This is a genomic window from Sphaerisporangium sp. NPDC005289, assembly GCF_040607455.1.
Classification (GTDB): domain Bacteria; phylum Actinomycetota; class Actinomycetes; order Streptosporangiales; family Streptosporangiaceae; genus Sphaerisporangium; species Sphaerisporangium rhizosphaerae.
Window position 1 is genome coordinate 57672 of record NZ_JBEXGS010000026.1, and the last position, 55024, is coordinate 112695.

56 protein-coding genes and 1 riboswitch (2 of these 57 only partly in view) are annotated in these 55024 nt (G+C 73.0%); of the genes, 26 read left to right on the forward strand and 30 right to left on the reverse strand.

Annotation, left to right across the window (positions count from 1 at the left end; all coding sequences use genetic code 11):
• The 5 genes from ABZT47_RS33295 to ABZT47_RS33315 form a co-directional block, all read left to right on the forward strand.
• Window positions 1–193 carry the final stretch of an SDR family NAD(P)-dependent oxidoreductase gene (locus ABZT47_RS33295; protein WP_354851187.1) on the forward strand. Its footprint begins 857 nt before the window's first position, so only the last 193 of its 1050 coding nucleotides appear in the window; the start codon falls outside the window, past its left edge; the stop codon is at window positions 191–193.
• A gap of 14 nt (window positions 194–207) precedes the next feature.
• Window positions 208–1923, forward strand: a complete 1716-nt coding sequence (locus ABZT47_RS33300) for an acyl-CoA carboxylase subunit beta (RefSeq protein ID WP_354851190.1) — start codon at window positions 208–210, stop codon at window positions 1921–1923.
• A gap of 205 nt (window positions 1924–2128) precedes the next feature.
• A complete protein-coding gene (locus tag ABZT47_RS33305; protein WP_354851193.1) occupies window positions 2129–2683 on the forward strand; it encodes a hypothetical protein in 555 nt (184 codons plus the stop codon).
• Window positions 2680–3168: a hypothetical protein gene (locus ABZT47_RS33310; protein ID WP_354851196.1), complete on the forward strand. Its 489-nt coding sequence runs from the start codon at window positions 2680–2682 to the stop codon at window positions 3166–3168. Before ABZT47_RS33305 ends, ABZT47_RS33310 begins: the two co-directional genes overlap by 4 nt.
• A gap of 212 nt (window positions 3169–3380) precedes the next feature.
• On the forward strand, window positions 3381–4178 hold the full coding sequence (locus tag ABZT47_RS33315) for a GDSL-type esterase/lipase family protein (RefSeq protein ID WP_354851199.1): 798 nt from the start codon (window positions 3381–3383) through the stop codon (window positions 4176–4178).
• 109 nt (window positions 4179–4287) lie between these two features.
• Here ABZT47_RS33315 and ABZT47_RS33320 read toward each other — a convergent pair whose 3' ends face one another.
• The 3 genes from ABZT47_RS33320 to ABZT47_RS33330 all read right to left on the reverse strand — a co-directional run bounded on the left by ABZT47_RS33320 (window position 4288) and on the right by ABZT47_RS33330 (window position 6192).
• Window positions 4288–5013, reverse strand: a complete 726-nt coding sequence (locus ABZT47_RS33320; protein WP_354851201.1) for an alpha/beta hydrolase — start codon at window positions 5011–5013, stop codon at window positions 4288–4290.
• A gap of 144 nt (window positions 5014–5157) precedes the next feature.
• Window positions 5158–5907 (reverse strand): 4'-phosphopantetheinyl transferase superfamily protein, encoded by a 750-nt coding sequence (locus ABZT47_RS33325; protein ID WP_354851204.1) that lies wholly within the window; start codon window positions 5905–5907, stop codon window positions 5158–5160.
• Window positions 5908–5925: 18 nt separating this feature from the next.
• Window positions 5926–6192, reverse strand: a complete 267-nt coding sequence (locus ABZT47_RS33330) for a hypothetical protein (RefSeq protein WP_354851207.1) — start codon at window positions 6190–6192, stop codon at window positions 5926–5928.
• A 364-nt stretch (window positions 6193–6556) separates the two neighbouring features.
• Here ABZT47_RS33330 and ABZT47_RS33335 point away from each other — a divergent pair, with 364 nt between their 5' ends.
• Window positions 6557–7990, forward strand: a complete 1434-nt coding sequence (locus ABZT47_RS33335) for a wax ester/triacylglycerol synthase family O-acyltransferase (protein WP_354851210.1) — start codon at window positions 6557–6559, stop codon at window positions 7988–7990.
• A 22-nt stretch (window positions 7991–8012) separates the two neighbouring features.
• Here ABZT47_RS33335 and ABZT47_RS33340 read toward each other — a convergent pair whose 3' ends face one another.
• The gene (locus ABZT47_RS33340; RefSeq protein WP_354851213.1) at window positions 8013–8753 is read right to left on the reverse strand and encodes an SDR family oxidoreductase; all 741 of its coding nucleotides are present in this window, start codon (window positions 8751–8753) and stop codon (window positions 8013–8015) included.
• A 100-nt stretch (window positions 8754–8853) separates the two neighbouring features.
• On the opposite strand from ABZT47_RS33340, the gene ABZT47_RS33345 reads away from it, so the two are divergent.
• On the forward strand, window positions 8854–9405 hold the full coding sequence (locus ABZT47_RS33345; RefSeq protein ID WP_354851216.1) for a helix-turn-helix domain-containing protein: 552 nt from the start codon (window positions 8854–8856) through the stop codon (window positions 9403–9405).
• 100 nt (window positions 9406–9505) lie between these two features.
• Here the strand turns inward: ABZT47_RS33345 and ABZT47_RS33350 are convergent, their stop codons facing one another.
• Window positions 9506–10261 (reverse strand): GntR family transcriptional regulator, encoded by a 756-nt coding sequence (locus tag ABZT47_RS33350; protein WP_354851219.1) that lies wholly within the window; start codon window positions 10259–10261, stop codon window positions 9506–9508.
• Window positions 10262–10547: 286 nt separating this feature from the next.
• On the opposite strand from ABZT47_RS33350, the gene ABZT47_RS33355 reads away from it, so the two are divergent.
• The 3 genes from ABZT47_RS33355 (at window position 10548) to ABZT47_RS33365 (ending at window position 13364) form a co-directional block, all read left to right on the forward strand.
• Entirely contained in the window at window positions 10548–11459 is a 912-nt protein-coding gene (locus ABZT47_RS33355; protein WP_354851222.1) for a chlorophyllase, read from the forward strand.
• 75 nt (window positions 11460–11534) lie between these two features.
• Window positions 11535–12401 carry an LLM class flavin-dependent oxidoreductase gene (locus ABZT47_RS33360; protein WP_354851225.1) on the forward strand — a complete coding sequence of 289 codons (867 nt, stop codon included), beginning with the start codon at window positions 11535–11537 and terminating at the stop codon, window positions 12399–12401.
• Window positions 12402–12590: 189 nt separating this feature from the next.
• Window positions 12591–13364, forward strand: coding sequence for a hypothetical protein (locus tag ABZT47_RS33365; protein WP_354851228.1), 774 nt, complete (start codon window positions 12591–12593; stop codon window positions 13362–13364).
• A 154-nt stretch (window positions 13365–13518) separates the two neighbouring features.
• Here the strand turns inward: ABZT47_RS33365 and ABZT47_RS33370 are convergent, their stop codons facing one another.
• Together ABZT47_RS33370 and ABZT47_RS33375 are read right to left on the reverse strand one after the other, a co-directional pair.
• A complete protein-coding gene (locus tag ABZT47_RS33370; RefSeq protein WP_354851231.1) occupies window positions 13519–14439 on the reverse strand; it encodes an ROK family protein in 921 nt (306 codons plus the stop codon).
• A 115-nt stretch (window positions 14440–14554) separates the two neighbouring features.
• Window positions 14555–15886 carry an ROK family transcriptional regulator gene (locus ABZT47_RS33375; protein WP_354851234.1) on the reverse strand — a complete coding sequence of 444 codons (1332 nt, stop codon included), beginning with the start codon at window positions 15884–15886 and terminating at the stop codon, window positions 14555–14557.
• A gap of 208 nt (window positions 15887–16094) precedes the next feature.
• Here ABZT47_RS33375 and ABZT47_RS33380 point away from each other — a divergent pair, with 208 nt between their 5' ends.
• The 5 genes from ABZT47_RS33380 (at window position 16095) to ABZT47_RS33400 (ending at window position 24385) form a co-directional block, all read left to right on the forward strand.
• Complete coding sequence (locus ABZT47_RS33380; protein ID WP_354851237.1) at window positions 16095–17456, forward strand: extracellular solute-binding protein; 1362 nt, start codon at window positions 16095–16097, stop codon at window positions 17454–17456.
• Entirely contained in the window at window positions 17453–18382 is a 930-nt protein-coding gene (locus tag ABZT47_RS33385) for a sugar ABC transporter permease (protein WP_354851240.1), read from the forward strand. The genes ABZT47_RS33380 and ABZT47_RS33385 overlap by 4 nt, the downstream gene beginning before the upstream one ends.
• Before the next feature lie 124 nt (window positions 18383–18506).
• On the forward strand, window positions 18507–19328 hold the full coding sequence (locus ABZT47_RS33390; RefSeq protein ID WP_354851243.1) for a carbohydrate ABC transporter permease: 822 nt from the start codon (window positions 18507–18509) through the stop codon (window positions 19326–19328).
• Between the two features lie 3 nt (window positions 19329–19331).
• Window positions 19332–23585, forward strand: a complete 4254-nt coding sequence (locus ABZT47_RS33395; protein ID WP_354851246.1) for an NEW3 domain-containing protein — start codon at window positions 19332–19334, stop codon at window positions 23583–23585.
• Window positions 23585–24385, forward strand: coding sequence for a peptidylprolyl isomerase (locus ABZT47_RS33400; RefSeq protein WP_354851248.1), 801 nt, complete (start codon window positions 23585–23587; stop codon window positions 24383–24385). The genes ABZT47_RS33395 and ABZT47_RS33400 overlap by 1 nt, the downstream gene beginning before the upstream one ends.
• Window positions 24386–24456: 71 nt before the next feature.
• On the opposite strand, the gene ABZT47_RS33405 is transcribed toward ABZT47_RS33400, so the two are convergent.
• On the reverse strand, window positions 24457–25233 hold the full coding sequence (locus ABZT47_RS33405) for a sulfotransferase family protein (protein ID WP_354851251.1): 777 nt from the start codon (window positions 25231–25233) through the stop codon (window positions 24457–24459).
• 57 nt (window positions 25234–25290) lie between these two features.
• On the opposite strand from ABZT47_RS33405, the gene ABZT47_RS33410 reads away from it, so the two are divergent.
• Window positions 25291–26817: a gamma-glutamyltransferase gene (locus ABZT47_RS33410; protein WP_354851388.1), complete on the forward strand. Its 1527-nt coding sequence runs from the start codon at window positions 25291–25293 to the stop codon at window positions 26815–26817.
• A 245-nt stretch (window positions 26818–27062) separates the two neighbouring features.
• On the opposite strand, the gene ABZT47_RS33415 is transcribed toward ABZT47_RS33410, so the two are convergent.
• Window positions 27063–27782 carry an SDR family oxidoreductase gene (locus ABZT47_RS33415; RefSeq protein ID WP_354851254.1) on the reverse strand — a complete coding sequence of 240 codons (720 nt, stop codon included), beginning with the start codon at window positions 27780–27782 and terminating at the stop codon, window positions 27063–27065.
• A 57-nt stretch (window positions 27783–27839) separates the two neighbouring features.
• Here ABZT47_RS33415 and ABZT47_RS33420 point away from each other — a divergent pair, with 57 nt between their 5' ends.
• Both ABZT47_RS33420 and ABZT47_RS33425 read left to right on the forward strand, forming a co-directional pair.
• Window positions 27840–28454: a TetR/AcrR family transcriptional regulator gene (locus tag ABZT47_RS33420; protein WP_354851257.1), complete on the forward strand. Its 615-nt coding sequence runs from the start codon at window positions 27840–27842 to the stop codon at window positions 28452–28454.
• Window positions 28455–28603: 149 nt separating this feature from the next.
• Window positions 28604–28669, forward strand: a riboswitch (guanidine-III (ykkC-III) riboswitch).
• A 17-nt stretch (window positions 28670–28686) separates the two neighbouring features.
• Window positions 28687–29001, forward strand: a complete 315-nt coding sequence (locus ABZT47_RS33425; RefSeq protein ID WP_354851260.1) for an SMR family transporter — start codon at window positions 28687–28689, stop codon at window positions 28999–29001.
• Between the two features lie 46 nt (window positions 29002–29047).
• Here the strand turns inward: ABZT47_RS33425 and ABZT47_RS33430 are convergent, their stop codons facing one another.
• On the reverse strand, window positions 29048–29599 hold the full coding sequence (locus tag ABZT47_RS33430) for a TetR/AcrR family transcriptional regulator (protein ID WP_354851263.1): 552 nt from the start codon (window positions 29597–29599) through the stop codon (window positions 29048–29050).
• A 119-nt stretch (window positions 29600–29718) separates the two neighbouring features.
• Between ABZT47_RS33430 and ABZT47_RS33435 the strand changes: the two genes are divergently transcribed.
• Complete coding sequence (locus ABZT47_RS33435) at window positions 29719–30771, forward strand: aldo/keto reductase (RefSeq protein ID WP_354851266.1); 1053 nt, start codon at window positions 29719–29721, stop codon at window positions 30769–30771.
• A gap of 143 nt (window positions 30772–30914) precedes the next feature.
• Here the strand turns inward: ABZT47_RS33435 and ABZT47_RS33440 are convergent, their stop codons facing one another.
• Window positions 30915–31925, reverse strand: coding sequence for an aldo/keto reductase (locus tag ABZT47_RS33440; RefSeq protein WP_354851268.1), 1011 nt, complete (start codon window positions 31923–31925; stop codon window positions 30915–30917).
• Between the two features lie 96 nt (window positions 31926–32021).
• On the opposite strand from ABZT47_RS33440, the gene ABZT47_RS33445 reads away from it, so the two are divergent.
• Both ABZT47_RS33445 and ABZT47_RS33450 read left to right on the forward strand, forming a co-directional pair.
• Window positions 32022–32717 carry a TetR/AcrR family transcriptional regulator gene (locus ABZT47_RS33445; RefSeq protein ID WP_354851271.1) on the forward strand — a complete coding sequence of 232 codons (696 nt, stop codon included), beginning with the start codon at window positions 32022–32024 and terminating at the stop codon, window positions 32715–32717.
• A gap of 120 nt (window positions 32718–32837) precedes the next feature.
• Complete coding sequence (locus ABZT47_RS33450; protein ID WP_354851274.1) at window positions 32838–33281, forward strand: low temperature requirement protein A; 444 nt, start codon at window positions 32838–32840, stop codon at window positions 33279–33281.
• 54 nt (window positions 33282–33335) lie between these two features.
• Here the strand turns inward: ABZT47_RS33450 and ABZT47_RS33455 are convergent, their stop codons facing one another.
• The gene (locus ABZT47_RS33455) at window positions 33336–34175 is read right to left on the reverse strand and encodes a tetrahydrofolate dehydrogenase/cyclohydrolase catalytic domain-containing protein (protein WP_354851277.1); all 840 of its coding nucleotides are present in this window, start codon (window positions 34173–34175) and stop codon (window positions 33336–33338) included.
• 356 nt (window positions 34176–34531) lie between these two features.
• The gene (locus ABZT47_RS33460; RefSeq protein ID WP_354851280.1) at window positions 34532–34744 is read right to left on the reverse strand and encodes a hypothetical protein; all 213 of its coding nucleotides are present in this window, start codon (window positions 34742–34744) and stop codon (window positions 34532–34534) included.
• Between the two features lie 264 nt (window positions 34745–35008).
• Between ABZT47_RS33460 and ABZT47_RS33465 the strand changes: the two genes are divergently transcribed.
• Together ABZT47_RS33465 and ABZT47_RS33470 are read left to right on the forward strand one after the other, a co-directional pair.
• Window positions 35009–35461, forward strand: coding sequence for a MerR family transcriptional regulator (locus ABZT47_RS33465; protein ID WP_354851282.1), 453 nt, complete (start codon window positions 35009–35011; stop codon window positions 35459–35461).
• Between the two features lie 18 nt (window positions 35462–35479).
• The gene (locus ABZT47_RS33470) at window positions 35480–36523 is read left to right on the forward strand and encodes an aldehyde reductase (protein WP_354851285.1); all 1044 of its coding nucleotides are present in this window, start codon (window positions 35480–35482) and stop codon (window positions 36521–36523) included.
• A 96-nt stretch (window positions 36524–36619) separates the two neighbouring features.
• On the opposite strand, the gene ABZT47_RS33475 is transcribed toward ABZT47_RS33470, so the two are convergent.
• The 15 genes from ABZT47_RS33475 to lanKC all read right to left on the reverse strand — a co-directional run bounded on the left by ABZT47_RS33475 (window position 36620) and on the right by lanKC (window position 49429).
• Window positions 36620–37609 carry an aldo/keto reductase gene (locus ABZT47_RS33475; RefSeq protein ID WP_354851288.1) on the reverse strand — a complete coding sequence of 330 codons (990 nt, stop codon included), beginning with the start codon at window positions 37607–37609 and terminating at the stop codon, window positions 36620–36622.
• A 175-nt stretch (window positions 37610–37784) separates the two neighbouring features.
• Window positions 37785–38264, reverse strand: a complete 480-nt coding sequence (locus ABZT47_RS33480) for a hypothetical protein (protein WP_354851291.1) — start codon at window positions 38262–38264, stop codon at window positions 37785–37787.
• A 149-nt stretch (window positions 38265–38413) separates the two neighbouring features.
• Window positions 38414–38872 carry a DUF4383 domain-containing protein gene (locus ABZT47_RS33485; RefSeq protein WP_354851293.1) on the reverse strand — a complete coding sequence of 153 codons (459 nt, stop codon included), beginning with the start codon at window positions 38870–38872 and terminating at the stop codon, window positions 38414–38416.
• A gap of 119 nt (window positions 38873–38991) precedes the next feature.
• On the reverse strand, window positions 38992–39672 hold the full coding sequence (locus tag ABZT47_RS33490; protein ID WP_354851296.1) for a hypothetical protein: 681 nt from the start codon (window positions 39670–39672) through the stop codon (window positions 38992–38994).
• A 3-nt stretch (window positions 39673–39675) separates the two neighbouring features.
• On the reverse strand, window positions 39676–40479 hold the full coding sequence (locus ABZT47_RS33495) for a DUF6286 domain-containing protein (RefSeq protein ID WP_354851298.1): 804 nt from the start codon (window positions 40477–40479) through the stop codon (window positions 39676–39678).
• Window positions 40476–40973 carry an Asp23/Gls24 family envelope stress response protein gene (locus tag ABZT47_RS33500; RefSeq protein ID WP_354851301.1) on the reverse strand — a complete coding sequence of 166 codons (498 nt, stop codon included), beginning with the start codon at window positions 40971–40973 and terminating at the stop codon, window positions 40476–40478. Before ABZT47_RS33500 ends, ABZT47_RS33495 begins: the two co-directional genes overlap by 4 nt.
• On the reverse strand, window positions 40970–41161 hold the full coding sequence (locus tag ABZT47_RS33505) for a hypothetical protein (protein WP_354851397.1): 192 nt from the start codon (window positions 41159–41161) through the stop codon (window positions 40970–40972). Before ABZT47_RS33505 ends, ABZT47_RS33500 begins: the two co-directional genes overlap by 4 nt.
• A complete protein-coding gene (locus tag ABZT47_RS33510; protein ID WP_354851304.1) occupies window positions 41154–41708 on the reverse strand; it encodes a hypothetical protein in 555 nt (184 codons plus the stop codon). Before ABZT47_RS33510 ends, ABZT47_RS33505 begins: the two co-directional genes overlap by 8 nt.
• On the reverse strand, window positions 41705–42172 hold the full coding sequence (locus ABZT47_RS33515) for an Asp23/Gls24 family envelope stress response protein (protein ID WP_354851391.1): 468 nt from the start codon (window positions 42170–42172) through the stop codon (window positions 41705–41707). The genes ABZT47_RS33510 and ABZT47_RS33515 overlap by 4 nt, the downstream gene beginning before the upstream one ends.
• Before the next feature lie 142 nt (window positions 42173–42314).
• Window positions 42315–44096 carry an ABC transporter ATP-binding protein gene (locus ABZT47_RS33520; RefSeq protein ID WP_354851306.1) on the reverse strand — a complete coding sequence of 594 codons (1782 nt, stop codon included), beginning with the start codon at window positions 44094–44096 and terminating at the stop codon, window positions 42315–42317.
• On the reverse strand, window positions 44093–46153 hold the full coding sequence (locus ABZT47_RS33525) for an ABC transporter ATP-binding protein (RefSeq protein ID WP_354851309.1): 2061 nt from the start codon (window positions 46151–46153) through the stop codon (window positions 44093–44095). The genes ABZT47_RS33520 and ABZT47_RS33525 overlap by 4 nt, the downstream gene beginning before the upstream one ends.
• Before the next feature lie 90 nt (window positions 46154–46243).
• Window positions 46244–46366, reverse strand: coding sequence for a SapB/AmfS family lanthipeptide (locus tag ABZT47_RS33530; protein WP_354851312.1), 123 nt, complete (start codon window positions 46364–46366; stop codon window positions 46244–46246).
• A 41-nt stretch (window positions 46367–46407) separates the two neighbouring features.
• On the reverse strand, window positions 46408–46536 hold the full coding sequence (locus ABZT47_RS33535) for a SapB/AmfS family lanthipeptide (protein ID WP_354851315.1): 129 nt from the start codon (window positions 46534–46536) through the stop codon (window positions 46408–46410).
• 41 nt (window positions 46537–46577) lie between these two features.
• On the reverse strand, window positions 46578–46700 hold the full coding sequence (locus ABZT47_RS33540; RefSeq protein ID WP_354851318.1) for a SapB/AmfS family lanthipeptide: 123 nt from the start codon (window positions 46698–46700) through the stop codon (window positions 46578–46580).
• On the reverse strand, window positions 46700–49429 hold the full coding sequence (lanKC, locus tag ABZT47_RS33545) for a class III lanthionine synthetase LanKC (protein ID WP_354851322.1): 2730 nt from the start codon (window positions 49427–49429) through the stop codon (window positions 46700–46702). Before lanKC ends, ABZT47_RS33540 begins: the two co-directional genes overlap by 1 nt.
• A 518-nt stretch (window positions 49430–49947) precedes the next feature.
• Here lanKC and ABZT47_RS33550 point away from each other — a divergent pair.
• Window positions 49948–50139: a DUF2795 domain-containing protein gene (locus tag ABZT47_RS33550; protein WP_354851325.1), complete on the forward strand. Its 192-nt coding sequence runs from the start codon at window positions 49948–49950 to the stop codon at window positions 50137–50139.
• A 74-nt stretch (window positions 50140–50213) separates the two neighbouring features.
• Here ABZT47_RS33550 and ABZT47_RS33555 read toward each other — a convergent pair whose 3' ends face one another.
• The gene (locus tag ABZT47_RS33555) at window positions 50214–50885 is read right to left on the reverse strand and encodes a response regulator (RefSeq protein WP_354851328.1); all 672 of its coding nucleotides are present in this window, start codon (window positions 50883–50885) and stop codon (window positions 50214–50216) included.
• Entirely contained in the window at window positions 50882–52501 is a 1620-nt protein-coding gene (locus ABZT47_RS33560; RefSeq protein ID WP_354851331.1) for a sensor histidine kinase, read from the reverse strand. The genes ABZT47_RS33555 and ABZT47_RS33560 overlap by 4 nt, the downstream gene beginning before the upstream one ends.
• A 193-nt stretch (window positions 52502–52694) precedes the next feature.
• Here ABZT47_RS33560 and ABZT47_RS33565 point away from each other — a divergent pair, with 193 nt between their 5' ends.
• Both ABZT47_RS33565 and ABZT47_RS33570 read left to right on the forward strand, forming a co-directional pair.
• Window positions 52695–54137, forward strand: a complete 1443-nt coding sequence (locus ABZT47_RS33565; RefSeq protein ID WP_354851394.1) for a cation:dicarboxylase symporter family transporter — start codon at window positions 52695–52697, stop codon at window positions 54135–54137.
• A 249-nt stretch (window positions 54138–54386) separates the two neighbouring features.
• On the forward strand, window positions 54387–55024 hold the start of the coding sequence (locus tag ABZT47_RS33570; RefSeq protein WP_354851334.1) for an aminotransferase class I/II-fold pyridoxal phosphate-dependent enzyme. Its footprint extends 1441 nt past the window's final position; only the first 638 of its 2079 coding nucleotides appear in the window; it begins with the start codon at window positions 54387–54389; its stop codon lies beyond the right edge, outside the window.

Sequence of the window (55024 nt, forward strand, 5' to 3'; positions counted from 1 at the left end):
CGAGTACGGGGCCATCTACACCTGCGCCTGCGCCACCAGGGTGGCCGACCACGCCGGCACGTTCGGCGTGCGCCCCCGGGCGATCGCCGAGACGGTCGGCGACACGGTGCGCTGGTTGCACGAGAACGGCCGCCTGTCGGCCCGCCAGGCGGGAATCCAACGGCCGAGCCTGACGTCCGCGGGCGCGCGATGATGGGAGAGGGCGCCATGACCGAGCAGATCGCGACGAGCCCGGACCTGCACCGTCCGGCACCGGAGCCGCTGACCGCCGTCGAGATCGACTTCGTCCCGGTGGCCGTGCCCCGGCGTCCCGGCCCGCAGGCCCGGCCCGGGGCGCAGGGCCGGCCGGCCGAGCAGGCGCCGCCCCCGCCGGAGCGGTCGATGGAGGCGCTGCGCGAACGGCACCGCGGGCTGCGCTCGGACATCGTCGCGGGCCGCCGCGAGGGCGTGGAGCGCCAGCACCGCCTGGGCAAGGGCACCGCCCGCGAGCGCATCGCGATGCTGCTGGACGAGGGCTCGTTCGTCGAGTTGGACATGTACCGCCGGCACCAGGCACACGGCCTGCGGATGGAGGAGAGCCGGCCCTACACCGACGGCGTGGTCACCGGATCCGGCACGATCGACGGCCGCCGGGTGTTCGTCTACGCCCAGGACTTCACGATCATGGGCGGGTCGCTCGGCGCCGCCCACGCGGCGAAGATCCACAAGGTGATGGACCTTGCCATCTCCACCGGCTCCCCGATCATCGGCCTGATCGACAGCGGCGGGGCGCGCATCCAGGAGGGCGTGGTCTCGCTCAGCGGGTACGGCGGCATCTTCCAGCGCAGCGTCCAGGCGTCCGGGGTGATCCCGCAGATCAGCGTGGTCCTCGGGCCGTGCGCGGGCGGGGCCGCCTACACCGTGGCGCTGGCCGACTTCGCCTTCATGGTGCGCGACACCGCGCAGCTGTACCTCACCGGGCCCGACGTGGTCGCGGCCGTGACCGGCAAGCGCTACACCCACGCCGAACTCGGCGGGGCCGACGTGCACGGCAAGAAGTCCGGCGTGGCCACCTTCGTGCACGACGACGAGGAGAGCTGCCTGGACGAGGTTCGCTACCTGGTCTCGCTGCTGCCGGGCAACAACCTGGAGTTCCCGCCCAGCGCGCCCCCCTGCGACGCGACCACCGACACCCGCCCCCGCCTCGCCGAGATCGTCCCGGTCGAGCCGAACAAGCCCTACGACATGCGGCTGATCGTCTCCGAGCTGGTGGACGACGGCGAGTACCTGGAGATCCACGAAGGCTGGGCGCAGAACGTCATCTGCGTGCTGGCCCGCATCGACGGCGCGGTGGTCGGCATCGTCGGCAACCAGCCCATGGTGCTCGCCGGCGTGCTCGACGTCGCCGCCTCGCAGAAGGCCGCGCGCTTCGTCCGCTTCTGCGATGCCTTCGGCATCCCGCTGGTGTCCCTGATCGACGTGCCGGGCTTCCTGCCCGGGGCCGACCAGGAGTACGAGGGGATCATCCGGCACGGCGCCAAGCTGCTGTACGCCTACTGCGAGGCGACCGTGCCGCGCATCCACGTCGTCGTGCGCAAGGCCTACGGCGGCGCGTACATCGTGATGGACTCGCGCACCATCGGCACCGACCTGTCGCTGGCCTGGCCGACCAACGAGATCGCCGTCATGGGCGCCGAGGGCGCCGTCAACATCATCTTCCGCAAGGAGCTGGCCGCCGCCGCCGACCCCGCGAGCCTTCGGGCCGAGCTGGTCGCCGAGTACGCCGAACAGCTCATGCACCCGCACTACGCGGCCGAGCGCGGCCTGGTCGACGACGTCATCGACCCGGTGGAGACCCGTGCCGCGGTGGCCAGGGGCCTTGCGATGCTGCGCGACAAGCGCAAGCCGACGCCGCAGCGCAAACACGGCAACGTGCCGCTCTGAAAGCACGCTGAAGCGGCTTACGGCGGGCTTTCCGCCGAACACAGCAAATACGAAGAAGAACCACCCGCCATCCGCCCGGAACAATTGACTTCGGCGATTCCCGGTATTCGTGCTCCTGCACGGCCGGGAAAGCGCCCGTACGCGCCGGATCCTCTTCCCGCCGCGCACGGGCAAACGGTCAACTTACCGAGATCGAGGTTTGCGCATGGCGACCGAGGCAGTTTCCGCGGCACCCGTCAAGGTGTCGGCGCTCAACAGCCGCCACCACCGGCTCTGGCTCAACATCTTCATGTTCATCGTGGTGGCGCACTGGGCCGAGCACATCGCCCAGGCGATCCAGCTGTGGGTGCTCGGCTGGCCCCCGAAGCAGGCGCTCGGCGTCATCGGGTCGCTGTACCCCCCGGCCTTCACCTCCGAGTGGATGCACTACGGCTACGCGCTGGTCATGCTCATCGGCCTCATCGCGCTGCGGAAGGGCTTCACCGGCAGGGCTCGCACGTGGTGGAACATCTCGCTCGGCATCCAGGTGTGGCACCACTTCGAGCACCTGCTCCTGCTGGTCCAGGCGCAGACCGGATGGCACCTGGCGGGCCGGCCCGTGCCCACCAGCATCCTGCAGCTGTTCGCGCCCCGCGTTGAGCTCCACCTGTTCTACAACGCGATCGTCTTCATCCCCATGGTCGTGGCCATGGTCCGCCACCTGCGCCCGTCCCCGTCCGAGCGCGCCGAGATGGCGTGCACCTGCGCGGCGCGCGCATGACGGACGGTTCCGGCGCGAAGCAGGGACGCTCCCCGGTCTTCACCGTGGCGCTGACGCTCGTGGGGGCGTTCCTGCTGTACCTCGCCGTCCCCAACATCGGCCCGGTCGTCCGCGCGGCCCGGGCCGACGGCGTTCCCGGCGTGTTCACCGCCGAGACCCTGTCGTGCATCCAGCACCCCGGGCACGAGAGCTGCTCGTGGACCGGGGAGTTCCGCTCCGACGACGGCGCCGTCCAGCGCTCCGAGGTCGTCCTCTACGGCGCCGACCGGGAGACCCTGCGGCCCGGGGAGCGCGCCCGCGCGGTCGACACCGGGCGGGCGGGCCGGGTCTACGGGCCGGGCGGGTCCCGCGAGTGGGTCTTCACCGCCCTGCTCCTGCTCGCCGGCCTGGCGATCGTCCTGTTCCCGTACGCCCGCCCGCTGCGGCGGCTGCTGCGGCCCCCGGCCCCGCGGGCGGTGCCCGTGGGCGGCGGCCCCGGCCGGTGACCCACCCGCCGGCGTCGCTGCCCCTCCCGCCGGCGTCCTCAGGGCTCTCACGGCCGTCCGCACCGATCGAGCCGGCGTCGTCGCCGGGCTCACCGGCGCCCTCACCTTCCGGTCCGGCGTCGTCATCGTCCGGGCCGGGGTCGTCATCGCCGCCGCCGGCGCCGCTGCCGCCCCTGCCGGGACGGGAGCCGGCCGTCCCGCACGTGATGATCGTGGGCGACTCCATCAGCCAGGGTCGCGAGGGCGACCGCACCTGGCGCTACCGGCTGTGGCGGACCCTGGTCGACCAGGGGACCGCCGTGCGCTTCGTCGGGCCGTGGAAGGGCACCTGGGTGCCCTCCGCGGTCTGGCCGGCCGAAGCCCCCGCCCGGCCCGCCCGTCCGGACAGCGGCCGAGCCCATCCGGACGACGGCCCCGCCCGCCGGGGTGACGGGCCCGCCCGTCCGGGCGGCCCGGACGACCCGGCGTACGCGGGCTCCTACCGGCGGGGCGTCCATTTCCCGGCGTGCCGCCACTACGCGAGCTGGGGCCGGCTGCTGCACGAGGCCAAGGACAACATCGAGGACGCGGTCGCCGCCCACGGACCGGGCTGGCTGATGGTCGCGCTGGGCTTCAACGACCTGGCGTGGGGCGTCTCGGGCCCAGGCCGGCTGCTCGCCGAGATGGAGACCTTCGTCCTGCGCGCCCGCGCGGCCGATCCCGCTGTTCAGTTCTTGATCGGCAATGTCGTGCACCGCACGCCGCTGAGCGGCCTGCCCGATCTGGCCCGCGACACCGACTCCTACAATCGGGAGCTGCCGGGGCTGCTCGCCGCGCTGTCGACGGACCGGTCGAGGGCGGTGCCGGTCGATCTGGCCGGCGTCTACGACCCCCACCGCGACTCCTACGACGGCGTCCATCCGAACGACTCCGGTGAGGCGAGGATAGCCGCGGCGTTCGCCGCCGCCTTCGCCCCCGCGCTCGTGCATGCGGGGGGCGGCGTCTCCGGCCGGGTCCCCGCGCTCGGCTGAGGAGGCCGGGCCGGCCGTCGTGCCGCGCGGATCTGCTGGGCCGGCGCCTTGCGGCCGGCCGGCTTACGCGGTCGCCTCGGGGGCCGGACGCGCCGGGCGGCGGTGGAGGTCACACGCGCTCGGCGGCGATGGAGGTCAGCAGCGAGACGAGCCGGTCAGGGGCCGACACCATCGGCCAGTGGCCGGTGTCGAGGGTGTGGAAGGTCCAGTTGGGCACGGCCCGCATGGCGGCGACGTCCTCGGAGACGCGCCCGTCGAAGTGCTCCTTGGAGCAGACGATGTAGCTCGCCCGCTGGTGCTCCAGCGGGCGGGTCAGGACGGCGGGCTCCGAGAGGGTGTGCCCGGGGTGGCCGACGAAGCGCTCGACCAGCCACTGCGCCTGGCGGGTGGACAGATCTTGCCCCTCGGCGACGATCGTGACGTCCGGGATCGGCCAGCGGCCGCTGTTCTCGGCGATCAGCCGCAGCTCCCCGGCGCGCACGCGCTCGGGGAAGGCGTGCAGCATCGACTTGCCGTCGTGCGGCAGGAATCCCTCGACGAACACCGTGCGGCTCACGCGCTCGGGCGCGCGGTCGGCCACCTGGCCGGCGACGATGCCCGAGTAGCTGTGCCCGACCACGACGACGTCGCGCAGATCGTGTTTCTCCATCAGGGCGAGCACGTCGTCGACGTGGGTGGCGAGGCCGACGGTGGAAACGTCGGCCTCGGGGTCGACCAATCCGGAAAGTGTGATCGCATGGACGTCATGGCCGAGCGCGCGCAGCCCGCGGGTCACCGGCTCCCAGACCCACGCGCCCGTCCACGGACCGGGAATCAGGATAATTGGATTTTTCACGGCAGGTCAGCTTCCTCTCCTTTACGGCTGGACTGCCTGAACGGTACGGAATTCGGACCTGGCGGGACTTTTAGTATGCGGGCCGGGGTGACATGAATATCCGTAGTTATTCAACAGTCTCGTGCCGGATGGCGTCAACGGTGGTCAGGCGGCCACGGGGACCGCGGCGGACGGGCGAAGGGCGGCGGCGTCCCACTCGGACACCTTGATCGGCTGCGCGTCACCGAGGACGGCGACCACACCGGCGTAACCGTCACCGGGATAGATCGTGCGCATTTGAACCGTGTGCGGGGGAATGTCCAGCGGCCAGCTCAACAGCGCGGGCTCCTGCGACGGCGCACTCACCTCCACCTTGTGCGGCGAGATCCGCAGGCCGTGACCGGTGGCCTTGAGCACCGCCTCCTTGCACACCCACATACGGGCGAATCCGGCCTGCTGATGACGGTCGGGAAGGGTCTTCAGCACTTCCTGCTCGTCGCGCGACAGCGCGCATCCCACCAGCTCGCTGACCGGGGCGGTCGGCACCTGCTCGACGTCGACGCCCACGGGCCCGGCGGTGGTCAGGGCCACCGCGACGCGGTTGCCCGAGTGGGAGATCGAGGCGTGCAGCCCGTCGTCGGTCAGGATGTAGGGGCGGCCGTGCGGCTTGTCACAGCTCATGCAGCGCCGCTCGATGGGCACCCGCTCGGGCGCGATGTCGAGCTGGGCGCCGGCGGCGGTGCGCAGCAGCCAGGCGGCGGTCACGAACCTCTGGCGGTCCTGCTCGCGCCGGTAGGCGGCGGCCCGCTTCAGCTCGGTGCCGTTCAGCACGCCGACCATGGACTCGAGCGCGTAGTCCTGCGGGTCGGCCCACCAGATCTGGCAGTCGACGGTCCGGAGAGCGATGGCGTTCATAAGCGTGTCCTCCTCGGGTTAGGGGCGGCCGTTGGTCAGGGTCCGGCAGGTCACCAGTTCCCAGTCGCTTACTTCGGGGTTGGTCAGGATCTGCGTCACCTCGGCGCGGATCTGCGCGTCGGTGGTCTCCTCATCGGTCTGCACGCGGATGGCGATGTCGCCGGTGACGTTCTTGAGGTCCTTCCGCCATTTCCGCGGGAGCAGGGCCAGGATTCTGATTCCGTCGACCGGCGAGTTCGGAAGCGGATCGCCGGCGGTCCTGCGGATGGTCAATTCGACGAGCATGTGGTCACCTCAGTCCCAGGTCGTGCCCGGCGTGACCGGCGCATGGCCCGGCGCGGCCCGGGTGAACGACATTTCGAATTCGGCCCGGCCGTTGTTCTCGCTTCGCATTTCGATCCCTTTTCTGTCGGCTGTGTGTTTTCTTCTCGCACAACCAACTCTGCGGGATCGGCGTCCGCCGGAACAGAAGAAGCGAAGTCAGCAAGCTGCAGGGTGGTTGCAGCTTCCTGCCACCCTTCCCGCGCCCCTCGCGAACGGCCTGCTCAGGCGGGGCGGTGCGCGGGAGGAGGGGCACCATGCCGGTGGACGCGGCGGGCTGATAGAACGGAGACGCCCCGCACCGCCCGGCCCGGAGGAGGTGGACCCCTTGCGGCAGCTCAGCGCCCTCGACGCGCAGTTCCTCGCCTTCGAGACCGACACCAACGTCGCCAACGTGGCCGGCCTGTCGATCCTGGAAGGGCCGATCAGCCGGGAGGAGCTGCTGAGCCTGGTCGAGGAGCGGTCGGAGCTGGTCCCGCCGCTGCGGCAGCGCATCATGCGGGTGCCGTTCAACCTCGACCACCCCTACTGGGTGCAGGACGACACGCTCGACCTGGACTACCACGTGCGCGAGCTGGCCCTGCCCGCCCCCGGCACCGACCGGCAGCTCGCCGCGCAGGTGGCCCGGCTGCACGCCCGGCGCCTGGACCGGCGGCACCCGCTGTGGGAGATGTACCTCATCCACGGCCTCAAGGACGGCCGCACCGCGCTGTACACCAAGCTGCACCACGCCGCGATCGACGGCATGGGCGGGGCGGACGTGCTGGCCGCCTTCATGGACCTGGAGCCCAACCCCAGGCCCCGCCCCCGCCCGGCCCCGGCCGAGCCCGAGCTCGCGCCCGAGACGGCGCAGATGCTGCTCAGGACCGCCGCCCGGCTGGCCGCCAACCCGGCCCACCTGCTGAGGTTCCTCGCCGAGGCGGCGCCCTACCTGGACGAGATCCCGCTCATCTCCCGGATCCCCGGCGCGGGCACCGTGTCGCGGGTCACCCGCCGGCTGGCCCGCGAGCTCGGCATCAGCGACGGGCAGGTGGTCCCCGAGCTGCCCAAGCTGGTCGTGCCGCGCACGCCGTTCAACGGCCCCGTCTCGGCGCACCGCCGCTTCGCCTTCGTGGAACTCCCCCTCGACGAGGTGAAGAAGGTCAAGAACGCCTTCGGCGTCACGGTCAACGACGTCGTGATGACGCTGGCCGCCACGGCGGTGCGGCGCTGGCTGGTCGCCCATGACGCGCTGCCGGAGGACCCGCTGGTCGCCGGCGTGCCGTTCTCGCTGCGCGGCGTCGAGGGCACCGAGCCGGGCAACCAGGTCACCCTCATGATCACCTCGCTGGACACGCACATCGACGACCCGCGCGAGCGGCTGTTCGCCGTGCGCGACTCCATGCAGCGCATCAAGGACCGCTTCAGCCTGTCGCCGGCGCGCTGGCTGCGCCATCTGAGCGAGAGCATGCCCGCCGCCCTCACCGGCCTGGCCGAACGCGCCGCCTTCGGCCTGGCCGCGCAGACCTCGCCGCCGGTGAACCTGCTGATCTCCAACGTTCCCGGCCCGCAGATCCCGCTGTACATATGCGGGCGGCGTCTGCTCGCCCAGTACCCGGTCTCCGTGGTGACCGACGCCAGCGGCGGCCTCAATATCACCGCCCTGTCCTACAACGGCCAGGTCGCCATCGGCATCATCGCCGACCGCACCATGGTCCCCGACATCTGGAAACTCCCCACCCACCTCCGCGACTCCCTCGACGAACTCATGTCCCTCACCTGAAATCCCGCTGCGGCGGGCCGGCTCAGTTCTGGGTCGTCGGGCGGATGACGATCTCGCCGATCTCCACCTCACGCGGCTGTTCGATGGCGAAGGCGACGGCGCGGGCGACGGCTTCCGGCGCGATGGCGTACTGGTCCATGTTGCGGAGGATCTCCTCACGGACCTCGGGGTCGTCGATGGAGCCGGGGAGTTCCGTACGCACGTAGCCCGGCGAGACCGCCGTCGTCCGCAGCACACCATCGGTCGACTCCTGCCGCAGCCCTTCCAGGAGGGTACGCACGGCGTTCTTGGTCGCGGCGTAGACCGCCATCGTGGGCGTGATCTTAAGCCCGGCGGTCGACACCGTGGTCACCAGGTGGCCCTGCCCCTGCTCGCGGAAGACCGGCAGCGCGGCGGCGATGCCGTACAGCACACCGCGCAGGTTGACATCGATCATCGCCGACCAACCGGCCACGTCGAGGTCGGCCACGGGGCCGATCTTGCTAATGCCGGCGTTGCCCACCAGCACGTCGAGCCGCCCGAACTCCGTCACGGCCAGTCCGACGAGCCGTTCGAGGTCCGCGCGGTCGGTGACGTCCACGGGGCAGGTGACGGCGAGGCCGCCGCGGCCGCGGATCTGCCGGGCGATCTCGTCGAGCCGTTCCGTCCGCCGCGCGCCGAGCACGACGGCGGCGCCCCGCTCGGCGAGCAGGCGCGCGGTGGCCTCGCCGATCCCGCTGCTCGCCCCGGTGATGGCCACGACCTTGCCCTTGATGGCTGACATGGGATCTCCTCCACAGTAAAATGGACACGTGTCCGTTTGGGCCTGCCCCCACCGTACCGGACATGTGTCCACTTAGTTCGACCCGCCCTGCAGAGGACCGATGAACGAACCCCGCCGCCGAGCCGACGCCACCGAGAACCGCGTACGGATCCTCCAGGCCGCACGAGAGGTCATCGCGAACGCGGACGAGGTGAGGCTCAACGAGATCGCCAAGCGGGCGGGCGTCGGCCAGGGCACCCTCTACCGCCATTTCCCGACCCGTGAGGCCCTGCTCGCCGAGGTCTACCGCAACGACGTGGACGCCCTCGTGTCCGCCGCGCCCGCACTGCTCGCCGAGCATGCGCCGCTGCCCGCTCTGGCCCGCTGGCTGGACCGGGTGGCCGAGTACGCGAAGGTCAAGCGCGGGGTGTTCGCGGCCGTCGAGGTGGGGGTGTGGCGGGATCTGTCCGCGCACAGCCTCGGCCCGATCGGGGAGGCGCTGACCCTGCTTCTCGACGCGGGCAAAGCCGATGACGTCATCCGCCCCGACGTGGACGCCCGCGACGTGATCCTCCTCATCGGCTACCTGACCCGCCTGGAGCCCGAGGAGTGGGACGCCCGCGCCCACCACCTCCTGGAGGTCATCCTCAACGGCCTGCGCCCTCACACCTGAACGGCTTCACCGCAAAGGTCCTGTCCGATCGTGGTGCGAGCGACCTCGATGCGAAGCCACGTAACAGGCCGGGTATGCCGGGTTCGGCGTCTTGTTTGACCTAGAGAGTGATGCGGTCGACGCGTACGGCGCGGTCGCCGGGGAGGACGATGGGGTCGGCCACTTCGACCACGCGGCCGCTCGCGAGCATCTGGCGGGTGATGGCGAACACCGGTATGCCAGAGCCGATGCCGAGCACCTCGGCTTCCTCGGGGGTCGGCATGCGGACCGCCGTCTCTTCCGCGATGTCGTCGACGTCGATCCCGAGCGTACGCAACTGCGCGATGTTGCCGCCCGGCCAGGGCTCGTTGTCCGGGTTGGCGACCGGCGTCGCCTCGACATCGGACGCCAGGAGGCAGGTCCGGGAAATCTGCGAGGGGACGTCGGCGGCGTAGAACACAAAGCGGCGTTCCAGGACTCGGGCGCCTACTTCGACATTGAACAGGGTGGCCAGGCGCTCGTCGGCCGAGATCCAGCGGAACGCCTTGTCGAGCCGATACTGGGTCCACGCGATGCCCTGGTCCTGGGTGAAGCTCGTCCGTGGCACGGTCTGCGCGCCGGCGTCGGCCAGGTAACGCTCCATGGAGACGCGCCGAACCGGCGGCCGCTCGCGCACGAAGGTGCCCGCCCCGCGACGGGATTCGACCAGGCCCTCATTGCGCAGCAGGTCCAGCGCACGCCTGATGAGGATCTCGGAGACGTCGTGCGCTTCGGCCAAGACGCGATGCGCAGGTAGTCGGGCGCCCGGCGCGAGGTCGCCGTTGCGTATCCGTTGACGCAGGTGATCAGCCATTCGCAGGTAGGCGTGCTCGGTCACATGCCGTCCTAGTTTCGAGATTGGATCGCGAACGGCCTGCACGCCGTCGTCGCCCAAAGCGCCGTGGTCTCCGATGGTGGGGGAGTCCCGCCGGCCCGCGAGAGGCCCTCGGTGAACTCATGGCAACGGTCGTGCGGCTGACCTCCACGGGGCTCGGCTTGCTAAGGGGAACGGTGTTCCGTATGTTGGGTAGCGGAACGTGGATCCGTTTGTGGCGATGCCAGGACGGGTGCCCGTGATCTGGCCGTTTGTGGCCGTTCGTGTCGCCTTTTCAGGAGAAACACCCATGAACCAGCTCGATGGAGTCGTCATCTCGGTGCGTCCGGTGGTGCTGCCCGCCCCCGGCCGTGGGGAGGGTCTGCAGGTGCGGGTGTCGGCCCCGGTGGCCGGCGGTGACCTGCCCGTCATCGTGTTCTCGCACGGGTTCGGCCAGTCGATGGACGGCTATGCTCCGCTGGTCGACTTCTGGGCCGCCCGCGGGTTCGTGGTCGTCCAGCCGACCCACCTCGACTCGCGGACGCTGGACGTCACGCCGGACGATCCTCGCCACCCGGAGATCTGGCGGTTCCGGGTGCGGGACCTGACATGCGTCCTCGACCACCTGGACCTCGTCGAGGCCTCGGTCCCCGGCCTCGCGGGGCGGATCGACCGCGGCCGCATCGCGGTCGCCGGGCACTCCTGGGGCGCGCAGACGGCGAGCATGCTGCTGGGCGCGCGGGTCCTGGACGCCGAGGGCGCGCCCGGCGAGGACATGTCCGACCCCCGGATCAGGGCCGGTGTGCTGCTCGCCGTGCCGGGGACGGGCGGCGCCGACCTCACGCCGTTCGCCGCCGAGCACTTCTCCTTCATGAACCCGGACTTCACCCGGATGACCCCGCCGGCCCTGGTGGTCGCGGGGGACAAGGACCAGTCCGCCCTGAGCGTCCGGGGGCCGGAGTGGTTCACCGACGCCTACTACCTGAGCCCGGGCGCCAAGAGCCTGCTCACCCTGTTCGGGGCGGAGCACTCGCTGGGCGGAGTCGCCGGCCACGCCGTCACGGAGACGACGGACGAGAGCCCCGAACGGGTCGCGCTGATCCAGCGGCTCACGTCGGCCTTCCTGCGCAGCGCGCTCTACCCCGCGGACGACGGCTGGTCCGTGGCGAGCGCCGAGCCGGCGCGGAGCACCGATTCCGTGGGCCGTGTCGAATCCAAGTGACGTTCCGGGAAGCTCGCCGCCGTCGTCGGACGACGGGCAGCAGGCATCCTGCCAGCAGAGAGGATCCACGGCACCATGCCCAGTTTCGGGATCATGACCGCCCCCATGCAGGTCGGCTACCACGACGTCCTTCGGGTCTGGCGGGAGGCGGACGCCATTGCCGAGATCGAGCACGCGTGGTTGTTCGACCACCTCCTGCCGATCGCCGGCGAGCTGAACGGACCGGCGTACGAGGGCTGGACGCTGCTGTCGGCGCTCGCCGCCCAGACCCGGCGGCTGCGTCTCGGACTGCTCGTCACCAGCAACCGGTTCCGGCCGCCCGCGATGCTGGCCAAGATCGCCGCAACGGTCGACGTCGTCTCCGGCGGGCGGCTCGACTTCGGCATCGGCGCGGGCTCACGTCCGGACCACCCGCTGGCCCGCCGGGAGTACGAGGCGCACGGCCTGCCCTTCCACGACTTCGCCCACTCGGTGGGCAGCCTCGCCGAGGCGTGCACCGTCATCCGCCGGATGTGGACCGCGACCGAGCCGTTCGACTTCGACGGCGCCTACGTCCGGCTCACCGGCGCCTTCTGCAACCCCAAGCCGGTCCAGCGGCCCGGCCCGCCGATCGTGATCGGCGGACGCTCGTCCGCGACGCTGCGCGTGGCCGCCGAGCACGCCGACGTGTGGAACATCCCCGGCGGAGACGCCAGAGACATCGACGAGGTCGCCGGCCGCAGCGCCCTGCTGGACCGCTACTGCGCCGAGATCGGCCGCGACCCCGCCTCCATCACCCGGTCGATCCACCTGCCGGTCTCCTACGACCGGCCACAGGCGACGCGGGACGCGATCGGCGAGGCGGTCGCCGCCGGCTTCCAGCACGTCGTCCTCGGCCTGTCCGCCCCTTACCCCGCCGGCGTCGCACGGTGGGTCGCCGACGAGCTCGTCAGAGCACGGTGAGCCGGAGGGGCCGGTGGGCCGCCATGGGGAGAGCGGGCCACCGGCCCATCCCGTCGGCGCGGACGGTGCCTTCGGCGCCGTACGCCTGTCGGACGGCGGGATTCGTCCACCAATCCCAACCGGTTCGAGGGACGAATAAGGTCCGCGCCGGCTGAGACGCCGGACGCGCGGACCGAGAAGGGAGTCCCTATGAAGCTGGTCATCAAGGTCGCGGCGCTGTTCTTCGCGCTGCTCCTCGCGGCGGGAGTGGCGGGCGCGTCGGTGGCGGTGGCCGCCCCGTTACCACCGAAAGATCCATACCCGGCCGTCAAGATCGACCCGGCGATCTGCAAGGTCGAGGCGCTCCGGGTGAAGAAGGCCCAGATCAGGCGCGACTTCGCCGCCAAGAGGTACGACCGGGCCGAGGAGGCCCTCAACAAGGGAGTGGGTTCCCGCGACGATTTCCGCAAGGCCGAGACGGAACTGGCCAAGCGGGACATCGAGCTGACCGACGCGAAGTACGCCGAGGCGAGCTGCCAGCTGAACAAGGGCGCCAGGCCGAAGCAGTCATGCGAGGCGATGGCCTTGGAGCTGAACCGGCTCCTGGACCAACTGGCGAACCGCAAGAAGCTGGAGGCGGCGGCCAAGGAGGCCTACGAGAAGGCCAAGACCGCACCCGGGGGCTTCGGCGTCGAGCAACTGGAGTCGCTGGACGAGGCGGCGCGGATCGCCGAGGTCGAGCGCCAAGAGACCGAGCAGGGCATTCAGGACCAGCGCGACCTGATCAAGGCCGACCCCGCGTGCAAGGATTTCCCCAGCGAGCGCCCGGAGGTCCTCCCACCGCCACGGGAGGTCCCGCCCGGCACGCCCACCCCGGCGCCCACGACCCAGCCGACCACCACCGCCGACCCGGCCATCCCGGCCCCGACCACCACCGCCGTCCCGACCCCCACCCTGGACACGGGGGACGCGCTAACACGGTGAACCCCTCTGGGACGGTGACCGGCTCCACGGCCACCGTCACCGGCAGGAGTGGTGGTCGGCCGAGGCGGGCCGTACCTGGGCGGCGGGGAAGGTTCGGATTCACGCTTGCCATTCCCGCGCCGCAGAGGCATCGGCGCGGGAACCGCCGGTGAGCTCAGGTCGTCCGAGGGGAGGACAGCAGTGCCATGCGGGCGGCGCCTATGAGGCCGGCGTCCCGGGCGAGGGCGGCGGGGGTGACGCGGAGGCGGCGGACGAAGTCGAGGCTGGTGCGTTCGGCGACGGCGCGGCTGAGCGGGGCGAACAGGACCTCGCCGGCCGCGGCGACGCCGCCGCCCACGACGACCTGGTCCAGGTCGCAGACCGTGGCGACCGCGACGATGGCGGTGGCCAGCGCCCCGGCCGCCCGGTCGAAGGCGGCCAGGGGTACGGCCTCACCCTGGCCCGCCGCCTGCGCCAGCTCGCGGGCGTCGGCGCCGCGCCAGCCGTTCTCGCGGGCCCAGCGCACCATCGACGGGCCGCTCGCGATCGTCTCGACGCAGCCGGTCCCGCCGCACGGGCAGGGCGCGCCGGCGGGGTCCACCACGATGTGCCCGATGTGCCCGGCGTTCCCGGTCGGCCCGGTGTAGGGGCGTCCGTCCAGCACCAGGCCGCCGCCGATGCCGGTGGAGACGACGATGCCGAGCATGGCCCTGGACTCGCGCCCCGCGCCGCGCCAGTGCTCGCCGGCGGCCGCCGCGACGGCGTCGCCGAACAGGTGGCACGGCGCCCCGGGCACGGCGTCGGAGACCCGGGCCAGCAGCGGGAAGTGCCGCCAGGCGGGGATGTTCACCGGGCTCACCGTGCCCGCCTGCGGGTCAAGCGGGCCGGCGGAGGCCACGCCCACGGCCACGGGCGGCACCTCGCCGGCGACCTCGCGCAGCAGCCCGATCAGGGCGTCGCTCACCACGCCGGGGTGGCCGGGCGGCGCGGCCGGGGTCGGCACCTCGCGGCCGCGCAGCACCGTCCCGTCCTTGCCGACCAGGGCCGCGGCCAGCTTGGTGCCGCCGATGTCGGCGGCCAGCACGTACGAAGTCATGGGCTCCTCGTCGTTCAGCAGGTCGGGCGAAGGGCGCCTGGCACGGGCCCGGAAGGCGAAGGACGGCACCGCCGGCCCGGCGCGTCCGGCGCGGTGACGTCAAGCGATGAGTGTGTCACGGGGTCAGGAGCGCGCCCAGGCGGGGGGCGTAGGTGGCGTGGAAGACCAGGGAGGCGGCGCCGATCGCCGCGGCGTCGGCGGCGATGGGGGAGGTGACCACCTGTACCTGGTGCAGCCGCCGGGCCAGCGGCCGGGTGGCCACGGCGGCCGCGATGGCCTGGTGGTAGATGTGGCCGATGTCGTGCATGGCGGGCCCGCCGAGCACGAGCAGATCGATGTCCAGCACGTTGACCAGGCTCACCGCGGCGGCGGCGAGCCGCTCGCCCACCTCGCGGATGACGCCCAGCGCGAGCGCATCGCCCGCCGCGGCGGCCGCGCAGATGGCGGCGTGGTCGGGGGCAGGGAGGACCGGAGACCCTTCACGATCTGCGACGGCCGGGGCGTGCGCGTTCTCACGAGCTGGGGCGGAGGTGTTGCCAGGGGTCGGGCCAAGGCCGTTCTCAGGGGCGGCGTTCTCAGTGACCTCGGTGAGGATGCTCTGTTCGCCTTGGGCGAGGCGGGTGCTGACGGTGGCCTCGATGGCGCCGGGGCAGCATAAGGCCTCGATGCAGCCGCGGTTGCCGCAGTAGCAGTCGGGCCCGTCGGGCATCACCGTGATGTGGCCGAACTCGGCGGCGTTCAGCGAGCTGCCGCGGTAGATCTGGTTGTCCAGGAACAGGCCGCCGCCGATGCCGGTGCCGAGGTACAGGTAGGCGAAGCTCGGGGTCGAGCGGGCCGAGCCGGCCCACCGCTCGCCGATGGCGGCCGCCGCGGCGTCGTTGTCGAAGGTCACCGGGAACCCGGTGTGCTCTTCCAGCAGCCGCCTGATGGGCACGTGGTCCCAGCCGGTCAGACGGGGCGGGAAGTTCATCACGCCGTCGGCGTCCAGCGGGCCCGGGCAGGCCAGGCCGATGCCGAGCACCTTGTCGTCGGGCACCCCCGCGCGGCTCAGCATGTCGCGGGCCGTGCGGGCCATCTGACGGATCACCGTGTCGGGCGCGAGGCCGGGGGGCACGGCCTCGCGCCGCATGGTGACCGGCTGACCGGCCAGGTCGGCGAGGACGTAGGACAGCTCGCCGGGGTCGAAGTGGATGCCGACGGCGTACCCGGCGCCCGGGTCCACCCGCAGGATGGTGCGCGGCTTGCCGCCGCTGGAGGGCAGCGAGCCGTCCTCGACGACCAGCCCGTCCTCCAGCAGCCTGCGCACGATGACCGAGACGGTCTGCGCGGTCAGCCCGCTGCGCTCGGCGATCTGGACGCGGCTGATGCCGTCGGAGACCTGGATCGCCTCCAGGACGACGGCGCGGTTGTAGCTGCCCACCCTCGGCAGGTTGGTGCCCATCTGCATGCGCTGCTCCTGGCGTCCTGGATCTCTTCCGGGCAATATCGCACAGACCGTTGACTTAGTAAATCAAAAAGATTTAACTACTCGTCACCCAGGGAAACACGGCCGAAACACGTGTCGACCGGACGCTCCTGGCGCGGGGATCGGGGTCCCGCGCCCGCGACCTCATGGTCGGCCGCCAGGCCGGAGAAGGAGTCCGATGAGACGAGCGATGGTTGCCTCGACACTGGCGGTCGTGGTCGCCGCCACGGCCGGTGCGTGCGGCGGTGACAAGGCCGGCGGTCAGGGCGCGAACGGGGCCAAGGAGATCGAGGTCCTGTACAAGATGGAACCCACCTGGCCCTACATGGACAAGGTGCTCAAGCAGGCCAAGGCCGACTACGAGGCCGCGCACAAGGGCGTGACGATCAAGCTGACCGCGGTGCAGGGCAACAACGAGGTGTACTACACCAAGCTCGCCCTGCTGAACCGCTCGGCCGACTCCGCGCCCGACGTCTACCTGCACGACACCTTCCAGGTCAACGCCGACGTCGCCGCAGGGAAGCTGGCCCCGCTCGACGACTACCTGAAGTCGTGGCCCGACTGGAGCACCCAGTACTCCGAGGCGGTCCAGCAGGCCGCCAAGGGCCCCGACGGCAAGATCTACGGGGTGCCGATCAGCACCGACACCCGCGGCCTGTGGTACAGCAAGGACGTGTTCGCCAAGGCGGGCCTGCCGGTGCCGTGGGAGCCCAAGACCTGGGCGGACGTGCTGAGCGCGGCCCGCGCCATCAAGCAGAAGGCGCCGGAGGCGATCCCGTTCAGCATGTACTCGACCAAGCCGCACGGCGAGGCCGCCACGATGCAGGGCTTCGAGATGCTGCTCTACGGCACCCCCGGCGGCACCCTGTACGACGACACGCAGAAGAAGTGGGTGGCCACCGGCAAGGGCATCACCGACTCGCTCGGCTTCATCAACACGATCTACCGGGAGAACCTCGGCCCGAAGCAGGCCGACGCGTTCAGCACCAAGCTGTACGACAAGGTCACCATGGAGTGGTTCCCGAACGCCAAGCTCGGCATCGACCTGGACGGCGCGTGGGTGTCCTCGGCGTGGAAGCCGACCGGCAGCAAGCCGTGGCCGCAGTGGACCGAGAAGATCGGCTGGACGCCCATGCCGACGCAGAACGGCGAGGCCCCCGGCGCGGTGAGCATGTCCGGCGGCTGGGTCATGGCGATGAGCTCCTACGCCAAGGACAAGAAGGACGCCTTCGACTTCATCAGCGTGGTGACCGACAAGAAGAACACGCTGACCTACTCGGTGGGCTCCGGTGACCTCGCCCCCCGCAAGGACGTCGCCGCCGACCCCTCCTACACGGCCGGCAACCCCGCGGTGAAGTTCTGGACCGACCTCGCCTCCGTCACCCACTACCGCCCGGCGTACGAGGTGTACCCGAAGGTGTCGGCCGAGGTTCAGAAGGCCATGGAGGCCATGACCACCGGCTCCAAGACCCCCGAGGCCGCGGCCAAGGAGTACGCCGACGCCCTGCCCGCCGTCGTCGGCGGACCCGACAAGGTGCTCGCCGGCTCATGACCGCCGCCACCGTGACCTCGTCACGGCCGCCCGGCTCCCTCGAACGGAGGGAGCCGGACCGGCCGGCCGGCGGGAACCTTCGCCGGCTGCTCCCGCTGCTGCCCGCGCTGCTGCTGCTGGTGGTCTTCATGGCCGGGCCCATCCTGTGGAGCGTCTACATCGCCTTCACCAACGAGACGCTGACCGGCGCCGCGTCGGTGAACTCGCGGTTCGTCGGCTTCGCCAACTTCGTGAAGATGTTCGGCGACGAGGACTTCCGCAACTCCTTCCTGCTCACCTTCATCTTCGTGATCGGCTCGGCCGTCGTCGGGCAGAACACCCTCGGCCTGATCATCGCGCTGCTCCAGCGGGGGCGCGGCCGGGCCGTGCGCAGCGTGGTGAACGGCGTGGTGATCGCGGCCTGGGTGGTGCCCGAGGTGGTCGCCGCGGCGTGCTGGTACTCCTTCCTGTCGGAGGAGGGCACGCTGAACGAGCTGCTCGGCGTCCTCGGGCTCTCGCAGGACTGGCTGTTCACGGCGCCGATGATCGCGATCATCCTGGCCAACATCTGGCGGGGCACGGCGTTCTCGATGCTGGTGTACTCCGCGGCGCTGTCGGACGTCCCCGCCGACCTGCTGGAGGCCGCCGCGGTGGACGGGGCGAGCAACTGGAGCAGGCTGGTGCACATCACCCTGCCACTGATCCGCCGCTCGATCATGTCCAACCTCATGCTCATCACGCTGCAGACGCTGGCGAGCTTCGGCCTGATCTACGCCCTCACGGGCGGCGGACCGGGGACGGCCAGCCAGACGACGCCGCTGTACATGTACGAGCAGGCCTTCCGCTACTTCGAGATCGGGTACGGCAGCGCGATGGCCCTGGTCATGCTCGTCATCGGCGCGGTGTTCTCCCTGGTGTATCTGCGCCTGATCAAGGCGGACGCGTGATGGCGCCCCGCGTGTTCGATCAGGACCCTAGGGTGATCGTCGGCAGCGCCCGCGAGCGGGACCGCCGGATGCCGGCCGCCCGCGCGTTGCCCGGCGCCGGCACGCGAGCCGGGGAGGCGCGCCCATGACCCGCGTGGCCGCCCGCACCGCGGCGCTGCTGTCGCTCCTGGTGATCACCCTCGCCTTCGTCGGCCCGTTCCTGTGGGTGCTGCTCGCCTCGGTGCAGCCGGAGGCGAACCTCACCGCCGAGCCGAGCCTTTCGTTCTCGCTGCGGAACTTCTCCGAGGTGCTGACCTGGGAGACCATCTACCTGCCGGTGCTCAACTCGATCGTCATCTCCGGCGCCACCGCGCTGCTGACCGTGCTGGTCTCGGGCCTGGCGGCCTATCCGCTCTCGCGGTACAAGCTGCGCTTCAAGCGGCACTTCATGCTGACGCTGCTGTTCACCACCGGCCTGCCGGTCACGGCGATCATGGTCCCGGTGTACAGCATGTTCTTCCGGTTCAACCTGTACGGGTCGGTGCCGGCCATGGTGCTGTTCCTGACGGCCAGCGCGCTGCCGTTCGCCATCTGGATGATGAAGAACTTCATGGACAGCGTGCCGATCAGCCTGGAGGAGGCCGCCTGGGTCGACGGGGCCGGGTGGGTGCAGTCGCTCGCCCGCGTCGTCGGGCCGCTCATGGCGCCCGGCGTCGCGGTCGTGGCGATCTTCGTGTTCGTCGGCCAGTGGGGGAACTTCTTCGTTCCCTTCGTCCTGCTGGACACCCCGGAGAAGCAGCCGGCGGCCGTGACGATCTACACCTTCTTCTCGCAGTACGGCCAGGTCGCCTACGGGCAGCTCGCCGCGTTCTCGATCATCTACACCGCTCCGGCCGTCGTCCTCTACGTCGCCGTGAACAAGTATCTCGCCGGTTCGTTCAGCTTCGCCGGATCAGTGAAGGGTTGACCCTTGCGTATCACCAGCGTCGAATCCACCGAGCTCTTCGTCGAGGCCGGGCAGGTCGTCCGCGTCCACGTCGACGGACCACCGGGTGAGATCGAGGTCCGCGTCACCGGGCCCGGCGTCGCCGGCGGCGCCCGCACGGCGGGCCGTCCGGCCGAGGTGGCGGTGTCCGCGGACGCCGCGCCCGGCACGCGGGTGCCCATCGAGGTCACGGTCTCCGGCGCCGCCGGCGACGGCGCGGATGTCGCGGACGGTGACGACCTCGCCGGGGACGGGCCCGGCGGGGGCGCCGTCGCGACGGGCGAGTTGGTGGTGGCCGAGTCCGGCTGGACGGTGTGGATGGTGCCGCACTTCCACTATGACCCGGTCTGGTGGAACACCCAGGCCGCCTACACCACCTCCTGGGACCAGGCGGGCCCGGTCTCCCAGGAGTTCCGGTGGGACGGGCAGAAGGCCGGGTTCGACCTGATGCGCGAGTACCTGGACACCGCGCGCCGCGACCCGGACTTCAAGTTCGTGCTGGCCGAGGTCGACTACCTCAAGCCCTACTGGGACGCCCACCCCGAGGACCGCGGGCACCTGCGCCGGCTGCTCGCCGAGGGCCGCGTCGAGCTGATGGGCGGGACCTACAACGAGCCCAACACCAACCTCACCTCGGCCGAGTCGACGATCCGCAACATCGTCTACGGCGTGGGCTTCCAGCGCGACGTCGTCGGAGGTGACCCGGCCACGGCCTGGCAGCTCGACGTGTTCGGCCACGACCCGCAGTTCCCCGGCCTGATCGCCGAGGCCGGGCTCACCTCCAGCTCCTGGGCGCGCGGGCCGTACCACCAGTGGGGGCCGATGCTCACCGGCCGCGACCGCGAGCGCGACGGCTGGGGCGACCCGGACACCATGCAGTTTCCCGCCGAGTTCGAGTGGCTGTCGCCGTCCGGCAAGGGCGTCCTCACCCATTACATGCCCGCGCACTACAGCGCCGGCTGGTGGATGGACTCGGCCGCCGACCTGGCCGCCGCCGAGGAGGCGGTGTACGAGCTGTTCGTCCGGCTGAGGAAGGTCGCGGCCACGCGGAACCTGCTGCTGCCCATCGGCAGCGACTACACCCCGCCCAACAAGTGGGTGACCGCGATCCACCGCGACTGGAACGCCCGATATGTCTCGCCGAAGTTCGTCGTCGGGCTGCCCAAGGAGTTCTTCGCCGCCGTCCGCGACTCGCTGACCGAGGTCTCGCCGCAGACCCGGGACATGAACCCGGTCTACACCGGCAAGGACGTCTCCTTCATCGACACCAAGCAGGCCCAGCGCGCGGCCGAGTCGCTGGTCGGCGACGCCGAGAAGTTCGCCACGCTCGCCGCCGCGACCACCGGGGCCCGCTACCCGCACGCCGCCCTGGACAAGGCGTGGCGGCAGCTCGTCTACGGCGCCCACCACGACGCGATCACCGGCTCGGAGTCCGACCAGGTGTACCTGGACCTGCTCACCGGCTGGCGCGAGGCCCACGACCTGGGCCGCGACGTGCTCGCCGCCTCGCTCGGCGAGCTGACCGCCCGCGTGGACACCCGCGGCGAGGGCACGGCCGTGGTCGTGTGGAACCCCTCGTCCTGGCCGCGCACCGACCTGGTCCGCGTACGGCTCGCGCTGCCCGCGCCGGGCGCGCACGGCGTCCGCGTCACCGACCCCGAGACCGGTGAGCTGCCGGTCCTGCTGGAGAACCCCGAGCGGCACGAGGACGGCAGCCTGCTGGCCGTCGACGTCGTCGTGCTCGCCCGCGACGTGCCCTCACTCGGCTGTCGTACCCTGCGGGCAGAGCCGGTCGCCGAGGCGGCCCCGGCCGGCTGGGCCGCCCGCGAGGGCGCCGCCATCGCCAACGGCTTCCACCTGGTCGAGGTGGACCCGGCGCGCGGCGGCTGCGTGTCGCGGTTCTACGACGTCGCCCGCGACCGCGAGCTGCTCCAGCCCGGCAGGGTCGGCAACGAGCTGGTCGTCCACGACGAGTACTCCGCGCATCCCGAGTTCCACGAGGGCCCCTGGCACCTGGTGCCCAAGGGCACCGCCACCGCCTCGGCCGGAAGTCCGGCGACGTCGGTCCTCGTCGAGACGTGCGCCCTGGCCGAGCGCGTCACCGTCACCGGCCGCGTCGGCCCGGCCGCCTACACCCAGGTGATCACCCTGTGGCACGGCCTGGACCGCGTCGACTGCGTCACCCACCTGGACGAGTGGGAGGGCGCCGACCAGCTCGTCCGGCTGCGCTGGCCCGCCCGCGTGCCCGGCGCGCTGCCGGTCAGCGAGGTCGGCGACGCCGTGGTCGGCCGCGGCTTCGGCCTCATCGACGTCGACTCCGGCGAGCACCCCTGGACGCTGGACAACCCCGCGGGCGGCTGGTTCGCGCTGTCCTCCACCGCCCGGGTCGCGCTGCGCGGCGAGGACGGCGCCATGGTCGGCGAGCGGGCCATCGGCATCGCCGAGATCATCGGCGGTGAGCCGCGCGAGGTGGCCGTGGCGCTGGTCCGCAAGGGCGTCACCGCCACCTGCTCCCGTGCCACCGGCCCCCGCTACGGCGACCTCGGCGTCGACTCCAACCTTCCCGACGTCCGCGTCGCGCTCGGCACGCCGGAGGAGAACCCGTTCGTCGCGCGGGTTCTGGAGGCCGCCGCCCCCGGGTACGCCGAGTTGCTGCGCCGGCGGCTGGCCGCCGGCGGGCGGGCGCGTGTCTGGGTCCCCGCGGCCGAGCCGCTGGAGAAGGTCTGGGTGCCGAGCGCCGACCTCACCGGCCCGCGCGCGCTCCCGGTGCTCATCGTCGCCGGCGACGGCGCGGCCGAGGAGCTCGCCGCCGACCTGGACGACGCGGTCATCGAGGTCACCCAGCCCGCCGAGCTGACCGTCCTCACCGAGCCGGCGCTGGACGACTACACCATCGGCGTGGTCAACCGCGGCATCCCCGGCTTCGCCGTCGACGCGAGCGGCGCGCTGCACCTGTCGCTGCTGCGCTCGTGCACCGGCTGGCCGTCCGGGGTGTGGATCGACCCGCCGCGGCGCACCGCCCCCGACGGGACGAACTTCCAGCTCCAGCACTGGACGCACTCCTTCGAGTACTCGCTGGTCACCGGGGCGGGCGACTGGCGCAGGGCAGGGCTGGTCGGCCGGGGCCACGACGTCAACCATCCGCTGGCCGCCCTCTCCGCACCCGCGCACGACGGCGAACTGCCCGCGACGACGTCGCTGCTGTCGGTCGAGCCGGCCGGCAAGGTCGTGCTCGCGGCCCTGAAGGCGGCCGGCAACCCGCTGGCCTCCGGACGCCCGGCGGGCGGGCGGCCCGAGGGCGTCACCCTGCGCCTGTACGAGGCGGAGGGCGACCACGTCACCGCGCGCGTGACCACCGCCCTGCCCCTGGCGGACGTCCACCGCGCCGACCTGCTCGAACGTCTTTCGGCCGAGCTGGACCCGGCCGCCTTCCCCCTGGAGCCGATGGAGATCGCCACCCTCACCGCCCCGCTCGCCGCGGGAGACGCCGCCGGGGAGGCCGCCGGGGGGCCGGGCGTCGCGCTCGGGCCGGAGGCGGAGCCCTACCAGCCCGTCTACACCCGCTACTGGCTCGACAACACCGGCCCCGCGCCGGTCGGCAACGTGCCCGTGGCGGTCCACCTCGCCGCGGCCGGGGCGGCGGTCGCGGGGCCGGTCGAGCTGGAGGTGTCGGTCGCCTCCGGGCTGACCGAGGGCGAGGCGTCCGGCGTCGTCACCCTCGTCGCCCCCGAAGGGTGGGCCTGCGAGCCGGCCGAGCGGCCGTACGCGCTGCCGCCCGGCGGGCACGCCGTCTTCACCGTGCGGGTGACGCCTCCGGGCGACGCCGAGCCTGGCGAGTACTGGCTGCGCGCCCGCGTCGCCCACGGCGGGCAGGAGTACCAGGACGTGGCCCGGCTGCGCGTCGGCGAGGCCGAGGACGCCGCGCTCGAGGTGACGCTGGAGACGCCGGTCGTGCGGCTGGTCCCCGGCGGCGCCGGCGCGGCCGAGGTGGTCGTGCGCTCCGCGGCCCGGACGGAGGTGTCGGCGCGGGCCCAGCTCATCAGCCCCTGGCACACCTTCGAGCTGGTCCCCGAGTGGAACACCGGAGTGGTCGTCCCCGCCCGCGGCGAGGCGCGGGTCCGCTTCGACCTCCAGGCCCCGCCCGGCGCGCGCCCCGGCCACTGGTGGGCGGTCGTCAAGATCGCCTGCGCCGGCCGGCTCCACTACACCGAGGCCGTGCGCGTCGAGGTCGAGGCGTAGTGGGCGGCGCCGTCACGGCCCGCGCGGCGACGGTCGCCGCGCGGGTGGGGGAGCGGGTCGTCCCGGTCGCGCACGTCGACGCGCGCGAGGCCGAACTGCGCGCGGGGCCGCTGGCCTCGCGCCTGCCGCGCCCGCACAGCGCCGAGGGACGCAACCTGCGCCGCTGGCTGGTCCAGATGCTGGTCACCGAGGCGCTGATCGAGCAGGAGGCCGCCGCGCTCGGCGTCGCCGAGGCCGGCGACGACCCGGGGACCCGGCCCGCGCCCGCGCCCGCGCTGACGCTGTCGGCCGCGCTGCGCACCGGGGGCGTGGTCGCGGCCGTGACGGTCGCGATGCCGCTCGCGCGGGCGCTGCGCGACGCGGTCACCGCCGGGGTACGGGCGCCGGAGGAGGAGGTCCGCGGCTACTACGAGCGCAACCTCGACCGCTTCACCGTCCCCGAGACGCGCCACGTCAGCCGGGTGGAGGGCGGGCGCGTGTCGCCGTTCGGCCCGGTGCGGCGCGGCGAGCTGGCGGGGCCGCTGGAGCTCGCGATCTTCTCCGCGCGGGAGGGCGAGACCGTCGGCCCGGTCGACGGCCCCGGCGGGCCGTGGACGCTGCGGGTGGACCGCGTCGAGCCGGGCGGGCGGCGGCCGTACGGGGCGGTCAGGCAGGCCGTCGCGGCCGAGCTGACCGCGGTCGCGGCCGAGCGGTTCTTCGCCGAATGGCTGGAGCGCCGTTACGCGGAGAAGGTCCGCCTGCACCCCGGCTACGAGCACCCCGCCGACCCCCGCCACCCCGACGCCACCCACCACCACTGACGGTGAGCGGTCAGGGCGGTGAGCGGTCAGGGCGGGGTCGGTCAGGGCGGGGTCGGTCAGGGCGGGGTCGGTCAGGACGGTGGGTCGGTCAGGACGGTGGCGCGGAAGTCCTCGCGGGCGTTCGAACGCGGGAACGGCCGATCGGGCACCGGGACGCCGAGGAACGCGCACAGCGGCTCCCAGCCCTGCTCCACGCGGAAGTCCAGCAGCCGTCCGGCGGGCACCGTGCGCCGAACGTCCTCGTTGTGCCGCTCGTAACACCCGATGACGTGGTCGCGGTCGTCGATGCGCCCCTCGAAGGAGCGGCCGATCAGGCCGGCCTCCCGGAAGTCGGCGAGCTGGTCGGCCGCCTCGAACGCGCGGAACCGCTCGGCCGTCTCGGGGAAGGCCCCGTTGATGGCCGCGAACACGGTGGTGCGCATCGACTCGTACCAGTCGCCGGCGTCCCTGGTGGTGAGGATCACCTTGGCCCGCGGGTACGCCTCGGCCAGCTCGCGCCAGAACGTCACGCCCGGCCAGTCGGCGGTGGCCGCGTACCCCTCCAGCGGCACGCGCCAGGCCCCGGGCCGGCCGTGCGCCGCCGCGGCCCAGTGACGCAGGTGCTCAGGGTGGGCGAACACCTCGGTGAAGTGGTAGCACGGCCCGAAGCCGAGCGCGCACAGCGCCGTTCTCAGCGTCATTGTGCCCGTCCGGCCGAATCCGGCGCCGATGACTCGCAACATGGAAACCCCCCGATCACGACAGCAGAGCCCGGAGCCTTCCGGCAAGCCGAGCGCGCCGGTCATAGCGTGTCTTGGAGGGATAGCGAATGATGTGACCGTTTCTTGGGGGACGGCGGGCTGGATCATGGATTCGAGGGGTCGTACAGTTCCGGCATGATGTCTACCCGCTTTGCGGTGTCTGGGATGGTATGCACCATCGATCACCTGGCGTCCGGGGCGGGGCTGGCCGCGCTCGACCGGGGCGGCTCGGCGGCGGACGCCGCGATCGCGGCCAACGCCGTGCTCGCCGTCACGGCCCCGCACGCCTGCGGGCTCGGCGGCGACCTGTTCGCCCTCGTCCACGACGGCGACGGCGCGCCCGAGGCGCTGAACGCCTCCGGCCGCGCCGGGTCGGGCGCCGACCCCGTGCGGCTGCGCGCCGAGGGGCTTGACCGGATGCCGTTCCAGCACGACATCCGGTCGGTCCCGGTGCCCGGCTGCGCCGACGGCTGGCTCGCCCTGCACGCCCGCTACGGGCGGCTGCCGTTCGCCGACCTGCTCGCTCCCGCCGTCCGGTACGCCGAGGAGGGCTTCCCCGCATCGCCGGCGCTCGCCCCGGCGGCGGGCGTGCTGCCGGGCGTCGGCGGCCCGCTGGAGCCGGGCGACCTGGTCCGGCGGACCGGCGTCGCCCGGGCGCTGCGGGCGCTGGCCGACGGCGGGCGGGACGGCTTCTACCTCGGCGAGTTCGGCCGGGGTCTGCTCGCCCTCGGCCGCGACGGCGCGGTGGGCGGGTCGGCCGCGGGGGAGTACAGCGAGGAGGATCTGGCCCGGGTGAACGCCGGCTGGGTGGAGCCGCTGCGCGCCCGGGCCTACGGGCACGACGTGTGGACCGTCCCGCCGAACTCCCAGGGCTATCTGGTGCTGCTGGCGCTGGCCATCGCCGACGGGCTCGACCTGCCCGCCGACCCGGCCGACCCCCTGTGGGCCCACCTGCTCGCCGAGGCGGCCAGGGCCGCCGGGCACGACCGTCCCGACGTGCTGTTCGAGGGCGCGCCGATGGAGGAGGTGCTGGCCTCGGCGGACGCGCGGCGCGCGGGCATCGACTCCGGCCGCCGGGCGCGGCTGCGCGACCTGGTCGCGCCGGGCGACACCACCTATCTGTGCGCCGTGGACGCCGACGGCATGGGCGTCTCGCTCATCCAGTCGAACGCGGCGGGCTTCGGCAGCATGCTCTTCGAGCCGGCGACCGGGATCAACCTGCACAACCGGGGCCTCGGCTTCTCCCTGGTCCCCGGCCACCCGGCCGAGTACGGTCCCGGGCGCCGCCCGCCGCACACCCTCGCCCCCGTCCTGGTCACCCGGCCGGACGGCTCGCTGCGCACCGTCGCGGGGACGATGGGAGGCGACTCCCAGCCGCAGATCCTGCTGCAGGTGCTCACCCGCCTGCTGGCCGCCGGGCAGGCGCCCGGAGAGGCCGTCGCCGCCCCTCGGTGGCGGCTCGGGCCCGGCCTCACCGGCTTCGACGCCTGGAGCGCGCCGGACGAGGCGTCCCTGGACGTCGAGGAAGGCGGGCCCTGGTCGCGGGGGCTGCGCGAGCGCGGTCACGAGGTGCGGCCGCTGCCCTACGGCGGGTCCTTCGGGCACGCGCACCTGATCGACGTGCGCCCGGACGGTGTGCTCGCCGGCGCCGCCGACCCTCGCGCCCTCATCTCCAGCGTCGCCGCCCGCTGAAGCGTCCGAGAATTTCTCGGCCGGCGGGGAATGACCGATGGCGGATCGCGGTTACATCAATCGTGACCGGTGTGTCCGGTGTCCCCGGGCCTCACCTATTGCCTTCGCGGATTACCGTTCGGCTGGAGCCGCGTTGAGCCTTTCGCCGAGAGGCGACCCGCACACCGGTTCGCATTCATGAGAAGACCCCGCCGGGCGACCGGCGGGGTCTTCTTCGTCTCGCCGGTCCTCCCGAAGGCCCCGGGTCAGCCCAGCGACACCAGGCGGGCGCCGCCGTCGGCCTCGATCACGGTGCCGGTGATGTTGCGGTTGGTGGCCGCCAGCACGACGGCCTCGGCGACGTCGTCGGCCGTGGCGATCCGTCCGGTCGGCAGCGCCCGCGCAGACTGCGCGAAGTAGGCCTCCCGCGCGTCGTCGGGCAGGGCGCTCCACCAGGGGGTGTCGACCAGTCCGGGCGAGACCGCGTTGACCCGGATCGGCGCCAGCTCCACGGCCAGCGGCTTGACCAGGGCCTCGACGGCTCCGTTGACGGCGGCGAGGCCCGCGGTGCCCGGGATGGCGGCGCGGGCCGAGATCGCGCCGATCAGGGTGATCGACCCGGTGGGCGCCAGGCGGGGCAGGACGGCCTGCACCGTGGTGAGGTGCCCGAAGAGCTTGGCGTCGAAGGCCCGGCGCAGCGCCGGCAGGTCCAGCTCGGCGATCGGCCCGGCCCCCTCGCCGCCGCTGAGGCTCACGACCAGCCAGTCGATGGCGCCGATGGCCTCGGCCACGGCGCCGATCTCGCCCGCGTCGCCGCCGTCGGCGCGGTGGCGGACCAGCTCGGGATCGCTCGCCGCGACCGCGTCCAGCCTCGCCTTGTCGCGCCCGGCGACGTGCACCCTGGCGCCCATGGCGCGCAGCCGCCGGGCGGTGGCCAGGCCGATGCCCGACGTGCCGCCGACGACCAGCGCGGTGTGCTCGCTCATGATGACCCCTTATTTCGAACCGTTGCGTCTCGTTATTTACGCTAACATCGGTTCACGATGAACGACAATCCCGGTCCCGACCACGCCGCAGGCCGCGCCAGGCCGGGTCGCAAGCGCAGCGAGGACAGCCGGCGCGCGATCCTGGCGGCCGCGTTCCAGATCTTCACCGAGGCCGGGTACGCCGGCCTGACCGTCGAGGGCATCGCCGCGCGGGCCGGCTGCGGCAAGCAGACGATCTACCGCTGGTGGAAGACCAAGGCCGACGTGCTGTTCGACGCCCTCGCCCAGAAAAGCGAACTGCACATCCCGCTCACCGACACCGGCACCTACGAGGGCGACCTGCGGGCCTTTCTCACCGCGACCTTCGCCCTGGGCGACACGCCGCAGGTCAGGGACATGCTGTGCGCTCTGATGGCCGAGGCGCAGATCGACCCGGAGTTCGGCGAGCGGTTCCGCACCGCGTTCCTCCAGCGCCGCCGCGACGCGCTCGGCGTCGTGCTCGGCCGCGCCCGCGCCCGCGGCGAGCCCGGCCCGGTGCCGGGGCTGTCGACGAGCACGATCACGGACATCGTCTTCGGGACGCTCTGGTACCGCGTCCTGGCCACCCGCGAGCCGCTCGACCAGGCGCTCGTCGAGGAACTGCTCGCCGTACTCGCGCCTTCACGCGACTGAGAGACGCACCGACTGAGAGACGCACGTCGAGGCGTGCGGCGCGGGGGGATGCCGGCCTCGGATCGATGCGGGTCGGGACTCGTCCGGTGGTGGTGACCGGTGTCCGCGCCGCGTTTGGCCTGGCCGGTGGTGCTGGGTAGCGTGGGAGGCCGATGCCGCACCAGCGGCGTCCCGGACGAGGGCGTGTCGTACCCGGCCTGCGAAGACGACCGTGTCGAAGGGCTCGGTCATCATGTCGTGGTTGGTGCTGGTCGTCTCGGGTGTTCTGGAAGCGGTGTGGGCCGTGGCGCTCGGCAGGTCCGCCGGCTTCACCCGTCCGCTCCCCTCGTCGGTCTTCGCCGTCGCCCTGGTGCTCAGCATGATCGGCTTGGGCTACGCGCTGCGCACCGTTCCTGTCGGCACCGGCTACGCGATCTGGGTGGGCATCGGCGCCGCGGGCACGGCGATCTTCGGGATGCTCTTCCTCGGTGAGCCGGCGAACGGGATGCGGGTGCTGTCCTTGCTGCTCGTGCTCGCCGGGGTCGTCGGTCTCAAGCTCTTCCACTGACGAGCCGGGGTGTGCGCCCGATGATCTCCACCGGCACCGCGAACGCTCAGGGCCGGAAGCCGTCGATCGCCAGTTCGAGGAGGCGGCCGGCCCGGGCGGCCCCATCCGGGGTGTCGGGGGTGCGCCACAGGCAGCTCAGGAGCAGGAGAACGTCGTCGGGATCGAGGCCCGGGCGGACCTCGCCGGCGCGTTCGCACGCGTCGAGCAGGCGCCCGATGGCGGCGGCGACGGGGGCGTGCGTCTCGCCGATGGCCTTCTGCGCGGCATCGCTGTGCAGCGCGTCGCCGAGGCCGTGCTTGACGCGGACGTAGGTGGTCAGGGTGGTGAACCAGTGCCGCAACGCGTCCAGCGGCGCGCGGGTCGCCAGGATCTCCGGCACGGACCGGATGAGGCGGTCCACGTCGTGCTGGTAGACCGCGAGGATCAGCGCCTCACGGGTCGGGAAGTGCCGGTAGAGCGTGCCCGGGCCGATGCCCGCCCGCTTGGCGATCGAGTTGAGCGAGGCGTCGGGGGACTCGGTGAGCGCGTCGTGGGCGACCTGGAGGATCACCTCCCGGTTCTTCAACGCGTCGGAGCGCTGTGGCGCGGCGTCGGGCATGGGTTCTCCTGGCGTGCGGGGGCCGGCGGATTGCAATACGGAGAGTTCTCCGTTAACGTCGCCGGAGTCAGGCGGAGAGTTCTCCGTTTGCTCTCGTTCCCTATTGTAGGAGCTCCCCCGTGCGTTACATCAAGCTCGGCCGCACCGGCCTGGACGTCTCCCCGGTCGCCATCGGCGCCATGACCTACGGCGAGCCCGGCCGCGGTCACCCCGTCTGGTCGCTCGACGAGGAGGCCGCCCGCCCTCTGATCCGGCACGCGCTGGAGGCGGGCGTCAACTTCTTCGACACCGCCAACATGTACTCCTACGGCTCGAGCGAGGAGATCCTCGGCCGCGCCCTGAAGGACTACGCCGACCGCGACGACGTCGTCATCACCACCAAGGTCCGCCACGTCATGCGCCCCGGCCGCCCTAACGGCGGCGGCCTGTCCCGCAAGGCGATCATGACCGAGATCGAGAACAGCCTGCGCCGCCTGGGCACCGATCACGTCGACGTCTACATGATCCACCGCCTCGACGGCGAAACACCCCTGGAAGAGACCCTGGAGGCCCTGCACGACGTCGTGAAGGCCGGCAAGGCGCGCTACCTCGGCGCCTCCTCCATGCACGCCTGGCAGTTCGCCAAGGCCCTCCACCTCCAGGAGCGCCACGGCTGGGCCCGGTTCGTCACCATGCAGAACCACTACAACCTCCTCGCCCGGGAGGAGGAACGGGAAATGCTCCCGCTGTGCGCCGACGAGGGGGTGGCCACCATGGTGTGGAGCCCCCTGGCCCGCGGTCGGCTCGCGCGCCCCGCCGACCAGGCGCACACCACCGACCGCGCCGCCACCGACGGCTCCTACGCCGACATGCTCTACACCGAGGCAAACGCCGACAGCGACCGGCGGATCCTCGACGAGGTCGGCGTCATCGCCGACGCCCGCGGCGTCACCCGTGCCCAGGTCGCCCTCGCCTGGCTGCGCCGCAACCCCGTCGTCGCGGCCCCCGTCGTCGGCGCCCGTACCATCGGGCAGATCGACGACGCCGTCGCCTCCCTCGACCTCGACCTCACCGACGAGGAGGCCCGCCGTCTGGAATCCCCCTACACCCCCCGCTCCGACTTCCAGGGCGTCTCCGACGCGCGCGAACTCGAACGCATCAAGGCCCGCACCCCTGGCTTCGCCAACCTCTGAAGTACGCCGAGGCCCGTGAAACGGGGCGCTTCTGACGGTTCGAAGGTGGCGGAGCCGGAGCGTGGCGGGACGCGGCCGATGGTGTTGCCGCGGCGTGGCGGCTCTCAGGCGGAAGCCCGGGGCGGTCGTCTCCGAGAGGACGATCAGGACCCGTTGCCCGGGGCCTCGCTGTCGAGGTGGCTCATCTGGGCCGTGGCGTACCGGTCGCCGGCGGCGGCTCCGGCGGGGACGGCCCGCTCGATGTCCGCGAGATCCTGCGGGGTCAGCGCCAGGTCGGCGGCGGCCAGCGACTCCGCCAGCCGGTCGCGGCGGCGGGCGCCGACGAGCGGGATGATGTCCTCGCCCTGGGCGGCGACCCAGGCCAGGGCGAGCTGCGCGACGCTGGCCCCCTTGGCCTCGGCGACGCGGCGCAGCGCCTCCACCAGGTCGAGGTTGCGCTGGAGGTTCTCCTGCTGGAAGCGCGGGCTCATGCCGCGGAAGTCGCCCGCGCCGAGCGCCCGGCCGGGGCTCCAGTGCCCGCTCAGCAGCCCCCTGGACAGCACGCCGTAGGCGGTGACGCCGATGCCGAGCTCGCGCGCGGCCGGCAGGATGTCCCGTTCGATGCCCCGCGACAGCAGGGAGTACTCGATCTGCAGGTCGGAGATCGGGTGTACGGCATGGGCGCGCCGCAGGGTCTCGGCGCCCACCTCCGACAGGCCGATGTGCCGCACATGACCCGCCTTCACCATCTCGGCGATGGCTCCGACCGTCTCCTCGACGGGGACGTCCGGGTCCAGCCGGGCGGGACGGTAGACGTCGACGTGGTCGGTGCCGAGGCGGCGCAGGGTGTAGGCCAGGAAGTTCTTCACGGCCTGCGGGCGGGCGTCGTTGCCGCTCCAGCCGCCGTCGGGGTCGCGCAGGGCGCCGAACTTGACGCTGATGACGACCTGCTCGCGGGCCCGCCCCTTGAGCGCGTCGCGGAGCAGCATCTCGTTGTGCCCCATGCCGTAGAAGTCGCCGGTGTCCATCAGGGTGATGCCGGCGTCGAGCGCGGCGTGGATGGTGGCGATCGACTCGGCCTCGTCGGCCGGCCCGTACAGGTCGGACATGCCCATCAGTCCGAGGCCCAGCTCGGAGACGGCCGGTCCGGTGGTGCCGAGAGTGCGCGTACGCATTGCGGTGTCCAATCGTCCGCTTCTTTCCGTTGCTAACGGAGCAAAGGTATCACTGCTAACTTAGCGGCGCTACCGGTGGTCTGTTAACTTTGTTCTATGTCCGTCGAGACGCCGAGCACCCGAGAGCGCATCCTGCGCGCCGCCGCCGACCTGCTGACCCAAGGGGGCAGGGAGGCGGTCTCCACCCGCGCGGTCGGCGCCGCCGCCGGCGTCCAGGCGCCCACGCTGTACCGCCTGTTCGGCGACAAGGACGGACTGCTGGCGGCCGTCGCCTCCTACGGCTTCGAGGAGTACCTGTCGGCCAAGCGGGCCCAGGGACGCTCCGGCGACCCCGTCGCCGACCTGCGCCGTGGCTGGGACCTGCATGTGGACTTCGGGCTCTCCCGGCCCGCCTTCTACGTGCTGATGTACGGCGACGCGCGGCCGGGGGCCGGCTCCCCGGCCGCGCGCGAGTCCGAGAGGATCCTCGCCGGGCTGATCGGGCGCATCGCCGCCGCCGGGCGGCTGCGGCTCCCGGTGGACCGGGCGGCGCGGATGGTCCACGCGGCCAGCGTCGGCGTAACGCTCGCCCTGATCGCCACCGACCCCGGCGCGCGCGACCCCGAGCTGTCCACCCTCACCAGGGAGGCCGTCCTGGGCGCGATCACCACCGACCCGCCGGGCGACGGCGGCGGGGCCGGAGTCGCAAGCCGGGCCGTGGCGCTGCAGGCGGCCCTCGCCCCGGACGACCCCCGGCTCACTCCCGGCGAGCGGACCCTGCTCGCCGAATGGCTCGACCGCCTGTCACGCTGACCCGGCCCGCCGTCACCGCGCGCTGGTCAGCCGATGAAAGCCGATGAAAGAAGTGAGATGTCCGAGGACACGAGTATCAAGGCGCGACTGAAGGGGGATCTCCGTCATCGGTTGCGTCCGATGTCCGGTCGAGATCCACGGGAGCGCGGGCGTGCCTCGACTCCGTTGGAACCGTTGTACGACCTGACGTACGTCATCGCGTTCGCCGCGGCGGCCGAGCAGCTCGCCCACCACGTGGCCGACGGCCACATCGGTCCGTCGATCGGCGCCTACCTGTTCGCGATCTTCTCGGTGAGCTGGGCCTGGATGAACTTCACGTGGTTCGCCTCCGCGTACGGCAACGACGACGCGCTGTTCAGGGTCGCGGCCATCGTGCAGATGGTCGGGGTCGTCATCCTGATCTTCGGGCTGCCGCCCAGCTTCTCGGCCACAAGCGAGCGCGACAGGGGACGGCCAGAGGGTCGGTTGACCCGCGGAGCCGGTGGTGGCTCCTGCCGAAGGCGCACCGCCCGCTCGTGCCGGCTCCGCGGAGCTTCCCCGCTGCCCTCTCCGATCTCGGCGTGAGGCGGCGACCCGGCCCTCCGCTGCCGCGGAGGGCCGTCCGGAGTGACCCGTCCGCTAACGCGCCGATCCGTCCGAGGCGCGCTCGGCGGCGGTGACGGCGTTGCGGAAGAGCATCGCGACGGTGGTGGGGCCCACGCCGCCCACCCGGGGCGTGATCGCGCCCGCGACGCGCTCGCAGGATTCGTCCACGTCGGGCAGCAGTCGGCGCCCGGCGTACCGGACGCCGCCGCCGATCACCACCGAACCCGGCCTGACGTGCTCGGGGGTGATGATGCCCGGCACGCCTGCCGCCGCGATCAGGATGTCGGCGCGCAGGGTGTAGCGCGGCCAGTCGGGCACCCCGGTGTGCACGACGGTGACGGCGGCGTTCGCGGTCGGGCGCTTCTGGGCGAGCAGCATGGCGAGGGGCCGGCCGAGGGTGGCGCCGCGGCCGAGGATGACGACCTCCTTGCCGGCGACCGGGACGTCGTAGTGGGCCAGCAGCGCCTCGATGCCGGCGGGAGTGCAGGGAAGCGGCCCCGGAATGCCGAGCGCCAGACGCCCCATGTTGAGCGGGTGCATGCCGTCGACGTCCTTGTCGGGGTCCATCGACTGCAGGGCGCGGTCGTAGTCGAGGTGCCCCGGCACGGGGTGCTGCACCAGGAGCCCGTGGACGGCCGGGTCGGCGCTGAAGGCGGCGATGGCGGCGTGCAGGTCGGCCTGGGTCGCGGTGGCCGGCAGGTGCTCGTGCGGCGAGGTGAAGCCGAGTTCGGCGGCCTGCCGCTGCTTGATGCGGATGTACCCGGCGCTGGCGTCGTCGTCGCCGACCAGGATCGTGGCCAGCGCCGGGGTCACGCCCCGGTCTCTCAGCGCGGACACCCGCCCGGCGACGTCGGCGAGGATCGCCTCCGCCACCGGTCCGCCCGCGAGGATGCGCGCTGACCCCTCCGGCGACGCGGAAACTCCGGCGGAGCCGGCGGGCACGGAGGACGCCGACGCGGAAGAAGCGGAAGCAGCGGACGCGGAAGAAGAGGGAACGGATGAACCGGAGGGCGGGGGGCGGTGGCCAGGGGTGGCGTGGTCATGGGCGGACGGGGACATGGTCGCTCCTCGCCGTGGGCGCCCAGGCGGTCGACTCCCACGAGCAGGCTCCCCGATGGTCGTTGCCATCCCCTTGCCGCCAGTCGCGCGGCTTCCAGCATGCCCGATCCGCGCGCCGCCATGCCAGCCGTCCCCGCCGGGCCGCCGCGAAAGGCGGGCTCACCCGCCGCTCAGGAACGGCCGGGGCGGACGGAGTCGTCTCCGCGCGTGCTCTTCCACCACTCGCCCTCCACCAGGGCGTACGACACCGAGACCATGGTGAGCAGGATGCCGCAGAGGAACAGCCACCAGAGCTGGGCGATCCCCGCGTAGAGACTGAGGGCCAGGAAGGCTATGAACGCGCACACGGCGACGATCAGCCTGATGTTCAGTCGTCGGTCCATGTCCGCCCTCTACCCCCTCACGGCGGCTCAACCAGGGTCCGGCGCCCACCGGCCACGGCCGGTCATCCACGACAGGATGGGCGAGACCTCCGGGGCCGACGACGCGCACAGGCGGGTTTGGCCCTGGAGGAGCCCCGGGTAGGGGCCCACGCGTAATCGTCGTCACGCCGGCAGAGGGCACGGGTGAGCCGCGCGCCGTTCCCGCCCCCACCCGCGCCGGCGTCCGCTTGACTTCAAGCGCTTGAGGTATCCGAGGCTTCTTCCATGGCAGTCACCGCGCGCTCCGGGAACCGTTCGTGGTTCACGATCCAGGACGTCTCCCGCCGCAGCGGGCTGAGCGAGCCCACGCTGCGGTACTACGAGAAGATCGGCCTGATCGGCCCGGTTCCCCGCGACCCGAGCAGCGGCCACCGGCGCTACGACGCCGGCAGCCTCGAGACGATCGAGGCCCTGTCCTGCCTGCGCTCGACGGGCGTCGGCGTCGAGGACATGCGCGCCTACCTCGCCCATCTCGCCCGCGAGGACGAGGCGGCCACCGAGATGCGTGATCTTTTCCTGCGGCACGCCGAGCGCGTCGCGGACGAGATCGAGCGCATGCGGGTGCGCCTGAGGTACCTGCGGCACAAAGCCGAGTTGTGGGACGCGCGGAGCCGTGGTGACGCCGAAGCGGAGTCCCGGGCGATCGCCGAGATCGTGCGGGCCATAGGAGAATTCTGAGCACCGAGGAGCACCACAATGAACACCGCCCCCTCCGGCGGCGCCGTCCTGGTCACCGGCGGTTCCGGGTACCTCGGCGCGCACGTCGTCGTCCGTCTGCTCCAAGACGGCCACCACGTGCGGGCCACCGTCCGCGGCCCCGGCCGGGCCGCCGAGGTCCTGGAAGCCGTGCGGAACGCCGGCGCCGACCCCGGCGGCCGTCTGGAGGTCGTCGCCGCGGACCTGGCCTGCGACGACGGCTGGGCCGAGGCGGTCGCCGGCCGCGACCACGTCGTCCACGTCGCCTCGCCGTTCCCCCTGGAGGCCCCGCGGCACGAGGACGAGCTGATCGTCCCGGCCCGTGACGGCGCCCTGCGCGTGCTGCGCGCCGCGCGCGACGCCGGCGTGAAGCGGGTCGTGATGACCTCCTCCTTCGCCGCGGTCGGGTACAGCCCCAAGCCCGGCGCCGACTACACCGAGGACGACTGGACCGATCCGGCCGCCGGCATCCCGGCCTACCACCGGTCCAAGACGCTCGCGGAGCGGGCCGCCTGGGACTTCGCGCGCACCGAGGGCGGCGGCCTGGAGCTGACCGTGATCAACCCGACCGGCATCTTCGGCCCCACGCTCAGCCCGCGCCTGTCCACCTCCACCAAGCTCGTCAAGGCCATGCTGGACGGGCACATGCGAGCCGTCCCGCGCCTGTACTTCGGCGTCGTCGACGTCCGTGACGCGGCCGACGCCCACGTCCTGGCCATGACCGGTTCCGCCGCCGCCGGGCAGCGCTTCCTCGCCGTCGGTGACGGCCCGGCGGTCACCTTCCCGCAGATCGCGCGGATCATCGCCCGCCGGTTCCCCTCGCTCGCCGCGCGGATGGCCGTCACGGAGATCCCCGACGACCAGGTGCGGGAGGGGGCGCGGATCGATCCGGCGCTGGAGGAGGCGGCCGGCCGGCTCGGCCACGTGCCTGTCATGCACAACGACAAGGCCCGCGATCTGCTCGGCTGGCGGCCGCGGGACCTGGAGACCACCCTCGTCGACACCGTCGAGAGCCTGAGGCGGCACGGTCTCCTGGAAGGGTGACCGGACGCGGTCACCCCGCCGGGCGCCGGGACGCGGGCCGCTCGGACCGGCCCGCGTGGTCGGTGGCCGGCGCGTGGGTGGGTGGCCGGCGCGTGGTCAGTGGCCGGCGGTGTCGAGCCTGGAGCGCTGTTCCGGGGTCAGTTCGAGGTCCGCGGCGGCGAGGGTCTCGTCAAGCTGGGCCACCGAAGAGGCGCCCACCAGGGGGATCATCGGGATCTCGCCGCCGATCAGCCAGGCGAGCACGACCTGGTTCGGGGTGGCGCCGGTCTGCTTCGCCACCTCGCGCAGGGCGGTCAGGCGGGCCGGCGTGCCCGCGTGGTCGTGGCCGGAGCCGAGGGGCCGGTCGTCACGGACGTAGGCGCCCTTCAGCAGAGGGGAGTAGGCGACCATGGCCAGATCCGGCTCGGCCCGCAGATAACTGAGCAGGTCGGGACCGGTCACGCCCTGGTTTCCGTCCGGGGAGCGCAGGCTGGGCAGGTCGGTGCGGTGCCGCAGGTAGCTGTGGTGGTACTGCAGCACCTCGTAGCCGGGCAGGCCGGACGCCGCGGCAAGGGCCCGGGCGCGCTCCACCCGCCAGGCCCAGTGGTTGCTCACCCCGAGCAGGCCGACGGCGCCCTCGGCGACCAGTTCGGCGAACCCCTCGACGGTCTCCCGCAGGGAGACCCGCGGGTCCTCGATGTGCGCGTACAGCAGGTCCAGGCGGTCCACCCCGAGCCGTTCCCTGCTGCGCTCCGCGGACTCCCTGATCACCTTGGCGGACAGCCCTTCGACGTCCGGGCCGAAGGTGGTGCCGGGGGCCAGGGGCCGCGCGCCGAGCTTGGTGGCGATGACGATCTCGTCTCCCACGCCCCGGTCGCGGCGCCAGCGGCCGAGCAGTTCCTCGCTCTCGCCGCCCTGGGTGCCGTTCACCCAGAACGCGTAGTTGTCGGAGGTGTCGATGAAGGTGCCGCCGGCCTCCAGATACCGGTCGAGGATGGCGAAGGACGTCGCCTCGTCGGTGACCGTGCCGAACAGCATCGCGCCGAGGCTGATCACGCTGACCTCGCGGCGCGTGCGCGGGTCGGTGCCGATCGCGCGGTACTTCACGGGCTCTCCTCTCGGCGGGCCGGCCGTGCGCCGGCGCGTCGTGCAGGAGTCTGGACGCTGGAGCGCGCTCCAGGTCAACCCCGTGCTCCGCCGGCGTGGCGGAGTGGCCGGGAACGGGACGCGAGCACGTTCCATCCCTGGCCACTCCGGTGACGCGACGGCCTGTCCCCGGCGGCTAGTACCGGTCCCTGTCTCTGCTGCTGCTCCGGTCCCGGTCGCGGTCGCGCTCTCTGGTTCTCCTCTCGCTGCCGCGGTCCCTGTCGCGGTCCCGGCTGCCGCGGTCGCGCTCCCGCTCCCGCTCTCTGCTTCTCTTCTCGCTGCCGCGGTCCCTGTCGCGGTCGCGGTCCCGGTCGCGCTCTCGCATCCTTCTCTCGCTGCCTCGGTCGCGATCTCTGTCGCGGTCCCGGGTGCTCCTGTCGCGGTCGCGCTCGCGCTCTCTGGTCCTCTTCTCGCTGCCGCGGTCGCGGTCGCGGTCCCTGCGGCTGCTTCTGCCCCGGTCCCCGTTGTCGGTGCGCAGGTCGTTCAGGGAGCTGACCGACTGCGCCGTCCGGTTCGTGGTCGGGGCGCCGGCCGCGCTCGCTGCCGTCTGGAGCGTCGCGGTCAGGCAACAGGTGCCCAGTGCGCCGACGAACGCCTTCCGGATGGTTCTGTTCATGTCGCCGTCCCCTTTCGTGGCCGCTGCTTCGACCCCTCCGCGGATGAGTCGACGTGGCTTCACCTTGAGGCACGGGACGTCATGGCGGCGTGACGCCGGCGTGACGGCGCCACCTCGCGGAGCCTTCCCGCGAGGTGGCGCCGAGCCGGTCAGACGGAGAAGGGGCCTCTGCGGGGGCCGCCGCCGCGCGACAGCGCCACACCCAGGCCGATCATGACGATGCCGAGCAGGAAGTGCAGCCAGTTGTCCGCGGTGTTGAACGGCACGAAGTTGGCCGTGCTCCCGTGGCCGACCAGCAGTCCGTAGATCCACAGCAGCAGGTAGATGACGCCGCCCCAGACCAGGAAGTTGCGCGCCCCGGTCCAACCGCGGGCCAGCGCCAGCCCCACGACGCCGTAGACCAGGTGCACGATGTTGTGCAGGACGGATGTCTGGAACAGCCCCAGCAGGTAGGCCCCCGAGTTGTGCCCGGCGAACCTCATGGCGCCGTAGTCGGTGGTGATGCCGGGAATGAAACCGAGGATGCCGACCGCGAGGAAGATGATCCCCATGACGAGCGCGGCGGTCTGCAGCGGTGTCCGGGTCATCTGACGCGTGTGCGCGCTCATGACGCCTCCTGCGTAGATCTTGCTGATGTGATGGGTCGTGGCCGGGTGGGAGCCGCCGCCGGACCGCTGATCGCGCCGGCCGCCGGGCGGGCGGGCCGGCGCGATCGCCGGGAGCGGCGTCAGTGGTGGGTGCGGACGGTGTGCATCCGGACCGTGGCGGGCAGGCGGTCGGTCTCCAGCGAGCGCCGCAGCCGGGCCACGGCGTTCTGGATGCCCTGGCGGGCCGCGGCCGGGTCGGACTCGTCGGGCAGGACGACGGCCAGCGCCAGGCTGGGCGCGCTGGGCGCGCCCCCGAGGCGGGCCCGCACCCGTTCGGCGGGCGCGCGGCGCCCGCGTCCGGCGCCGTGCCCGCGTCCGGTGCCCTGCGTGCCCGCCGGGCCGTGCCCGGGCTCGGTACCGGTCGCGCCCGGTCGGTCCGAGATGGCCGGGACCTCGCGCATGGCCAGGACGAGATCGTCCTCGACCGCCTCGGCGGCGGCCCTGGCCGACAGGTGGGTGGCGCCGTGCCCGGGGTCCTCCTCCAGATCCAGGTGGCGGATGGCGTTCCTGCGCGCCTGCATGAGCAGCCAGCGCAGGGCCAGCAGCTCCACCACCAGCCCGGCGACGGCCACCGCGGGCCAGAACCAGCCGGTGCGGGACGCGAACGCGGCGACCTGGCCGGAGATCACCGGCTGGCCGCGCGCGCCGAGCAGCCCGAGACCCTTGGCCAGCGCCGCGGCGCCCGCCAGAAGCAGGATCAGTCCGACGATCGCCAGCCCGGTGCGGTTGACGCCGGCGTGGCGGCTGTGAAGGTGGCTCACCGCTCATCCCCCCTTCCGGCGTACGGCGACCCGTACGCGCATCGGCCGCAGTGGCCGCAGCTCGGCCAGGCGGTCCTCGACGGCCTGGCCGACCTCGCCCGGCAGCTCGCCGGGGTCGCGCAGCGGCGTCGCGACCGTCACCTCCGCGGCGCGCCGCCGCAGGCGTACCCGGGCGCGGGAGACGCCGTCCACCGCCGTCGCGACGGCGGCAAGGTGGCGGCGCAGGCCGGACCGGGTGATGCCGGTGACCGTCTGCGGGTCCTCCGACGCCAGGGCGACCAGCCGGGGCCGTCCGGGCTTGAACGCGGCGATCAGCAGCACGATGCCGAGCAGGCCGGCCACGGCCGCGGTCGTGAGCGCCATCGGGTCGTCCCAGCGCGCCCGGCCGAGCGGAGCCAGCCAGGTCAGCGCGGGCAGCCCCGCGCGGGTGCGGGCCGCCGCCGTCACCGCGCCGACCATGGTGACGATGCCGGCCGCCGCCAGCAGGAGCGCGACCAGGGTCGCGGGAAGCGTCCGGTGCGACCGGAACGCCCGCGCCGCCGCCCTGCGCCGGGCCCGGTCGGCGGGCACCGGCTCACGGTCGCGCCCGACCACACCGGTCATCGCCGGCGGGCCCGCGTGCTCGTGCGGCAGGGCGTTTTCGGCCTGGTCCTGCGGCGGCATGCCTTCCGTGGTGGCCTCGTGGGTCTCCCGTGGCATGCCTTCGGCGGCCGCCTCGTGGGGCGGTCCGCCGGTGGCGGGCTCGTGGACCGGCCCCTCTCCGGAGGGCCGGGAGGCGGGGTCGCCCGGGCCCGGTGTGGTGGTCATCGCACCCGCCTCCCCGGTTCGTCCGGGTGGATCAGGCGGGTGACGTCGATGTCCACCTGCCGTGCCTCCAGGCCGGTCAGCTCCCTGACCCGGCTGACGACGTGCTCGCGCACGCGGTGCACGACCTGGCGGATCGGCGCGGGGTAGGCCACCGACAGGGTGACCCGCACGATGGCCATCCGGCCCTCCACATGCCCGCTGACCCGGGGGTCCGCCCGCCCGGCGTCCCGCCCGAGCGGCACGCCGAGCATCCGGGGCGCCGCCCCGCCGACCTGCTCCACCTCGCGCACCGCGCATGCGGCGACGCGTTCGAGCACGCGGTCGGTGATGCCGGTGTGCCCGCGGCCCTCCGGGGACGCGACGGCGCCCGCGGACGCGGGTCCGGTGCCCGGGCCTGCGGCGCCGCGCCCCTCGGCGGGAGGCGCGGCCGTCCCGGCGCCGCCCGGCGCCGTCGGGTCCTGAGCCGGCGACGGCCGGCCCGGCCCGGTGTTCATGTGCGTCTCCGGCCGCCCAGCAGGCCGCTCATGTCCAGCTCGCCGGTCAGCGCCCGGCCCACCAGGAACCCCAGCACGCCGAGCACGAGTACGACGAGGAACGCCGTGAGGCCGCCGACCACCACGGCGAACCCGAGCGCGGCCCCGAACAGCAGGCCGACCGCGGGCCACAGACGGTTGTCATCCATCTCGCTCACCTTCTCCTGTCTCTGAGCGATCGCTGCGCGGCGGCGCCCGCCGCCGGCCGCCACCCGCCCCTGCGGCATGGCCCGCCTCGCCCTGGGCGGAACGGCCCCCCTCGTCTCCCGCGGGGCCGTCCGCCTTGCCGGCGGGCCGGTGCGCCTCGCCCTTGACGGGGCGGCCGGTCTCCTCCGGGGCGGCATCCGCCCGCGCGGCCGGCGGGGCGGCGGATTCCTCGCCGGTCAGGGCCTCCTGGCCGGGCAGGGTGATGTCGTCTATGCGGACGTGGACCGGCAGACCGGGCACCAGCGGTTCGACCGCGGAGCGCACCTCGGCGGCGACCTCGGTGAGCGGCCGGCCGTACCGGACGACCACGGCCACCTCCACCTCGGCGTCCCGCACGGCGATCCCGGCGACCGTCCGCCCGGCCAGGTAGGTCGCCACCGGGCCTCCCGCGAGGGAGGCGACGTCCGGGCAGCCTTCCACCGCCTGGGCGATGCGGTCCGCCAGCCGCTCCACCTCGGGCCTCTCGCGGACGCCCGTGGGCGGTGTCATCGGACCCGCGCCTCCTGGGGCTCGCCGGTCTCCTCGCCGGGCAGGTGGAGGTCGTCCACGGTGATGTTGACCTCGGTGACCTCCAGGCCGCACATGTTCTCCACGGCGTCGATCACGTTGCGGCGCACGCCGGCCGCGAGGTCGGGAATGGACACCCCGTACTCGACGATCACGTCCAGATCGGCCGCGGCCTGGCGCTCGCCGACCTCGACCGCGACACCCTGCGTGCTGGCCGTGCCGCCGCCCCCGGTGAGGGCCTCGCGTACCGCGCCCAGCGCCCGGGACATGCCCGCACCCATGGCGTACACGCCGGACACCTGGCGGGCCGCCATGCCTGCGATCTTGGCCACCACGGTGTCGGCGATGGTCGTCCTGCCGTGTTCGCTGACGAGTTCGGCGTTGCCCCGATGCGTCATCGGCCGCGCGGTCGTGACGTCGGGCGCCTGGGTCTTGGTCTGGTTCATCTGTGTGCTCACCTCGTTGCCTCCGTTCCAGCAGGACTGGCCTGCGTCGCCGAATAGGAAGGCACAACCGGCGTAAGTGAGCACGTACCCGTAAATAGGGAGATATATGGTTATTTATGGCAAATGTCTGATTATCGGCGTGTCAGTGCCGGGCGTGCGCGCCCACCGGAGCCGACCACCGGCCCATCAGGTCCCGGTAGAGCTCCGAGGCGGCGACCATCTCCTCGTGCGTCCCGGCCCGCGCCCGCGCGCCGTCCATGACCAGCACCCGCTTCGCGCGCAGGGCCGAGGTGAGCCGGTGGGCGATCACGATGAGCGTCCCGCCGCGCGCGGCGAACGCCTCCTCGGCCCGCGCCTCGGCCGCCGGGTCGAGGTGGCAGGTCGCCTCGTCGAGCAGGACCAGCCGCGCGGGCGACAGGTAGGCGCGGGTGAGCGCGATGAGCTGGCGCTCTCCCGACGACAGCTCGCCCGGGTCCACCTCGGCGTCGTAGCCGCCGAGCCTCCGGGCCAGCTCGGTCATGCCGACCGCCTCCACCGCCCGGTCGAGCTCCGCTAGCTCCGCGCGCTCCGTGAGCTCCGTGAGTTCCGCGAGCTCCGCCGGTTCCGCGCGCTCCCCCCGGGACCGGCCGTCCGCCAGGTAGGTCAGGTTGTCGCGCAGCGTGCCGCGGAACACGTACGCCTCCTGCGGGATCAGGACCCGTGCCCGGCACATGGCGGCGCGGTCCATCTCCCCGACCGCCACCCCGCCGATGAGCACCCGCCCGGCGTCCGGGCGCAGGACGCCGGCCACCAGCGCCGCCACCGTCGACTTGCCGATGCCGCTCGGCCCCACGACGGCCAGGTGGTCGCCCTCGGCCACCGTCAGGTCCAGGTCGGCGACCACCAGGTCGGCGCCCGGGCCGTAGGAGAACCTCACCCCCTGAAGACGCAGCTCCACGCCCTCCGGCCCGCCCGTGCGGCGGGTCGCCGCCGCCGGGGGCCGGTCGCTGGTCGCCGCGATGCGCTGGAGCGCCGTCACCAGGCGCACGCCGTTGACCCCCGCCCCCTGCACCAGGCTGCCCAGGGCGGGGGTGAGCGACTGCGCGACGTAGGTCAGCGTGCCCAGGATCACCCCGGCGGTCGCGCCCTGCCGCACCAGCGACGGCGTGGCGAGCAGCACCAGCAGGACGGGCAGCCACCCGCCCACCGCGAGCGAGACGGTGCGCACGGCCGTGAGCCCGGCCAGCGTGCGGGCGACCCGGGCCTGGCGCTCGACGTCCACCCCGACCCGGTCCGCCACGCGGTCCTCGGCCCCGCACGCGGTGACGTCCCGCAGCCCGTCCACCATGGCCGCCAGCGACGAGGCGGTCCGCTCCTCGGCCAGGATGAGCTCGCGCTGCGCCCGGGCCATCGCGGGCAGCGAGAGCGCGAACAGCACGAGCCCCGCGGCCAGCGGCAGCAGCACCAGCGGCAGCACCGCGCCCATCAGCGTCAGCACGCCGAGCGCCACGCCGGCCACCGAGAACAGGAACGACCTGACCACGGCGATCACGGCGCCGAACGCGTCGCGGGCCAGCTCCACCTGGCGGTTCAGCCGGGCCACCGCGGCGCTGTCGGGTCGCAGGCCCGACTCCGCGGCCCGGTGCAGGGTGCCGTCGACGACGCGGCGCAGCAGGTCGTCCCGGAACGGCTCGACGATCCCCCCGATCGCCAGGAGCACCTGTCGCGCGCCGAACGCCGCGGCCAGCCAGGCGGCGGCCAGCACGGCCAGCCAGCCGAGACCGGTCAACGGACGCCCGGCGGCGAACCCGTCGTCCAGGGCGCGCGCGACCGCCTGGCCCGAGACGAACGACGGCGCGGCCTCGGCGAACGACCAGCCGAGCAGCCGCGCCAGGTGGCGCGGGCGCGTGCGCACCGCCCGCCACAGCGGCTCCCGGACGCTCATGCCCGCTCCGCCACCGGAACGCCCTCCGCGCCCCGCGAGGCGGAGGATGGACCGGCGCCCGACGGCCGTCCTGGCATGCCATGACGGCCCGAAGCGGCGGCGGTCGCGGCGGGATGGGGGGCGTCGTCCGCAGCGCGGGCGACCGTGGCGTGAGAGGGGATGCCCCCAGGGGAGGCCGGAGTCGGGGCGGGCCGGGGGATGTCCTCGGGGGAGGCCGGGGTGGCGGCGGGGCGGGTGGCCTCGTCCCGGGAGGCGGCGGGGTCGGGGGTCTGGAAGACGGCGCGGTAGGCGGGGTCGCGCCACAACGTCTCGTGGCTGCCGCGTCCCCGGATCCGCCCGTCCTCCAGCCAGACGACCAGGTCGGCGCGCGCCGCCGTCGTGGCCCGGTGCGCGACGATCACTCTGGTGCGGTCGCGCAGCTTCTCGGTGAGCGCCCGCGCCACCTGGTACTCGGTGACGGTGTCCAGGCTGGAGGTGGCGTCGTCCAGGATCAGCAGCCGGCCGCCGTGCGCGAAGGCCCTGGCCAGCCCGACGCGCTGGCGCTCGCCGCCCGACATGGGGGCCTCGTCGACCGGGGTGGCGTAGGAGCGGGGGAGCTTGCGGATGAAGGGGTCGGCCGCGGCGTCCCGGGCGGCGTCCCTCGCCAGGCCCTCCGGGCGGCCCACGGCGATCGCCTCGGCCAGCGTGGCGCCGAAGAGCACCGGCCGCTCGAAGGCGTAGCCGACGGCCCCGCGCAGGGCGGCGCGCTCCAGCCGCCGCAGCGGCACTCCGTCGAGCAGCACCTCGCCCTCGTCGGGGTCCACCAGCCGCCCGGCGACGGCGGCGAGCAGCGACTTGCCGCTGCCCGACCTGCCGACCACGGCGAGCGTGGCGCCGCCCGGCACGGTGAAGCCGATGTCGCGCAGCGCGGGACGCCCGTCCACGCGCACGCTCACGCCGCGCAGCTCCAGCCGGCCGCGCTCGTCCGGCGCGCCGTCCCCCGCCAGGGCGTCGGTGTCCTCGTCCTCGAAGAGCCCGGCGCAGGGGCCGGCCGGGGGGCGCAGGCGGGCCTCGCCGTAGGCTGTCGCCGGCCGGTCGAGGACCTCGCTGACGCGCCGGGCCGCCGAACGGGCGCGGGCGAGGCGGTTCAGGTACCCGAGCGCCGAGCCGATGCCGGCGCCCAGCACGGCGTAGCGGGCCGCGGCGAACAGGTCTCCGACGCTCATCGCGCCTGCGGCCAGCCGGAAGCCGCTCACCCCGATGACGGCGATCTCCAGCAGCGGCACGACGATGGCCGCCTGCACCCCGGCGCGGGCGTTGACCCGCCACAGGGCCATGCCGCTGGCGCGCAGGCGCGGCAGCGGCTGGAGCACGCGGCGCACCTCCAGGTCCTCGGTGCCGGCCGCGGCGATGGTGCGGGCCCCCGACAGCGCGTCGATCAGCCGGGAGGCGATGTCGCTCTGCGCCTGCTGGTATCCGCCGGCGACGGCGGTGGTCTCGCGGAGGAACGCGCGAAGCACGAGCCCGATCAGGGCGAGGCCCGCCACGAAGGCCACCGCGGGCCAGGGGTCGATGAGCGCGAGCGCGACCAGCGAGCCGGCCGCGGGAACGAGCAGCGCCACGGCGGTGATGAGGGCCTCGGGGGCCGCGCCGACCTCCTCGGCGTTGCCGCCCGCCCGGGTGACCAGGTCGCCCGCGGAGAAGCGCCGGGAGATGGCCGGGCCGACGCCGAGCATGTGCCGCACGACTCGCAGGCGCAGCCCGCGCGCGGCTTGGGCTCCGCCGGCGCCGGCCGCGAACACGGCCACGGCGTCGCAGGCCACCAGCGCGGCGACGAGCAGGACGCAGTGCAGCAGGGGGCCGCCGGTCAGGGCGAGGGCCCCCGAAGATGAGGGGCCGGTGGCATCGGGGGAGCCGCCGGGGGCGACCAGGACGTCCACCGCGCCACCCAGTGCGGCCGGGAGCAGCAGCTCCACGACGGCGCCGGACAGCGCGGTGACGGCGTACACGGCGGGCCACCGGCCGCTGCGGCGGAGCACCTCGAAGAGAAGCCCGTCCGACCCCGTCCGGCGTGGCAAAGGTTTCCCCTCCGTGTTGTGCGGGAATGGTCAGGCCTGGAGCGGCCGGATGAGGGCCGCCCCAGGCACTGGCTCAGATATCAGCCGATATCAGCCGCAGAGGATGCTGAGGCTGCTGTTCTCGTGGGGGGTGCACCCCACGAGGCTCAGGTTGCTGCCGCCGCCGCCGTGGCCGCCGGGGATCTCCATGTCCTGCAGGTCGAGAAGCGCCATGCGAGTCACGCCCTTTCGTGGTGCTTGGAGGGTTTGGGGGATCAGCCGCAGAGGATGCTGAGGCTGCTGTTCTCGTGGGGCGTGCAGCCCACGAGGCTCAGGTTGCTGCCGCCGCCGCCACCGCCACCGCCGGTGGGGATCTCCATGTCCTGCAGGTCGAGAAGCGCCATGCGAGTCACGCCCTTTCGTGGTGCTTGGAGGGTTTGGGGGATCAGCCGCAGAGGATGCTGAGGCTGCTGTTCTCGTGGGGGGTGCACCCGACGAGGCTCAGGTTGCTGCCGCCGCCGCCGTGGCCGCCGGCGAGCTCCATCTCCTGGAGGTCGAGGAGAGCCATTACCGATCACCTCCTTCCGTGGTCGTCGCAGGGAGCCCCGCTCCGGCCGGAGCGCCGGACGGGGAGATCAGAGGCACGGTCACCGGCCGGTCGTGCAGCACGGTGCCCAGTGCGAGCAGGACGCCGGCGGTGCCGGTCGCCAGGTCCATCGACAGCCGCAGGAGCTGGTTGCCGGGGAAGGCGAGGCCGCCGCCGTAGGGCATGGCGTGCCAGCCGAGCCGCGCGATCTGGCCGCTCACCTCGGGCGATGTGCGCCCGACGCCGGGCCGCAGCCCGAGGGCGAGCGCCGCGATCATGCCGGCCCGCCCGGCGAACAGCCCCGACTGCACGTAGTAGTCCAGGGTGGCCACCGGGCCGATGTCGGTCAGCGCCTGCCGCAGGTCGTCGTCCTCGCGGTGGGCCAGGTACCGGGCCAGCACCACGCCGATGCCGGCCGAGCCCTCGTCCAGGTAGGGGTTGGTCCGCCAGCCCTGCTGCACCTGGAGCTGCCCGTCGGAGCGGTGGGTGCAGCGCCGAAGGTCCTGCCGCAGCGCGACGTTCGCGTGGTCCAGCAGCCCGGCGTCGCCGGTGGTCTCGTACGCCCGCAGGAACAGCAGGGCCGGGCCCGACGAGCCGCGCATCAGCCCGGCGTGCGGGTTGCCGCTGCCGCTGACCTCCGGCACGCTGTCGACCGCGCCGAGGCGGCCGGCCACCATGTCGGCGATCCGCAGGGCGGCGCCGGTCAGCTCGCGGTCGCCGGTCGCCTCGCCCAGGTGCAGCAGGTTGAGCCCCATGCCGGACAGGCCGGCGTACAGGCTCTGGCCGAGCTGCTCCCACTTCTCGCGCAGGCACAGGGTGACCAGCTCCAGGGCGTCATCCCTGCGGCCGAGCGCCTCGAAGGCGTAGGCCACGCCGTGCAGGCCGTCGTAGAAGCCGAGGCCGGTGCCCGGCCGTGGCGTCATGGCGCGCTCGCGCAGCCAGGTCTCGTACTCGGGGAACCGGCCGGCGCCGGTCTGGGCGAGCGCGTACAGCACGCCGGCGGCGCCGTTGGCCAGGTTGAGCCCGCCGCCCGGCTGGAACTGCGCGGCGTCGCCGGGGAACAGCCGGTCGGCGCGGCCGGGGGTCGCCGAGGCCAGGATGGCGCGGTGGGCCGCCTGCCGCACCGCGGACCACGAGGCGCGGCCCGGCAGGGGCAGCTCGCGCATCGCGCCCAGGTCGTGGGCCGGGGAGGCCGTGCGCGCGGGAGCGGTCCCCGCGGGCGACGCGGCGGCCCCGTTCGCGGGCGCGGGCGCCTCCGGTGCGGCGGAGGCGCGGTCCGCGACCTGGCCCGGGTCGCCGCCGAGGATCGTGCGCACGGCCTCCTCGACGAAGGCGCGCGGCACCGGGAAGGTGTCGCCGACCAGCTCGGCCAGGTGGATGACCTTGGCGCGCTGCAGCGGGATCAGCACCGTGGACATCGGGGCGAACAGGTTCAGCCGCATGCACGCCAGCGCGTACTGGTCGGCCGCGATGCCGAGCCGGTCCGGGGGCGGGCAGAAGCCCGGGTGGGCGAGGGTCGGCCGGCTGTTGTTCTCGGCCAGCCCGGCCACCTCGAAGTCGATCAGCACGACCCGGTCGTCCTCGACCAGCACGTTGAACGGGTGCAGGTCGCCGAAGACGACCCCGCGCTCGTGCAGCGCGGTCACCGCCCGCTCGACCCGGGCCAGCATGTCCAGCGCCCATTCGGTGTACTCGGCGGCGTCCTCGGGGGTGAGCGTGGCGCGGGTCAGGGGGTGTCGGTGCACCGACTCCTGGCTGAGCGTCGTCCCGTCGATGAACTCCTGGACCAGGAAGTGGTGCTCGCCCAGGGTGAAGTAGTCGAGCAGCGCGGGCACGACGTCGAGCCCTTCCAGGCGCCGCAGGATGTCGGCCTCGTGGCGCAGGCGGGCGACCGCGTCGCGGCCGGCGGCGTCGAGCCCGGCGTGCGGCCTGGCCTCCTTCAGGACGACCGGGCGGTCGGTGCGCGTGTCGCGCGCCTTGTACACCCCGCCGCCGTTGGAGAAGTGCAGCACCTTCTCGATCTCGTACGGCAGGCCGGCGAGCGTCACCGAGTTGCGGGCTTCCAGGTGCGGCCGGAGGAAGTCCGGCAGGGTCACCCACGACGGCGGCGAGAAGGAGGGGCCACGGCGGTCGGGCACCAGGGTGCCGTCCGCGTCGGCGATCGCCAGGACGCGGTCCCGGTTGGGGGTCAGGCAGTAGCGCTCGGCGAAGCCGCCGTAGCGCACGTACAGGGGACCCTCGCCGTAGCGCAGGTCGCTGAGGATGTACGGGCCGCGCACGCCGTGCAGCAGCTCGCCCAGCTCCTTGAGCACGATCTCCAGCTCGGCCTCGTCGGCCGGGTAGAGGGTGGCGAGCTTGCCGCTGCTGCCCCGCTCGGCGTACTTGGAGTTGAGCATCATGACCACGCGGGGGCCGCGCAGGAACTTGAAGCTGAGCCGGCGGCCCACGCAGTAGTCCCAGATCGCGGCGAGCGTCTTCTCGGCGTCGTCCAGACAGGCGGACACGTGGATCTTCCATCCCTGCAGGGGGAGGGAGCGGTCCTCGGGCCCGTAGTGCAGCCAGGTGTCGGTGGCGCGGTGCTCCCAGCCGACCGGCACCTCTCTGCCCGATATGGGAAAGTCGGGATACTTTGTACGCTGAGTGTCAAGGGTGTCGTAAAACAGTGGATCGGCGAGGCAATAGATCTCGTACCTGTCGATCACGTCCCGCACCCCTCTCTTCGCTCGGTTCTGCTCGGCGCTAAGAGGAGGGTTACGGATAGCCCCAGCCGTGCCTAGTGACCGGACCCATAGTCGTCATATGCCAGTGTCACTATTGTTTTCGTGATAACTGTCATAGTTATCTACCTTGACCAGTGGATCTTTACCGAGGCTACAATGTCGATGACATTGCGAAAAATCGAGGGTTGACACACTTTGCCGGGGTGCGGCACCCCTCGGCCCGGCCTCTGCCTGGGCCTCCGGCCGCTCGGTCCTACTGGTGAGTAGGGGTTCGCGGTGATTCCGGCGACGTCAGGGGCTGGGTGTTTACGGCGCCTGAACGGTTTCTGGGCGCTATATAGGGTCATTTCGGACAGATGGTATCAAGCATCCTCCGTCGCCGCCGGACAATGCTGAATGCGATTCGGTTTCGACGGCAAAGATTCGGGCAGTCTCGCTTGCCGACGTGGAATGTCGGGTTTCTCTATCTCCGCGACGGACAGGAACTACCTCGCGACAAAGGAGGAAGCATGACGCAGGTGGACTTCATCCACGTTCAGAAATTCCTGTCCGGCGTTGACTACCCGGCCAGCAAGGAACAGCTCGTCGAGCACGCCAAGTCGAAGGGCGCGGACGAGCAGGCGATGGACGCGTTGCGCCGGCTTCCCGACAAGGAGTACGAAGGACCGAGCGGGATCAGCAAGGAACTGGCCAGGTCCTGACGAGGTCAGTCAAACGCCTGGCCGCCGTCGAGGTCCTGAGCGGACCGCTCCCGCGGCCTGCCGCACCCCTGAGATCAGGTGATCTGGTACAGCAGCTCGGGCCGCCCCAGGCCGCCGTACTGGGGCACCCGGCGCGCGACGCCGTTGCCGACGAGGTGCTCCAGGTAGCGGCGGGCCGTCACCCGCGAGACCCCGATCGCGGTGCCCATCGCCTGCGCCGACATCCCCCCAGGGGTCCTGCGCAGCTCGCCCGCCACCGCCTCCAGCGTCGCCTCGGCCATTCCCTTGGGCAGGCCGGTGCGCGCCGTCCCGCGCAGCGCCGACAGGGCCCTATCTACCTCGCTCTGGCCGCTGACCTCGCCCGCCCCGTCCATGGACGAGCGGAAGGCGGCGTAGTGCCGCAGCTTCTCGCTCAGCGTGGCGAAGGTGAACGGCTTGAGCAGGTACTGCACGACCCCGACCGACACCGCCGAGCGCACCACCGACAGGTCCCGCGCCGAGGTGACGGCGATGACGTCGCAGAACACCCCCGCCGCCCGCAGCGTCCTGCACACGTCCAGCCCGTGCATGTCGGGCAGGAACAGGTCCAGCAGCACCAGGTCGGCCGGGCGGCGCCGCAGGAACCGCAGCGCCTCGCCGCCCGAGCGGGCCACGCCCACGACCGTGAACCCGGGCACCCGCTCGACGTAGAGGCGGTTGGCCTCGGCGGTGAGCTCCTCGTCCTCGACGATCAGCACCGAGATCACGACGCGCCGCCCGGAACCGCGGGGAGCGGCAGTCGGACGGTGAACACGGCGCCCTCGCCCGGGTCCCCGTCCGCGCCGCCCCTGCCGATCTCGATCGTGCCGCCGAGGCGGCGCACCGCCTGGCCGGTCATGGCCAGCCCCAGGCCGCGGCCGTCGCCCTTGGTGGTCCAGCCCCGCCGGAAGACGTCCTCGACGGCCGCCGCGTCCACGCCCGGCCCGCTGTCGCTCACCTGGACCAGGAAGGCGCCGTCCTCGGCGCGCAGGTGAACGCGCACGCGGGCCGGGGCGGCGCCGGTCATGGCGGCCTCCACGGCGTTGTCCACCAGGTTGCCGAGGATGGTCACCAGGTCACGGCCGTCGAGCGCGACGTCGTCCAGCTCGCTGTCCGGGCTGATCGCCAGCTCCACGCCGCGCTCGGCGGCCTCGGCGGTCTTGCCCAGCAGCAGCGCCGCCAGCACCGGCTCGCGCACGGCGCCGACGACGCGGTCGGTGAGCTGCTGGGCGGTCTTGAGCTCGGCGGTGGCGAACGCGACGGCCTGCTCGGCGCGTCCGAGCTCCACCAGGGTGACCACGGTGTGCAGCCGGTTGGCGGCCTCGTGCGCGGCCGAGCGCAGCGACTCGGCGAAGCCGCGCTCGGCGTCGAGCTGCCCGGTGAGCGCCTGCAGCTCGGTGTGGTCGCGCAGCGTCACCACCGTGCCCAGCGACCGCGCGCCCGAGCGCACCTGCGCGGAGCTGACCACAAGGACGCGGTCGCCGGTCAGGTGGATGTCGTCCGCGCGGTCCTCGCCGGAGGCCAGCGACCCGGCCAGCGACGGCGGCAGCCCGAGCTCGGCGATCGGCCGCCCCTCGGCGTCGGCGGGCAGCCCGAGCAGCTCGCGCGCCCCGTCGTTGGCCAGCGTCAGGCGGCGCTCGCCGTCGATGAGCAGCAGCCCCTCGCGCACCGCGTGCAAGATCGCGTTGTGGTGCTCGTACATGCGGTTCAGCTCCGAGGAGCGCAAGCCGTGCGTGTGACGGCGCAGGCGCGCCCCCACCAGGTAGGTGCCCGCGGTGCCTGCGGACAGGCCGACCACCCCGGTCAGCAGCGCCGCCGCGATCTGCTCGCGGAGCTGAGCGCTGATCTTGTCGACGAAGATGCCGGCGCTCACCAGCGCGCGGACGCGACCGGAGGCGTCGCGCACCGGCGTGACGGCCCGCACCGAGGGGCCGAGCGTGCCGGTGTAGGTCTCGGTGAAGGTGCGCCCGGCCAGCGCGGGCGCGATCGTGCCGAGGAACCGCCCGCCGATCCGCCGCGGGTTCGGATGGCTGTACCTGCGGCCCTCGGTGCTCATGATCGTGATGAAGTCCATGCCGGCCTCGCGGCGGACCCGCTCGGCGTAGGGCTGCAGGACGGCCGAGGGGTCGGGGTCGTCCAGGGCGGCGAGCACGGTGGGGGAGTCGGCCACGCTGATCGCCATCCGCCTGGAGGTGGAGGCGGCCTGCTCGTCGATCAGCCGGCCGGTGTGCAGCAGGGCCAAGGCGGTGCCGCCCGCCACGGTGACCCCGACGACGACGATCTGGAGCACGAGCATCTGCCGCGCCAGGCTCCAGCCTCGCAGCCGGGAGCTGATCGCGGTCACGGCCTCACCTCCGCCGGGTCCCGAGGTGGCCCGCGCACGCCGCCGGGCCGTCGCCGTGCGACGGCGGCAACGTACGAAATGTACGCAATAGTGACCCAGGTCACTGACTCGGCGCATAGTCACTCGATCGAACCCCCCATCCACCCGTACGAACGTACGCGCACGAACAGACAAGGAGCGTCGAGTGACCATCATGGCCTCACCCCCGGCGCGCCGGGACCCCACCCGCTATCTCTACCTCGCCGTCATCGTGGCGGTGGTCGCCGGCGTCCTGATCGGACTTCTCGCGCCCGAGACGGGCGTGGCGCTCAAGCCGCTCGGCACGGCCTTCGTGGCGCTGATCAAAATGATGATCAGCCCGATCATCTTCTGCACCATCGTCCTCGGCGTCGGCTCGGTCGCCCAGGCGGCCAAGGTCGGCAAGGTGGGCGGCCTGGCCATCGGCTACTTCCTGGTCATGTCGACCGTCGCCCTGGTGATCGGCCTGGTCGTCGGCAACATGCTGCACCCCGGCGAGGGGCTCCAGCTCACCGACGCCCTGCGCAAGGCGGGCGAGGAGCAGGCGGCCAAGGGCGGTGAGAGCGGCGACAGCGTCTCGTTTTTGATCGGCATCATCCCGACCACGTTCGTCTCGGCGTTCACCGGCGGCCAGGTGCTGCAGACCCTGCTGGTCGCGCTGCTCACCGGCTTCGCCCTCCAGCGCATGGGCCCGCGCGGCACGCCGATCCTGCGCGGCCTTGAGCACGTCCAGCGGCTCGTCTTCCGCGTCCTGGCCATGATCATGTGGGCGGCGCCCGTCGGCGCGTTCGGCGCGATGGCCGCCGTGGCCGGCGCGGGCGGGTGGGAGGCCCTGCGCAGCCTCGCCATCCTCATGGGCGGCTTCTACCTCACCTGCCTGCTGTTCGTCGGCATCGTCCTCGGGGCGATCCTCTGGCTGGTCGCCAGGATCAACCTGCTGACCCTGCTGCGCTACCTCGGCCGCGAGTTCCTGCTGATCCTGTCGACCTCCTCCTCGGAGTCGGCGCTGCCGCGCCTGATCGCCAAGATGGAGCACCTCGGCGTGAGCCGCGCCGTCGTCGGCATCACCGTGCCGACCGGCTACTCCTTCAACCTCGACGGCACCGCCATCTACCTCACGATGGCCACGCTGTTCGTCGCCAGCGCCACCGGCGCCCCGCTGTCGGTCGGCGAGCAGATCTCCCTGCTCGTCTTCATGATCATCGCCTCGAAGGGCGCGGCGGGCGTCACCGGGGCCGGTCTGGCCACGCTCGCCGGCGGGCTGCAGTCCCACCGGCCCGAACTGGTCGACGGCGTCGGCCTGATCGTGGGCATCGACCGGTTCATGTCCGAGGCCCGCGCGCTGACCAACTTCGCCGGCAACGCGGTGGCCACCGTGGTGATCGGCACGTGGGTGCAGGACTTCGACCGTGAGCGCGCCACGGAGGTGCTGGCCGGACGCGACCCGTTCGACGAGGCCACCTTCGTGGACGACCACGGCCCCGGCGAGGCGCACGGCCCGGGGGACGGCGACGGCCCGGGCGACGGGAACGGCCCCGCGGAGCCCCGCGGGGACGCCCCGGACGCCGTCGCCCCGGAGCGCCCGGTGCGGGCCGAGGGCGAGACCGTCGCCCGCTGATCGGCGAATCGGTGATCGGCCGCCTCGATGATCGGCGGAACCGGTGATCGGCGGAACCGGTGATCGCCGGGCCGCGTCGAACCCGTGATTCGGCGGGCTGCGCCGAACCCGTGGCCCGCCGGGCCGCGCGGCCCCGCCGACGGCGAGGCCGCGCGGGAATGGGGATGAACCCGTGACCTCCCGGCCGCGTACCTCGGGATGTCGTGCCCGCGGACGCCCGTCGTCACGCCGTCATGGAGGAGACCCCTGTTGGCCGGTTCCACCGATCTCAGCCCGCTGCGCGCGGAGGCGAACGGCCCGTCGTCCTTCTCGCACCAGCGCGGGACCACCGGGGCCCAGGGCGCCCCGGTGGACTTCCGCCACCCCCGCAACCCGCACTTCCCCACCCCCGAGATGTGCGAGCGGCTGGAACGCGACGCCGCCGCCGTCCTGCGCCGCCACCCGGCCGACGCCGACGCCGTCGCCGCCGAGCTCTGCGCGGTGCTCGGGCTCAAGCCGCAGACGGTCGTGATGGGCAACGGGACCAGCGAGCTGATCACCTGGATCGACCACCTGCTGGTCCAGGAGAGCCTGGCCGTGCCCATCCCGGCCCCCGGCCGGTGGACCGAGCAGCCGCTCGGCACCGGCAAGCGCGTCGACATGTTCCCCCTCCAGGAGGACCAGGGCTTCGCGCTCGACCCCGAGGCCTACACCCGCTTCGTCCGCAGGCGCGGGTCGCGGGCCGCGGTCATCTGCACCCCCAACGACCCCGACGGCGGTCACCTGTCCCGCACGCGGGTCGTCGAGCTTCTGGACGGCCTGTCCGACCTCGACCTGATCGTCGTGGACGAGTCCCTGGCCGACTTCGTCGACGCCGAGGCCGCCCCCGGCGTCGCCGGCGAGGCCGC

Bases quoted from the DNA above. Each gene is read 5' to 3' on its own strand.
- ABZT47_RS33550 (WP_354851325.1), top strand. From the start codon at position 49,948: ATGACGCAGGTGGACTTCATCCACGTTCAGAAATTCCTGTCCGGCGTT.
- ABZT47_RS33460 (WP_354851280.1), bottom strand. From the start codon at position 34,744: ATGGACCGACGACTGAACATCAGGCTGATCGTCGCCGTGTGCGCGTTC.
- ABZT47_RS33540 (WP_354851318.1), bottom strand. From the start codon at position 46,700: ATGGCTCTCCTCGACCTCCAGGAGATGGAGCTCGCCGGCGGCCACGGC.
- ABZT47_RS33470 (WP_354851285.1), top strand. From the start codon at position 35,480: ATGAACACCGCCCCCTCCGGCGGCGCCGTCCTGGTCACCGGCGGTTCC.
- ABZT47_RS33480 (WP_354851291.1), bottom strand. From the start codon at position 38,264: ATGAACAGAACCATCCGGAAGGCGTTCGTCGGCGCACTGGGCACCTGT.
- ABZT47_RS33390 (WP_354851243.1), top strand. From the start codon at position 18,507: ATGACCCGCGTGGCCGCCCGCACCGCGGCGCTGCTGTCGCTCCTGGTG.
- ABZT47_RS33380 (WP_354851237.1), top strand. From the start codon at position 16,095: ATGGTTGCCTCGACACTGGCGGTCGTGGTCGCCGCCACGGCCGGTGCG.
- ABZT47_RS33405 (WP_354851251.1), bottom strand. From the start codon at position 25,233: ATGATCCAGCCCGCCGTCCCCCAAGAAACGGTCACATCATTCGCTATC.
- ABZT47_RS33305 (WP_354851193.1), top strand. From the start codon at position 2,129: ATGGCGACCGAGGCAGTTTCCGCGGCACCCGTCAAGGTGTCGGCGCTC.
- ABZT47_RS33530 (WP_354851312.1), bottom strand. From the start codon at position 46,366: ATGGCGCTTCTCGACCTGCAGGACATGGAGATCCCCGGCGGCCACGGC.
- ABZT47_RS33385 (WP_354851240.1), top strand. From the start codon at position 17,453: ATGACCGCCGCCACCGTGACCTCGTCACGGCCGCCCGGCTCCCTCGAA.
- ABZT47_RS33515 (WP_354851391.1), bottom strand. From the start codon at position 42,172: ATGAACCAGACCAAGACCCAGGCGCCCGACGTCACGACCGCGCGGCCG.
- ABZT47_RS33345 (WP_354851216.1), top strand. From the start codon at position 8,854: ATGAACGAACCCCGCCGCCGAGCCGACGCCACCGAGAACCGCGTACGG.
- ABZT47_RS33445 (WP_354851271.1), top strand. From the start codon at position 32,022: ATGTCCGTCGAGACGCCGAGCACCCGAGAGCGCATCCTGCGCGCCGCC.
- ABZT47_RS33450 (WP_354851274.1), top strand. From the start codon at position 32,838: ATGTCCGGTCGAGATCCACGGGAGCGCGGGCGTGCCTCGACTCCGTTG.
- ABZT47_RS33375 (WP_354851234.1), bottom strand. From the start codon at position 15,886: ATGCAGATGGGCACCAACCTGCCGAGGGTGGGCAGCTACAACCGCGCC.
- ABZT47_RS33310 (WP_354851196.1), top strand. From the start codon at position 2,680: ATGACGGACGGTTCCGGCGCGAAGCAGGGACGCTCCCCGGTCTTCACC.
- ABZT47_RS33565 (WP_354851394.1), top strand. From the start codon at position 52,695: ATGGCCTCACCCCCGGCGCGCCGGGACCCCACCCGCTATCTCTACCTC.
- ABZT47_RS33340 (WP_354851213.1), bottom strand. From the start codon at position 8,753: ATGTCAGCCATCAAGGGCAAGGTCGTGGCCATCACCGGGGCGAGCAGC.
- ABZT47_RS33415 (WP_354851254.1), bottom strand. From the start codon at position 27,782: ATGAGCGAGCACACCGCGCTGGTCGTCGGCGGCACGTCGGGCATCGGC.
- ABZT47_RS33325 (WP_354851204.1), bottom strand. From the start codon at position 5,907: ATGAACGCCATCGCTCTCCGGACCGTCGACTGCCAGATCTGGTGGGCC.
- ABZT47_RS33300 (WP_354851190.1), top strand. From the start codon at position 208: ATGACCGAGCAGATCGCGACGAGCCCGGACCTGCACCGTCCGGCACCG.
- ABZT47_RS33330 (WP_354851207.1), bottom strand. From the start codon at position 6,192: ATGCTCGTCGAATTGACCATCCGCAGGACCGCCGGCGATCCGCTTCCG.
- ABZT47_RS33535 (WP_354851315.1), bottom strand. From the start codon at position 46,536: ATGGCGCTTCTCGACCTGCAGGACATGGAGATCCCCACCGGCGGTGGC.
- ABZT47_RS33370 (WP_354851231.1), bottom strand. From the start codon at position 14,439: ATGACTTCGTACGTGCTGGCCGCCGACATCGGCGGCACCAAGCTGGCC.
- ABZT47_RS33465 (WP_354851282.1), top strand. From the start codon at position 35,009: ATGGCAGTCACCGCGCGCTCCGGGAACCGTTCGTGGTTCACGATCCAG.
- ABZT47_RS33420 (WP_354851257.1), top strand. From the start codon at position 27,840: ATGAACGACAATCCCGGTCCCGACCACGCCGCAGGCCGCGCCAGGCCG.
- ABZT47_RS33360 (WP_354851225.1), top strand. From the start codon at position 11,535: ATGCCCAGTTTCGGGATCATGACCGCCCCCATGCAGGTCGGCTACCAC.
- ABZT47_RS33410 (WP_354851388.1), top strand. From the start codon at position 25,291: ATGGTATGCACCATCGATCACCTGGCGTCCGGGGCGGGGCTGGCCGCG.
- ABZT47_RS33505 (WP_354851397.1), bottom strand. From the start codon at position 41,161: ATGGATGACAACCGTCTGTGGCCCGCGGTCGGCCTGCTGTTCGGGGCC.
- ABZT47_RS33510 (WP_354851304.1), bottom strand. From the start codon at position 41,708: ATGACACCGCCCACGGGCGTCCGCGAGAGGCCCGAGGTGGAGCGGCTG.
- ABZT47_RS33440 (WP_354851268.1), bottom strand. From the start codon at position 31,925: ATGCGTACGCGCACTCTCGGCACCACCGGACCGGCCGTCTCCGAGCTG.
- ABZT47_RS33485 (WP_354851293.1), bottom strand. From the start codon at position 38,872: ATGAGCGCGCACACGCGTCAGATGACCCGGACACCGCTGCAGACCGCC.
- ABZT47_RS33520 (WP_354851306.1), bottom strand. From the start codon at position 44,096: ATGAGCGTCCGGGAGCCGCTGTGGCGGGCGGTGCGCACGCGCCCGCGC.
- ABZT47_RS33430 (WP_354851263.1), bottom strand. From the start codon at position 29,599: ATGCCCGACGCCGCGCCACAGCGCTCCGACGCGTTGAAGAACCGGGAG.
- ABZT47_RS33500 (WP_354851301.1), bottom strand. From the start codon at position 40,973: ATGAACACCGGGCCGGGCCGGCCGTCGCCGGCTCAGGACCCGACGGCG.
- ABZT47_RS33355 (WP_354851222.1), top strand. From the start codon at position 10,548: ATGAACCAGCTCGATGGAGTCGTCATCTCGGTGCGTCCGGTGGTGCTG.
- ABZT47_RS33425 (WP_354851260.1), top strand. From the start codon at position 28,687: ATGTCGTGGTTGGTGCTGGTCGTCTCGGGTGTTCTGGAAGCGGTGTGG.
- ABZT47_RS33495 (WP_354851298.1), bottom strand. From the start codon at position 40,479: ATGACCACCACACCGGGCCCGGGCGACCCCGCCTCCCGGCCCTCCGGA.
- ABZT47_RS33365 (WP_354851228.1), top strand. From the start codon at position 12,591: ATGAAGCTGGTCATCAAGGTCGCGGCGCTGTTCTTCGCGCTGCTCCTC.